The 46,884-nt window shown below is 71.1% G+C and carries 37 protein-coding genes (1 of these 37 running past the window's edge); 15 read left to right on the top strand and 22 right to left on the bottom strand.

Annotated elements, in window-relative coordinates; translation table 11 throughout:
- Positions 1 to 504 precede the first annotated feature (504 nt).
- Entirely contained in the window at positions 505 to 1,479 is a 975-nt protein-coding gene (locus FHS07_RS08280; protein WP_183419341.1) for a LacI family DNA-binding transcriptional regulator, read from the bottom strand.
- A gap of 41 nt (positions 1,480 to 1,520) precedes the next feature.
- Between FHS07_RS08280 and galT the strand changes: the two genes are divergently transcribed.
- Positions 1,521 to 2,696, top strand: a complete 1,176-nt coding sequence (gene galT, locus FHS07_RS08275; protein WP_183419340.1) for a galactose-1-phosphate uridylyltransferase — start codon at positions 1,521 to 1,523, stop codon at positions 2,694 to 2,696.
- Positions 2,693 to 3,856, top strand: a complete 1,164-nt coding sequence (gene galK / locus FHS07_RS08270) for a galactokinase (RefSeq protein ID WP_183419339.1) — start codon at positions 2,693 to 2,695, stop codon at positions 3,854 to 3,856. The genes galT and galK overlap by 4 nt, the downstream gene beginning before the upstream one ends.
- A 799-nt stretch (positions 3,857 to 4,655) precedes the next feature.
- Here galK and FHS07_RS08265 read toward each other — a convergent pair.
- From FHS07_RS08265 to FHS07_RS08255, 3 genes are read right to left on the bottom strand one after another with little or no spacing between them, the layout of a single operon-like run.
- Positions 4,656 to 5,606 (bottom strand): DNA-methyltransferase, encoded by a 951-nt coding sequence (locus tag FHS07_RS08265; protein ID WP_343054649.1) that lies wholly within the window; start codon positions 5,604 to 5,606, stop codon positions 4,656 to 4,658.
- Positions 5,603 to 6,652 carry a lipoate-protein ligase LplAB gene (gene lplAB / locus FHS07_RS08260; RefSeq protein WP_183419338.1) on the bottom strand — a complete coding sequence of 350 codons (1,050 nt, stop codon included), beginning with the start codon at positions 6,650 to 6,652 and terminating at the stop codon, positions 5,603 to 5,605. Before lplAB ends, FHS07_RS08265 begins: the two co-directional genes overlap by 4 nt.
- 9 nt (positions 6,653 to 6,661) lie before the next feature.
- Positions 6,662 to 7,615, bottom strand: coding sequence for a DMT family transporter (locus tag FHS07_RS08255; protein ID WP_183419337.1), 954 nt, complete (start codon positions 7,613 to 7,615; stop codon positions 6,662 to 6,664).
- 71 nt (positions 7,616 to 7,686) lie between these two features.
- On the opposite strand from FHS07_RS08255, the gene FHS07_RS08250 reads away from it, so the two are divergent.
- The gene (locus FHS07_RS08250) at positions 7,687 to 8,589 is read left to right on the top strand and encodes a LysR family transcriptional regulator (protein ID WP_183419336.1); all 903 of its coding nucleotides are present in this window, start codon (positions 7,687 to 7,689) and stop codon (positions 8,587 to 8,589) included.
- Between the two features lie 152 nt (positions 8,590 to 8,741).
- Here FHS07_RS08250 and FHS07_RS08245 read toward each other — a convergent pair whose 3' ends face one another.
- From FHS07_RS08245 to tatA, 3 genes are all read right to left on the bottom strand, one after another.
- Positions 8,742 to 10,304 carry a DUF2079 domain-containing protein gene (locus FHS07_RS08245; RefSeq protein ID WP_183419335.1) on the bottom strand — a complete coding sequence of 521 codons (1,563 nt, stop codon included), beginning with the start codon at positions 10,302 to 10,304 and terminating at the stop codon, positions 8,742 to 8,744.
- A 63-nt stretch (positions 10,305 to 10,367) separates the two neighbouring features.
- The gene (locus tag FHS07_RS08240; RefSeq protein WP_183419334.1) at positions 10,368 to 10,862 is read right to left on the bottom strand and encodes a twin-arginine translocase TatA/TatE family subunit; all 495 of its coding nucleotides are present in this window, start codon (positions 10,860 to 10,862) and stop codon (positions 10,368 to 10,370) included.
- A 48-nt stretch (positions 10,863 to 10,910) separates the two neighbouring features.
- Entirely contained in the window at positions 10,911 to 11,150 is a 240-nt protein-coding gene (gene tatA / locus FHS07_RS08235; RefSeq protein ID WP_183419333.1) for a twin-arginine translocase TatA/TatE family subunit, read from the bottom strand.
- A 421-nt stretch (positions 11,151 to 11,571) separates the two neighbouring features.
- Between tatA and FHS07_RS08230 the strand changes: the two genes are divergently transcribed.
- The 4 genes from FHS07_RS08230 to FHS07_RS08215 all read left to right on the top strand — a co-directional run bounded on the left by FHS07_RS08230 (position 11,572) and on the right by FHS07_RS08215 (position 18,738).
- A complete protein-coding gene (locus FHS07_RS08230; RefSeq protein ID WP_183419332.1) occupies positions 11,572 to 15,117 on the top strand; it encodes a PQQ-dependent sugar dehydrogenase in 3,546 nt (1,181 codons plus the stop codon).
- Positions 15,118 to 15,204: 87 nt separating this feature from the next.
- The gene (locus FHS07_RS08225) at positions 15,205 to 16,233 is read left to right on the top strand and encodes a sugar phosphate isomerase/epimerase family protein (protein ID WP_246383157.1); all 1,029 of its coding nucleotides are present in this window, start codon (positions 15,205 to 15,207) and stop codon (positions 16,231 to 16,233) included.
- 17 nt (positions 16,234 to 16,250) lie between these two features.
- The gene (locus FHS07_RS08220; protein ID WP_183419331.1) at positions 16,251 to 17,522 is read left to right on the top strand and encodes a hypothetical protein; all 1,272 of its coding nucleotides are present in this window, start codon (positions 16,251 to 16,253) and stop codon (positions 17,520 to 17,522) included.
- A gap of 73 nt (positions 17,523 to 17,595) precedes the next feature.
- Entirely contained in the window at positions 17,596 to 18,738 is a 1,143-nt protein-coding gene (locus tag FHS07_RS08215; protein ID WP_183419330.1) for a COG1361 family protein, read from the top strand.
- A 678-nt stretch (positions 18,739 to 19,416) separates the two neighbouring features.
- On the opposite strand, the gene FHS07_RS08210 is transcribed toward FHS07_RS08215, so the two are convergent.
- The 3 genes from FHS07_RS08210 to FHS07_RS08200 form a co-directional block, all read right to left on the bottom strand.
- The gene (locus tag FHS07_RS08210) at positions 19,417 to 20,598 is read right to left on the bottom strand and encodes an ROK family transcriptional regulator (RefSeq protein WP_183419329.1); all 1,182 of its coding nucleotides are present in this window, start codon (positions 20,596 to 20,598) and stop codon (positions 19,417 to 19,419) included.
- A gap of 99 nt (positions 20,599 to 20,697) precedes the next feature.
- Entirely contained in the window at positions 20,698 to 21,750 is a 1,053-nt protein-coding gene (locus FHS07_RS08205) for an ABC transporter permease (protein ID WP_183419328.1), read from the bottom strand.
- The gene (locus FHS07_RS08200) at positions 21,747 to 23,345 is read right to left on the bottom strand and encodes a sugar ABC transporter ATP-binding protein (protein WP_183419461.1); all 1,599 of its coding nucleotides are present in this window, start codon (positions 23,343 to 23,345) and stop codon (positions 21,747 to 21,749) included. The genes FHS07_RS08205 and FHS07_RS08200 overlap by 4 nt, the downstream gene beginning before the upstream one ends.
- Before the next feature lie 186 nt (positions 23,346 to 23,531).
- Between FHS07_RS08200 and FHS07_RS08195 the strand changes: the two genes are divergently transcribed.
- The 3 genes from FHS07_RS08195 (at position 23,532) to FHS07_RS08185 (ending at position 26,905) form a co-directional block, all read left to right on the top strand.
- Positions 23,532 to 24,581, top strand: coding sequence for a substrate-binding domain-containing protein (locus tag FHS07_RS08195; RefSeq protein WP_183419327.1), 1,050 nt, complete (start codon positions 23,532 to 23,534; stop codon positions 24,579 to 24,581).
- 92 nt (positions 24,582 to 24,673) lie between these two features.
- Positions 24,674 to 25,861 carry a Gfo/Idh/MocA family protein gene (locus FHS07_RS08190; protein WP_183419460.1) on the top strand — a complete coding sequence of 396 codons (1,188 nt, stop codon included), beginning with the start codon at positions 24,674 to 24,676 and terminating at the stop codon, positions 25,859 to 25,861.
- Positions 25,862 to 25,900: 39 nt separating this feature from the next.
- A complete protein-coding gene (locus FHS07_RS08185; RefSeq protein ID WP_183419326.1) occupies positions 25,901 to 26,905 on the top strand; it encodes a sugar phosphate isomerase/epimerase family protein in 1,005 nt (334 codons plus the stop codon).
- Between the two features lie 250 nt (positions 26,906 to 27,155).
- On the opposite strand, the gene FHS07_RS08180 is transcribed toward FHS07_RS08185, so the two are convergent.
- From FHS07_RS08180 to FHS07_RS08145, 7 genes are all read right to left on the bottom strand, one after another.
- Positions 27,156 to 28,538, bottom strand: coding sequence for an alkaline phosphatase family protein (locus FHS07_RS08180; protein ID WP_183419325.1), 1,383 nt, complete (start codon positions 28,536 to 28,538; stop codon positions 27,156 to 27,158).
- Positions 28,535 to 29,698, bottom strand: a complete 1,164-nt coding sequence (gene eboE / locus FHS07_RS08175) for a metabolite traffic protein EboE (RefSeq protein ID WP_183419324.1) — start codon at positions 29,696 to 29,698, stop codon at positions 28,535 to 28,537. The genes FHS07_RS08180 and eboE overlap by 4 nt, the downstream gene beginning before the upstream one ends.
- On the bottom strand, positions 29,698 to 30,582 hold the full coding sequence (locus tag FHS07_RS08170) for a TatD family hydrolase (RefSeq protein WP_183419323.1): 885 nt from the start codon (positions 30,580 to 30,582) through the stop codon (positions 29,698 to 29,700). The genes eboE and FHS07_RS08170 overlap by 1 nt, the downstream gene beginning before the upstream one ends.
- Before the next feature lies 1 nt (position 30,583).
- Entirely contained in the window at positions 30,584 to 32,356 is a 1,773-nt protein-coding gene (locus FHS07_RS16285; protein ID WP_221189148.1) for an EboA domain-containing protein, read from the bottom strand.
- The gene (locus FHS07_RS08155) at positions 32,353 to 33,219 is read right to left on the bottom strand and encodes an SCO3242 family prenyltransferase (RefSeq protein ID WP_183419322.1); all 867 of its coding nucleotides are present in this window, start codon (positions 33,217 to 33,219) and stop codon (positions 32,353 to 32,355) included. Before FHS07_RS08155 ends, FHS07_RS16285 begins: the two co-directional genes overlap by 4 nt.
- The gene (locus FHS07_RS08150) at positions 33,216 to 34,415 is read right to left on the bottom strand and encodes an inositol-3-phosphate synthase (protein ID WP_221189147.1); all 1,200 of its coding nucleotides are present in this window, start codon (positions 34,413 to 34,415) and stop codon (positions 33,216 to 33,218) included. Before FHS07_RS08150 ends, FHS07_RS08155 begins: the two co-directional genes overlap by 4 nt.
- Before the next feature lie 420 nt (positions 34,416 to 34,835).
- Entirely contained in the window at positions 34,836 to 35,702 is an 867-nt protein-coding gene (locus tag FHS07_RS08145) for an alpha/beta fold hydrolase (protein WP_183419320.1), read from the bottom strand.
- 128 nt (positions 35,703 to 35,830) lie between these two features.
- On the opposite strand from FHS07_RS08145, the gene FHS07_RS08140 reads away from it, so the two are divergent.
- From FHS07_RS08140 to FHS07_RS08130, 3 genes are all read left to right on the top strand, one after another.
- Complete coding sequence (locus tag FHS07_RS08140; RefSeq protein ID WP_246383154.1) at positions 35,831 to 36,292, top strand: MarR family winged helix-turn-helix transcriptional regulator; 462 nt, start codon at positions 35,831 to 35,833, stop codon at positions 36,290 to 36,292.
- Between the two features lie 8 nt (positions 36,293 to 36,300).
- Complete coding sequence (locus FHS07_RS08135) at positions 36,301 to 37,662, top strand: MFS transporter (RefSeq protein WP_183419457.1); 1,362 nt, start codon at positions 36,301 to 36,303, stop codon at positions 37,660 to 37,662.
- Positions 37,663 to 37,761: 99 nt separating this feature from the next.
- A complete protein-coding gene (locus tag FHS07_RS08130) occupies positions 37,762 to 39,372 on the top strand; it encodes an MFS transporter (RefSeq protein ID WP_183419319.1) in 1,611 nt (536 codons plus the stop codon).
- A 97-nt stretch (positions 39,373 to 39,469) separates the two neighbouring features.
- On the opposite strand, the gene FHS07_RS08125 is transcribed toward FHS07_RS08130, so the two are convergent.
- Both FHS07_RS08125 and FHS07_RS08120 read right to left on the bottom strand, forming a co-directional pair.
- Positions 39,470 to 40,726, bottom strand: coding sequence for an alpha-hydroxy acid oxidase (locus FHS07_RS08125; RefSeq protein ID WP_183419318.1), 1,257 nt, complete (start codon positions 40,724 to 40,726; stop codon positions 39,470 to 39,472).
- 184 nt (positions 40,727 to 40,910) lie between these two features.
- On the bottom strand, positions 40,911 to 42,383 hold the full coding sequence (locus FHS07_RS08120) for an MDR family MFS transporter (protein WP_183419317.1): 1,473 nt from the start codon (positions 42,381 to 42,383) through the stop codon (positions 40,911 to 40,913).
- Positions 42,384 to 42,466: 83 nt separating this feature from the next.
- Here FHS07_RS08120 and FHS07_RS08115 point away from each other — a divergent pair, with 83 nt between their 5' ends.
- Positions 42,467 to 43,087 carry a TetR/AcrR family transcriptional regulator gene (locus FHS07_RS08115; RefSeq protein WP_183419316.1) on the top strand — a complete coding sequence of 207 codons (621 nt, stop codon included), beginning with the start codon at positions 42,467 to 42,469 and terminating at the stop codon, positions 43,085 to 43,087.
- A gap of 7 nt (positions 43,088 to 43,094) precedes the next feature.
- Here FHS07_RS08115 and FHS07_RS08110 read toward each other — a convergent pair whose 3' ends face one another.
- Genes FHS07_RS08110 through FHS07_RS08100 form a run of 3 tightly spaced genes read right to left on the bottom strand, consistent with a single transcriptional unit; the run spans position 43,095 to position 46,578 of the window.
- The gene (locus FHS07_RS08110) at positions 43,095 to 43,940 is read right to left on the bottom strand and encodes a transglutaminase N-terminal domain-containing protein (RefSeq protein WP_183419315.1); all 846 of its coding nucleotides are present in this window, start codon (positions 43,938 to 43,940) and stop codon (positions 43,095 to 43,097) included.
- Positions 43,937 to 44,869 carry an alpha-E domain-containing protein gene (locus FHS07_RS08105; RefSeq protein ID WP_183419314.1) on the bottom strand — a complete coding sequence of 311 codons (933 nt, stop codon included), beginning with the start codon at positions 44,867 to 44,869 and terminating at the stop codon, positions 43,937 to 43,939. Before FHS07_RS08105 ends, FHS07_RS08110 begins: the two co-directional genes overlap by 4 nt.
- Complete coding sequence (locus FHS07_RS08100) at positions 44,863 to 46,578, bottom strand: circularly permuted type 2 ATP-grasp protein (protein ID WP_246383152.1); 1,716 nt, start codon at positions 46,576 to 46,578, stop codon at positions 44,863 to 44,865. Before FHS07_RS08100 ends, FHS07_RS08105 begins: the two co-directional genes overlap by 7 nt.
- A gap of 115 nt (positions 46,579 to 46,693) precedes the next feature.
- Here FHS07_RS08100 and FHS07_RS08095 point away from each other — a divergent pair, with 115 nt between their 5' ends.
- On the top strand, positions 46,694 to 46,884 hold the beginning of the coding sequence (locus FHS07_RS08095) for an ATP-grasp domain-containing protein (RefSeq protein WP_183419313.1). 1,033 nt of this gene lie beyond the right edge of the window; the window shows 191 of its 1,224 coding nt (coding positions 1–191); its start codon is at positions 46,694 to 46,696; its stop codon lies beyond the right edge, outside the window.

The following is a 46,884-nucleotide window of genomic DNA, read 5'->3' as shown; positions in this document are numbered from 1 at the left end:
CCCCGCCCCCGCCCCCCCCCCCCCCCCGCCCCCGCCGCCCCCCCCCCCCCCCCCCCCCCCCGCCCCCCCCCCCGCCCCCGCCGCCCCCCCCCCCCCCCCCCCCCCCCCCCCCCCCCCGGGGGCCGCGCCCCCCCCCCCCCCCCCCGGCCCCGCCCGCCGCCCCCCCCCCCCCCCCCCCCCCCCCCCCCCCCCCCCGCCCGGCCCCCCCCCCCCCCCCCCCGCCCCGGGCCCGCGGGCTGGGCGCCCGACGCGCCGCCGGGTGCCCGGGAGGGTGCGGGCTGGGCGCCCGACGCGCCGCCGGGCGCCGGGTCGTGTCGCGGGTGCGGTCGGTGCGGCCATCCGCAGGGAGAGGCGGGTTCGGGATCGGCGCGCCGGCGAGGGGAGAAACGCGTTCGGGGCGGGTTCTGTGCACGGGGGCGGGCGGGGACCGCCCCGGTGCGCGAATCACTCCCCGAACCGCGAGCCCCGTCCGGCGCCCTCACGCGCCGCGGCAGCTCCCGCGCCTCAGGCCCGCGCGCTGCTCGCGCGCACCACCAGCGCCGCGGGCACAGTCTCGACCACCGGCGCGGCCCCTTCGATCGCGGCGACGAGAGCGGCGACCGCCTGACGGCCAAGGGCGTCGAAATCCTGACGAACGGTGGTCAGCGGAGGGCGGTACTCGGCGGCATCCACGATGTCGTCGAATCCCACCACGGCGACGTCACCCGGAACGTCGCGCCCCGATTCGGCGAAGGCCCGCAGGGCGCCCAGCGCCATCTGGTCGTTGGACACGAAGACCGCGGTCGCCGCCCCCAGCGCGTCGGCCGCGAGGTGACCGGATGCCGAGGTCCAGTCGCCGCGGACCGGGTCGGGCGGGGTGATCCCGGCATCGGCCAGCGCCTCGCGCCACCCGCGTTCGCGCTCGGTCGCGGCGAAGGATCCCGGGGGCCCTGCGAGGTGGTGCACCGTGCCGTGGCCGAGGGAGAGGAGGTGCGCGGTCGCCGCGCGGGCGCCCCCGGCGTGATCGGTCTGCACGATCGAGAAGCGATCGTCGGGCGGGGAATCGACCACCACGACGTGCAGATCGGCCGGCGGATCGACGTCGCGGGCGAGTTCGGTCGCCTCGTTCAGCACGACGGCGCCGTCTACCCCCTGCGAGCGGAGTCGCGCGAAGGCGTCGCGGATCCCGCGTTCCCCCACCGTCACGACCGCGAGGGCGTATTCACGCGCGGCGGCGGCCTCGGAGATCGCCTGCAGCATCCGCGAGTTGCCGACCGAGGCGAGGGTCGACACGACGAGCCCGATGGTGGAGGTCTGCCCGGTGCGCAGGGCTCGTGCAGCGCGGTGCATGCGGTACCCGAGGTCGGCCATCGCCTTCTCGACGCGGGCGCGGGTGGCGGGGTCGACGCGCGGGCTGCCGTTGGCCACGCGCGACACCGTCTGCGCCGACACTCCGGCTCGTTCGGCCACGTGGGCCATGGATACGCGCACTGCACTCATTTCATGTTGACGATATCACGCCCGCGTTGTAGCGTGTTATCGTGAACACGCACAGTCTCTCCGCGGTGTCCCTCCGTGCCGGGGTGGTCAAGCGCCCGACCCGCCTCGCCGACGGCCGCGAATTGATCTACTTCGACGATCCCGGCACGACGCTCGGCGCCGAGCGCGCCGTCGACGCCCGCACGCTCGACCCCCGACCCGCCACCGCCACCATGCGCCAGGACGTGCTCACCGGGGACTGGATCACCGTGGCATCCAATCGCCAGAACCGGGCGTTCCTGCCTCCCGCGCACCTCGACCCCCTGTCGCCGCAGACGCCGACCAACCCGTCGGAGATCCCGTCGCTGTACGACGTCGCTGTCTTCGAGAACAAGTCGCCGTCGTTCGGGCCCGCGCTCGACGTCGCGACCGACGACGCACCGGCCGCCGTCGACCCGCCGCACGGCGATGACGACCTCGAGCATCTCGGTCTCGGCCGCACCCGCACCTCGGTCGGCCGCTGCGAGGTGGTCTGCTTCAGTCCCGCGCACGAGGGATCGTTCGGCTCGCTCTCACGCACCCGCGCCCGCACGGTGATCGAGGCGTGGGCCGACCGCACCGCGGCGCTGTCGGCTCTGCCCGGCATCCGTCAGGTGTTCCCCTTCGAGAACCGCGGGCAGGAGATCGGCGTCACCCTCCCCCACCCCCACGGACAGATCTACGCCTATCCGTACGTCACCCCGCGCACGCACCGCCTGCTCGACACGATCTCGCGCAGTCCCGAGAATCTGTTCCAACGCATTCTCGACTTCGAGTCCGCGGGCGAGCGGGTCGTGCTGCGCGGCGAGTACTGGACGGCGTTCATCCCGTTCGCCGCCCGATGGCCCGTCGAGGTGCATGTGCTCCCCCACCGCCACGTCGCCGACTTGGCCGAGACGACCGACGCCGAGCGCGACGAACTCGCCCCGTTCTACCTGCGGCTGCTGCGCGGCATCGACGCGCTCTACGACACCCCCACCCCCTACATCGCCGCGTGGCACCAGGCGCCGGTCGGGCGGGGCCGAGACGAAGTCCGCCTCAACCTGCAGATCACCTCGCCCCGTCGCTCCGCCGACAAGCTGAAGTACCTCGCCGGTTCCGAGGCGGCCATGGGCGCCTGGATCGGCGATGTGACCCCCGAGTCGCAGGCCGAGCGCCTGCGCGCCGCCCTCGACACCGTTCCGGAGGTGACGGCATGACCGCCGTCGACGACGCCCGTACCCTGCTCGCCCGCATGACCGATGCCCCTCTCGCGGGGGTATGGTCGGCCCCCGGTCGCGCCAACCTCATCGGCGAGCACACGGACTACAACGAGGGCTTCGTCTTCCCCTTCGCGATCGCACAGCGCACCGCCGCCGCCCTGGCCGTGCGCTCCGACGACGTCATCCGCGTGCGCTCGACCTTCGCCGACGACGCCGTCGAGGTCTCGCTCGCCGACCTCGATGCCCGCATCGCCGCCGGCAACCTCGACTGGGCGGGCTATCCGCTGGGCGTGGCGTGGGCGTTGCTCCACGCGGCTCCGGATGCCGAGCCCCGCGGCGTCGACATCGCGCTGGCGTCGGAGGTGCCCGTGGGTGCCGGTCTGTCGTCGTCGGCCGCGATCGAGGGAGCCGTGGCATCCGCCCTCAACGACGTGTGGACTGCCGGACTCGACAAGGTCGCGCTCGCCCGCGTCGGCCGCATCGCCGAGAACGACGCCGTCGGCGCGCCGACGGGGATCATGGATCAGATGGCCTCGATGCTCGGCGTCGCCGACGCCGCCACCTTCCTCGACTGCCGCACGCTCGAGACGCGCCCCGTCGCGCTCGGCTTCGCCGAGGCGGGACTGTCGATCCTGGTGATCGACACCCTCGTCGAGCACGCGCATTCCACCGGCGGCTACCGCGAGCGTCGCGCGGCCTGCGAGCGGGGCGCCGCGGCATTCGGGGTCCCCGCCTTGCGCGACGTCACGGTCGATGACCTGCCGCGGGCGGCCGAGATGCTCGACGACGTCACGTTCCGCCGCGTGCGCCACATCGTGACCGAGAATCAGCGCGTCCTCGACACCGTGGCCGCGCTCGACGCCGACGGCCCATCGGCCATCGGCGAGCTGCTCGTGGCCTCGCACGCGTCGATGCGCGACGACTTCGAGATCTCGGTGCCCGAGCTGGACCTCGCCGTCGAAACGACACTCGGAGCGGGCGCCCTCGGGGCGCGCATGACCGGCGGCGGCTTCGGCGGGGCGGCCATCGCGCTGATTGCGACCGGGCTCATCCCGGCGGCGACCGAGGCGGTCCGCGCCGCGTTCGCGGCATCCGGATTCCGTACGCCGAACATCTTCACGGTCACGCCGTCGGAGGGCGCACGCCGCGACGTCTGAGCGACTGTGCTCTGCCGCACGCCGCGACGTCTGAGCCTCCGCTGCCGCGCGCCGGGACACAACGCAGGAGTTCTCGCGCGGAATACGCGCGCTCACCGTCGCGACGACGGGCGCCCGCGCCGGTCTCCTGCGTTGTGTCCCGGCGGAAGCAGGGACCGCCGGGCGCGGGCCAGTCTCCGGCGTTGTGTCCCGGCGGAAGCAGGGACCGCCGGGCGCGGGCCAGTCTCCTGCGTTGTGTCCCGGCGGAAGCAGGGACCGCCAGGCGCGGGCCAGTCTCCGGCGTTGTGCCGCCGGAAGCAGGAACCGCCGGGCGCGTGCCGGTCCCCGGCGTTGTGCAGCCGGAAGCAGGAACCGCCGGGCGCGCGCGGCGGTCCGTGAGCGGAGGCCGGGCACCGGCGTGTCCAGCCCCGCGGCGACACAACGCAGGACATTCACTTGCGCGCACGCCCTCGCCCGGCCCGCATCGCGAGCGGTTGCGGGAAATCTCCTGCGTTATGTTCTCTGCTGCCCCTGCGCCGCCCCGGGATGACAGACTCAGTGCGCGGTGGCGCGGGATCACGCTCATCACGAAGCGGAGCGGTGCGATCGGGGCGTGTCGCGTGCACCGGGGCAGGCGCCGGACGCCCCACTACACATCCCCCGCCCCGCTCGGCCCGCGGCATCCGCACAGCACCCGCCCCGCTCGGCCCGCGGCATCCGCACAGCACCCGCCCCGCTCGGCCCGCGGCATCCGCACAGCCCCCGCCCCGCTCCGCGCGCGGCATCCGCCCAGCTCGGGCGGAAAAGGGTCCGGAGACACTCAGCGGACGAACGGCTCCAGGCGCTGGTGCATGACCGCGACCGCGTCGGCGTTGTCGTCGATCAGAACGCTGTGCCGGCCGAGGGGCGCGGCGACGGCGCCGAGCGTGCCGCTGCCCGCGAACATGTCGAGCACTCGATCGCCTGGGCGGCTCGACGCCTGCACCATGCGACGCAGCACGCCCTCGGGCTTCTGCGTCGGGTAGCCCGTCTTCTCGCGCCCGGTGGTCGGCACGATCGTGTGCCACCACACGTCGGTGGGGAGCTTGCCGCGGGCGGCCTTCTCGGCGGTGACGAGGCTCGGGGCCATGTACGGCTCGCGGTCGACGGCATCCGAATCGAAGAAGTACGTCGCCGGGTTCTTCACGTACACGAGGATCGTCTCGTGCTTCGTGGGCCAACGGCGCTTCGTCTTCGCACCGTAGTCGTAGGCCCAGATGAGCTCGTTGAGGAACTTGTCGCGACCGAACAGGGCGTCGCACATCACCTTGGCGTAGTGCACCTCGCGGTAGTCGAGGTGCAGGTAGAGCGTGCCGTCGTCGGCGAGCAGACGCCACGCCTCGATCAGCCGCGGTTCGAGGAACCCCCAGTAGTCGTCGAAGCGGTCGTCGTAGGTGCGGAGGTCCCCGCGGAGGCGCGCGTACTCGCGCCCGTGGAAGCCGCGCTGCACCACGGGAGGCGGAGGCGGCTCCTCTTCGGGGAACGTCAACATGTTCGGGTCGTCGGATGCCGCGACCTGGGGCTCGGCGGCATCCTGGGGCTCTTCGACGGGTGGCGTCCAGGTCGCCGACTCGACGGCCTTCGACCGTGTGCGGCCGGTGTTGAAGGGCGGGTCGAGGTACACGAGCGCGAAAGAGCCGTCGGCGTACGCCGGGGTGACGGCGAGGTTGTCGGCGTGGTGGATTTCGACGGCGCCCGGTTCGAGGGCGTCGCCGGCGGTGGCGGCGCTCACGGGACGCGCTGCAACCACGCGTCGGTGGCGAACTTCGACTCCACGAGCGCCTCGGCCTCGGCGTACTCGTCGTCGGTGATGTGCCCCTCGGTCGCGCCGTAGAGCGTGGTGAAGGTCTGGATGAAGCGGTCGATCACCTGGTCGCGCGCAAGGCCGGTCTGGCTCCGCAACGGGTCGACGCGCTTGGCGGCCGAGACGGTGCCCTTGTCGCTGAGCTTCTCGCGGCCGATGCGCAGCACCTCGGTGAGCACCTGGCCGTCCATGTCGTAGCTCAGGGTCGCGTGGTGCAGCACGCCCCCGTTGGCGAGCCGCTTCTGGGCGGCGCCGCCGATCTTGCCGTGGGGACCGGCGATGTCGTTGAGCGGCTGGTACACCGCGTCGATGCCGAGCGAGCGCAGGGCCTGCAGCACCCAGTCGTCGAGGAACGCGTACGAATCGGCGAACGTCATGCCGGCGACGAGGGATGCCGGGACGTACAGCGAGTACGTCACGATCGAGTTCGCGGCCATCATCATCGCGCCGCCGCCCGAGATGCGACGCACCACGTCGAAGCCGTGCTTGCCGGCACCGGCCGGATCGACCTCGTTGCGCAGCGACTGGAACGAGCCGATCACGACGGCGTTCTCGTTCCACTCCCACAGGCGCAGCGTGGGCGTGCGGAGCCCGGCCCCGACACGAGTGGTCAGCACCTCGTCGAGGGCCAGGTTCATGCGCGGTGAGACGGGGCGGTCGTGCACGACCTCCCACTCGAAATCGGCCCAGCCGGGAGCGGTGACGAGCGCACGACGGACGGCGGTGGCAACCGACTCCGGGGTGAATCCGAGCAGTTGGGCGCCCTCGGGTAGGGCCGCGCGGATCGCCGCTGCGATCGTGGGGACGTCGGACTCCACCGGAAGACCGTTGACGGCCTGATCGATGTCGTCGAGAGCATCGTCGGGCTCGAGGAAGAAATCGCCCGCGAGGTGGAAGCCGTGGATGCGCCCCTCGCGCTCTTCGAGGTCGACGACGACCAGCTTCCCTCCGGGGACCTTGTACTCGCCGTGCATGGGTCCAGCCTACGGCGGCGGGGCGGAGACGAGCACGGGGCCGCCGTCGCGGCGGGACTCGGCCGCGGCGGCGAGCGCACGGCGGTGGCGACGCTCGATCGCCTGACCCGCGTAGGAGGCGGCGATGATGAGCGCGGCCCCGGCGAGACCGGGCAGCCCCACGAGCTCGCCGCCGATCGCCACACCGACGGCGAGAGCCCACACCGGCTCGGTGCCCATGAGGATGCTCGCGCGCGTCGCCGACGTGCGCCGGACCGCCCACAGCTGCACCACGAAGGCGAAGACCGAGCACAGCAACCCCAGGAACAGCACGTTCGCCCACCCGGATGCCGTGAGGCGACCGACCGCCACAAGGAGGTCGGCGCCCGCCACGGCCGACGACGTCACGGCACACACGACCAGCTGGACGAGCACGACGGCGAGCGTGCTGTCGTGACGACCGCGGGTGAGACGCGCACTGGCCGTGACGTGGAACGCGCGCACCACCGCGGCGGCGATGACCAGCGCATCGCCCACGGCCGGTGCGCGCAACCCGCCGTCGGACACCAGGAGCGCGACCCCGACGACCGCCGCGACGGCGGCGACGAAGTACGACCGCGGGAGCCACGAGCGGGAGGCGATGCTCTCGAGAACCGGGGTGAACACGAGCGCGAGGCTGATGAGCAGACCCGCGTTGGTCGCCGAGGTCAGGTGCACACCGGCGGTCTCGAGCCCGATCACCGCCGCCTGCGAGCACCCGAGGAGGGCTGCGATCGCGAGACCCCGGCCGCGCGGCATTCGTTCCCGTCGGATCAGGCAGATGACACCGAGCGCTGCGGCGGCGACGATGAATCGCATGGCCACGGCGGGGGCCACGCCCACCTCGCCGGTCAGTTCTTTCGCGGAGAGGAAGCTCGCACCCCACACCGCCGCCACGGCGATGAGCAGCAGGTCGACGACGATCTCGGGTGAGCGGCGGGTCATGCTCCCACCGTTGTGCCACCGACCCGGAAGAACAACGGGCATCTTCTTCAGCATCGCGTAAGTTCAGACTTATGGATGCCGCTCACCTCCGCCTGCTGAGCGAGCTCGGCGACCGGGGAAGCGTCGCCGCCGTCGCCGCGGCCCTCCACATCTCGGCATCCGCCGTCTCCCAGCAGCTCGCGACGCTGCAGGGGCGCGTGCCCGTGCCGCTCACGATGCGGCGAGGACGCGTGCTGGCCCTGACCCCGGCCGGAGAGGCGCTGGCCGCGGCAGGGACCCGTGTCGATGAGGCACTCACCGCCGCGCGGGAGGCGGTGGGGGCGTTCCTCGAGAGCGATCATCGTCCCGTGCGCGTATCCGCGTTCCACAGCGCGGGGCTGATGCTCTTCGGTCCCCTGCTGCGCGAGCTCGACGGCATCCCCCCACTGCACCTGAGCGACGCCGATGTCGCCCATCGCGACTTCCCGGGCCTCACCGCCGACCACGACCTGGTCATCGCCCACCGCCTCGCGCACGACGCGCCCTGGCCGCGCGACCGCGTCGTGGCGACCCCTTTGCTCGAGGAGCCCCTCGACATCGCCCTCCCGGCGGGTCACCCCCTTGCGGCCGGCGACGTGGTGCACGCTGCCGACCTGGCCGATGAGCTGTGGGTGTCGGTGCACGAGGGGTTCCCCCTCGCCGGCGTTCTCGATCATGTCGCCGCGCACCTCGGACGGGCCCTGCGCATCGCGCATCGCATCAACGAGTTCTCGGTGACAGCCGAGGTCGTGCGTGCCGGAGCCGCGATCGCCGTCATGCCGAGGACCACGACGATTCCGCTCGCGGTCGACGGGGTGGTCCTGCGTCCGCTCGCCGACCTCGAACTCGTTCGTCACGTCGACGTGCTCGCCCGCCCCGACACCCTCGCCTACGCCGCGGTGCGGCGCGTGCTGCAGGCTCTGCGCACGGTGGCGACGGGGGCGGCGGCGGGGTAGCTGCCCGGCGCGGCTCGTCGGCGGGTAACCGCCCGGCTCGTCGGCGGGTAGCCGCCCGGCGCGGCGGTATGCGGCGGCACCCACGTGCGCGACCCGGCGGGGCGTCGCAGCCGCGTGGCACCGCGCCGGCCCCGGCGCCGCACCCGCCGCGGTCAGCGACAGGCGACCTGATACCCGTCGCTGTCGAAGACTGCCGCGTACGCGGTGCCCGGGAACAACCGCTGACCGACGGCGACGACGTCGCCCCATTCGCCGGGCGTACCCCCGGCGACGGTGTCGATGACGAGGCAGTCGGGGGCCGGATTGTCGTTGCCGATCCAGAACACGTCGTGATCGCTCACCAGGTAGTTCATCAATCCGATGTCGCTGACGACGCTCGCTCCCTCCGGCACGGCGGCGATCGCCGCCCGAGCGCTCGCCTCGCGCGGTGACGGCTCCCAACTCGCACCTTCGACGAGGGAGAAGAGCGGCAGGCCGGGCAGCAGCACGACCGCCGCCGTCACCGCAATCGCGGGAGCCTGTCGGACGTAGGCCCGCATCCACGCCCAGCGCGACGAACGCCCGCGCTCGATGGCATCCAGCAACGCGACGAGCACGATCGGGATCAGCACGGCGCTGTAGTGCCACGTGGGCGCCCAGTAGCCGCTGTTGGTCGAGAGGAAGCGCCACGCCAGAGTCGGCAGCAGCAGCAGCGCCACCGGCGAGCGCAGCACGAGTCCGGCGGAACAGGCGAGGATCAGCGCCAGGGTCTCGCCCTTGGCCGGGTTGAAGAGGGCCGCCGGGTCGGCGAAGACGCTGAGCGGGTCGGCTTTGTCGGCATAGGCCCACTCGCCTCCGGGGTTCAGTGCCGGCAGCACGATCGTCGTCGCGATGACGAACCAGATCACGCCCCAGACCGCCAGGCCCGCACCCAGGCCCACCCCCGACCGGAGGAACCCGCGGACGGCGGTCGCGGACGCCGGGGTCGCAGCGGTCTCCCGGGGAAAGGGGATGCCGCGTTCCCGCCACGCGACGAGGACGACGAGCAGCCCGAGAGCGACCACGGTGAGGCCGAGGTCTTCTTTCACGAACACCAGCGGAGCGCCCCAGAGGCACGCCGCCCGCCACCGGCGATCGAGCACGGCGACGAGGCTGAGGGTCAGCAGCGGGACCGCCAATGCGATCTCGTGGAACTGCGCGTCGGCGGCGTACTGCAGACCCCACGCGAAGCCGAACGCCAGACCGAGCGCCACCGCGGGTGCCGTTCCCAGACGCGCCCGGGCCGCGCGCGTGAAGACGCCCGCGGCGAGCGCGAAGCAGGCGGCCTGGATGACGAGCAGGGTGAACGCGGATGGGAAGACGGCGTAGACCGGCGCCAGCACCGCGAGCAGCGGGTGGAAGTGATCGCCGAGCAGGTTGTAGCCGTCGCCCTTGATGTTGACGATGGGTGGCTGGAGCGCGGCATACCGCGAGAGCAGCTGGGTGAAGATGCCCAGATCCCACGAGCGAGCGGTGAACTGCGCCCACTGCTGGGCGGCGAAGAGCACGTAGCCGGCGAAGACCACGGCGAAGACGGCGACGGGGGCCGCCCAGGCGCGGCGATGCTCCCAGACGCGGTTCGCGAATCGCGTCGCACGGCCCGGAGCCGGAGACTGCGCGGACCTCGACGGAGCGGCCGTCGCCCGCGGGGCGCCGTCGGGATCACCCGGGAGGGCGGGCGCGGACGTCTGGGTCATGCGCCCATCATCGCGCACCCCCGCATCGGCGGACGAAGAGGTGACGGACCAGGGCCGACGAGCTCACCGGGGAGGAGCCGTCCCCATCCGCGCGGACGCCGGGGCGGGGCCTGACTCGGGCGCGACGGGCTCCACGGCCGTGATGCTCGGCAGGGATGTCGCCTCCATGGCGCCCACGGCCGGGGCGCTCGAGCTGGATCGCGCTCCCGCCTGCTGCGCGACAGCGGTCACCGGCGTGGGCACGTCCGGTTCATCCTCCCCGCGCGCAGACGCCGTCACGCCGGGAGCCGGTGGCGCTTCCGGCTCGGTCAGAAGCGCCTCCCGGATGATGCGACGCGGATCGTACTGACGGGGGTCCAGTCGCTGCCAGTCAACATCGGCAACCTCGGGGCCGAGCTCCTCCCGCACCCGCTCCTGCGCGGTGCGTGCCATGCGCCGCACCTGCTGGATCGTGCGGTGCAGCGACTCCGCCGCCGCCGGAAGGCGCTCCGGCCCGATGATCATGACGGCGATCAGGCCGATGAGCAGCAGCTTCTCGATCGTCAGACCGAAGGTCACGGGGCCACCCTCCGCCGCACTGCGGAGCTGTGCGGACGCACCGCCGCGTCAGCGGGCCGGCGGCCGGTCGGCCGCGTAGCCGTCGATGCGGGTGTCTGCGATGCCGACGGAAGAAGTCGGCGCGTCCGAGGCGGCGTCCTCCTCTTTCATCGCCTTGATCTCGCCGCGGAACACGCGGGCCGACTTGCCCACGCTCTGCGCGAGCGCCGGGAGCTTTGCCGCGCCGAACAGCAGCAGGATCACCGCCAGCACGATCAGCAGATGCCATCCGGTCAGTCCATGGAGCATGAGGCCTCCTCGGCCGTGCCGACGTCTTTGCCGGCGCTGGGGATCGGTGCGGGGGACGCACCGTCGGCGATGCTAGCTCGCGACGATGCCTGATCACAAGCTCCGTATCGCACGCACCTTTGTTGGTTAGCGACTGCGCAACTTTTGATTGACCTATGGAAAAACATCCGACAAGATGACCAACGAGCGACATCGCCGACCATGCGAACGACTCATCCCCCCGAGGTCCTACCGAGATCCGCCCCGCAGAGGCGGCGATCGGCGACCCATCCGAACTCGATGAAGAGCGGAGGAAGGTACCCGCGTGTGGCCGACAGCCACCGCACGATGAGCCCGGGCCGCCACGAAACAGTCGTTGAGACCGACCGTGTGGCGACCCGGTGAAAACAACTCGCACGCATTCACAGGAGCTGTATTCACGATGAACTCTACTTCTCGGCATCCGGCCGTCCGAGCCCGGTTGACGGCGGTCCTCGCGGCCACCGCACTGGGCCTGGGCGCCATCGCCGCGGCCCCCGCACCGGCGTTCGCCCACGAGGGTCACGACCACGGGACCGACCCCGTCGTCACCGACCCCGGCGGCGATCACGGAGACCCCACCGACCCCGGCACTCCCGACCCGGGCGACACCGGCGACGGCGCCGGCGCCCTCGACTGGAGCAACTACGAGCGCGTCCTGCTCACCAAGAACGTGGGCGAGCCGATCGACCTCGCGGTGCTCCCCGACAAGCGGGTCCTGCACACGGCCCGCAACGGCGACGTCCGCCTGACCGACCCGGCCACGGGCGTCACGCGCGTCACGAACACCCTCGACGTCTACGCCAACTCCGAGGACGGCCTGCAGACGGTCGCCATCGACCCCGACTTCGAGAACAACAACTGGGTCTACCTCGTCTACTCGCCGCGCGACGCCGACGGCGACGGCGTGACCGACACCCCCACCGGCAACGCGCCCAACACGCTGCCCGCCGGCGCCGACGAGTCCTACTGGGACCAGTGGGTGGGTGTGAACCGCCTCTCCCGCTACCAGTGGACCGGCGACCAGCTCGACCTCTCCACCGAGCAGGTCGTCCTCGACGTCGAGGTACAGCGCGGGCAGTGCTGCCACGTGGGAGCCGACATCGGCTTCGACGCCGACGGCAACCTCTACCTGAGCACGGGTGACAACACCCCGGCATCCACCCCGGGCGCCAACGGCTTCGCCCCCAACAACGACGCCCCCGGATTCAACCCCGGCTTCGACTCGCGTCGCGGAGCCGGCAACACCAACGACCTGCGCGGCAAGATCCTGCGCATCCACGTCGAGGACGACGGGTCGTACACGATCCCCGAGGGCAACCTCTTCGCCCCCGGCACCGAGCTCACCCGCCCGGAGATCTTCGTGATGGGCGTGCGCAACCCGTTCCGCATCGAGGTCGACGTCGAGACCAACTCGCTGTCGTGGGGCGACTACGGCCCCGACGCGACGAAGGCCGTCGCGCAGACCGCGGGCCGCGGCCCCATGGGCCTGGTGGAGTGGAACGCCATCAGCCTCGACGAGCCCCAGAACGCCGGCTGGCCTTACGTGCACGCAGACAATCAGGCGTACAACGACTGGGACTTCGCCTCCGCCACCCCGGGCGCCTTCTTCGACCCGCAGAACCTCAAGAACGAGTCGCGCTGGAACACCGGTCTCACCGACCTGCCGCCCGCGCAGCCCGCGACCCTCTGGTACGGCGACAACCCCGGCGACCAGCCGTGGGACGAACTGGTCAACTTCGGCGCCGGCAGCGGCCAGGGCCCGATGGGCGGACCCGTCTACCACTACGACGAGTCGAACCCCTCCACCACGAAACTCCCCCGCCACTGGGACGGCAAGGCGTTCATGGGCGAGTTCTCGCAGGACTACATCGCCTCCTTCACGCTCGACTGGGATACCTTCGAGGTCACCGACATCGAGGACTTCCTGCCGAACGCCGCTTTGAGCACGCTCGCTCAGCCGACGCACGACAACCCCATGGACATGGAGATCGGTCCCGACGGATCGATGTACGTGCTCGACTACGGCGACGGCTTCTTCCGGGCCAACCCGGATGCCGGGCTGTACCGCATCGACTACGTCGCCGGCAATAAGTCGCCGCAGGCGCGCTTCACCGCCACGCCCACTTCGTCGTCGCAGGCTCCCCTCACGGTGCAATTCGACGCGACGGCCTCGACCGACCCCGACGGCGATGCCCTGACCTACGAGTGGGACTTCGACGGCAACGGCACCTTCGACGCCACCGGCGCGACCGCGTCGCACACCTATACGGAGCTCGGCAATTACACCGCGCGTCTGCGGGTATCCGACGCGGGCGGACGCTTCGGGCTGACCTCGCGCACGATCTCGGTGGGCAACCAGGCACCCGAGGTGAATGTGGAGTTCCCCGGTAACGGCGCGTTCTTCGACTGGGGCCAGGCCATCCCGTTCAAGGTCACCACCTCGGACGCCGAGGACGGCACCGCCACCGACTGCGCCCGCGTCACGTGGACGTACGGTCTCGGCCACGACGAGCACGCACACCCCGAGGTCTCGGGAACGGGTTGCACGGGCGTCTTCCGCACCGACCCGAACTCGCCCGAGCACGGCCCCGGTGCCCTGCTCTACGGCGCAGTCGTGGTCACCTATTCCGACCGCGGCGCCAACGGCCTGCCGGCCGCCACGGGTGAAGCGACCGTTCGACTGAACCCGAAGCTGCAGCAGGCGGAGCACGCCATCCGCCGCCAGGGTGTCGCCACGTACGCCGACACCGACGCGTCGGGCGGCAACGCCATCCGCGGCCTCGGACAGGGCGACTTCCTCGCCTTCGACCCGGTGAACTTCGCCGGTATCGACGGTGCGGTCGTCCGGGCGACCGGGGCGGGCGAGGTCCAGCTGCGCTGGGGCGCCGCCGACGCCGAGCCCTTCGCCACCGCGAAGATCCCCGGCGGCAACGGCTGGAAAGACGTGCAGGTCGCGTTCGATGCCCCCGAGGGCACCGGCGCGCTGTACGTCACCTCACGTGACGAGCTCGCCATCGACTCGCTGACCATGGTCGGCGACGGCGTGGGCGACGTCACGCCTCCCACGGTGGCGCACACCTTGGCTCCCGCCACCCCGACGGGCGTCGGCGGCGTGTTCAACGAGGCGGTCCGCTTCTCGGTGCAGGCCGCCGACAACGGCACGCTCGCCAGCGTCCAGTACTCGCGCGACAACGGCGCGACCTGGACCAACCTCGCCGCCAACCAGCAGTACGGCGTGACGTTCGACCAGAACGGCACGTACGACCTCCGCTACCGCGCCACCGACACCGGCGGCAACGTGTCGGAGCTGGGTTCGGTGTCGTTCACGATCGACCTCGACGCTCCCACCGAGCCGACGGTCGACACGCGGACGATGGTCACGCTCGCCTCCCCGCGCGTCACCTACGGCGCCCCCGGCGACGTGACGGTGGCGGTGCGCGGCGAAGGCGGCGCCCCCACGGGTGAGGTCGTGCTGACGGTGGGCGAGAACGAGATCGCCCGCGGAACGCTGGATGCCGACGGCAACGCCGTCATCGCCCTGCCCGCCGATCTGCCGGTCGGCACGCACACCCTGCGTGCCACCTACGGCGCCGACGAGACCTTCAAGGGCTCGGCCGGCATCGGCCGCCTCACCGTGTCGCAAGCGCGCTCGACGACCACCGTCGCCGTCTCGCCCACGCCGGTGAAGCCCGCCGTGGCGGCCGTCGCCACGGTCCAGGTGGTCTCGTCGACGGGCATCGTCCCGACCGGCGACGCCACGGTGACCCTCCGTCGCAACAACGCGGTCGTCGCCACTCTCACCGGAACGCTCGGCGCAGACGGCACCGTCCAGGTGACCCTGCCCAAGCTCAGCACGGTGGGCGCCTACCAGGTTCAGGCGTCCTACACCGGGTCGACCGGCATCGCGAAGAGCAGCGGCAGCACCAGCCTGACCGTCCAGAAGTAACACCCCGGTGGGGGTCGCCCAGCTGCGACCCCCACCACACCCTCGGCCGACCCCGGCAACGGGGCGGACCCACCTCGAAGGAGAGTCATGAGTCACCACCACGACCACGCGCACCCCACGGTGCCCGATCGGCCCATGAGCCGTCGCACCCTGCTGAAGGCCTTGGCGGCGTCGTCCGTCGCCGTCGGCATCGGCGCCGCCGCCATGCCCGCCGCAGCCTCCGCATCCACCGCTTTCGGGGCTCGTGCGGCCGCTGCCGCTCCCCCGGTCAGCGCCGGCAAGCGCCTCGTCCCGGTCAACCGCATCGGCATCCAGCTGTTCACCGTCCGCGACAAGGTCAGCTCGCTGGGCTTCCGCGCGGTGTTCGAGGAGCTCGCCAACATCGGCTACTCGGAGATCGAGTTCGCCGGGTACACGCAGGGCCAGGTCGGCGCGATCACGCCGCAGCAGATCCGTCAGCTGCTCGACGACAACGGCCTGCGCGCGACGGGTGCCCACGTCAACCTGAACCCGAACAACATCGACCAGCAGCTCGAGATCGCCAACGTGCTCGGCATGCCGCACCTGGGCCAGGGCGGACCCATCGCCGGCGGCTACGGCGGCCCCATCGCCAAAGACGCCTGGATGCAGGCGATCGGCACGTGGAACCAGATGGGCGAGAAGGGGCGTGCCGCGGGCATCAAGCTCTACCTCCACAACCACGCCCAGGAGTGGGGCTACACCACCGACACCCAGGAGCGCGTCTACGACCTGTACTGGCAGCACCTGAACCCCGAGACGGTGTTCTTCGAGATGGACGTCTACTGGGCGCACGTCGGAAAGCACCTGTACCCCGGCTTCGAGCCGATCGACTACATCAAGCGCGACCCGCGACGCTTCCCGATCCTTCACCTCAAGGACGGGAAGCTGAACCCGAACAGCCCCAACGGCTACGACATCGTCGAGTTCGGCGCCGGGAACATCGACTACACGGCGTTCCTCTCGCAGCTGCGCGACCGCGGCCAGCGGTTCGGAATGTTCGAGCAGGACAACGCCTCTACGGTGCCGGTCAACCCCGGCAACTCGCTGGCAAACGCCGACCGCAGCTACGACAACATCGCAGCCCTGCGCGGCTGAGCGACGAGGAAGATCACATGAACAAGATCACCAAACTCACCACCATCGGTCTCCTCGTCATCGGGGGCAGCGTCGTCGCGGTCCCCGCATACGCGGCCGACCTCACCTGCACCGACGACCTGGGCAGCCAGACCGTCTCCGGCAATCTGCTGGTCCCCAGCGGCGCGGACTGCGTCCTGGGCGGCGCGACCGTCGAGGGCGACATCGTCGTGCAGGAGGGCGGGTGGCTGGATGCCACCTCCGTCACCGTCACGGGAGACGTCATCGCCACGGATGCGTACGGCGTGTCGCTCGACGGCACCAGCGTCGAGGGCGACATCAGCGCCTACTCGGCCGACACCACCGTGGGCTTCCTCTACGTCAACGACCTGCGTGTCGGCGGGTCGGTGGAGGCCGGCGGCATCGACGTAGAGGTCGTGGACAGCGCGATCACGGGCTCCCTGCTCACGCAGCAGGCGAACTACGTCGACGTCGTGCGCTCGTCGGTCGGCGGCGACGTGTCGGTCGACCGCTCCGGCTGGGGCGTGTCGATGACCGGCGCGATCGTCAAGGGCGACGTCACCGTGAGCGGCAGCTCGCGCGACGTCCTCATCGGCGCCACCGCCGACGGCGGCAGCGACGCCTTCGCCAACTCGTTCGGCGGCGGCCTGTCGCTGACGGGCAACTCGGCCAACCTGCGCGTGGCGAACACCACGGTCTACGGCGCTCTGGCACTCGATGCGAACACCCCGGCCGCCGTGTTCGGCGCCGGCGTGCGCGCCGGCTCCACCACGGGCGACTACACCGGCGAGGCGCCGACCGCGCCGCCGGCCGGCGACCAGTCGATCGCCGTGACCGTGCCCGCACAGGGTTCGGGTGAGCTGACGTGGTCGATCGAGGGAACGTCGCGGCTCGTCGACCTCGGGGTGGCCGAGCAGGAACTCGACCACTTCCACGCCGAGGGGGAGATCGTGCCGATCCGCATCCAGGACACCCGCGCCGGCAACCCCGGATGGTCGCTGACCGCCCAGGTGTCGGACTTCACCGCCGGTGGCGAGCAGGTGTCGAGCAAGTACCTCGGCTGGACGCCCGGAGTGATCGAGACGCAGGGCGGCGCCGTCGCCGGTGCTCCCGTCCCCTCGGGCTTCGACGAGGGCGAGGGCCTGTCGGTGGCTCGCACCCTCGCGTCGGCCGATGAAGGCCACGCGCGCGGCAGCTCGCTCGTGGGCGCCGACCTGGATCTCAAGCTCCCGCTCGAGACCCCCCGCGGTACCTACACCGCGACCGTGACGCTGACCGCCCTCAGCTGATCCCCTCCCGTCGGGGTCGCGTTCCTCTCGAGCGCGGCCCCGACGGACCCTCCTCTCACCGAAAGCCACGCCCATGTCCCAGGCGAAATCCTCCCCCGTCCGTCTTCTCCTCTCCCTTGTCGCCGCCTCGGCCCTTCTGCTGGGAACGCCCGCCGTCGCCTCTGCGACCGCCGCTCCCTCCGCCGCCTCTGCGACCGCCGCCGCTCCTTCCGCCGATACCGCGGTGACGTGGAGCGTCAAACCCGCCGACACCGCGCAGGGGCGCGACCGGCCGAACTACGCCTACGACCTGGCCCCCGGGGGGACGGTCGGCGACGCGCTCTATGTCGCGAACCGCAGTCCCCAGCCGATCACGCTCTCGGTGTACGCCGCAGACGGCTTCCTCACCGAAGACGGTTCCCTCGACATCCTCGCCGGGGGCGTGGCATCCACCGATCTCGGCAGCTGGGTCTCGATCGAAACGCCCGAGCTCACCCTCGACAGCGGCGCGAGCGCCGAGGTCCCCTTCACCGTGACCGTGCCCGCCGACGCCTCTCCGGGCGACTACGCCGCGGGCGTCGTGGCATCCATGCGCGTCACCGCCGACAACGGCACCATCACCGAACGGCGCCTCGGCTCCCGCGTGCACCTGCGCGTGCAGGGCGACCTCGCGCCGGCTCTGACCGTGGGCGACGTCGTCGTCGACTACCACGGCACGGCCAGCCCGATCGAGTCGGGCTCGGCGACCGTCACCTACACCCTCACCAACACCGGCAACACGCGCCTCGACCCCGCCGTCGACGTCGCCCTCGGCGGCCCCTTCGGCCTCGCGGGCGTGACCGCCGACGACGACGCCCCCGAGCTGCTGCCCGGAAGCTCGCTGCAGCGCACCGTCGAGGTCGCGGGAGTCGTTCCGCTCGGCCTCCTCGCCGCCGAGGTGACCGCGACCTCGCAGGTCGTCTCGCGGACCCTCGCCGGCGCCGAGCCCTCGGCCCTCGATCCGCTCGTGTCGGAGGGGGCGGCGTCCACGGCTGCGATGCCCTGGACGGCGCTGGCAATCCTCCTCGTCCTCGCGCTGTTCGTCGCCTGGCGCATCGTCGCCGCACGCCGGCGGAAGGCCGCTCATGCCCGGGAGCTCGCCGCCGCGGTGGCCGCGGCTCGGGCGGAGGGCGCGCCGGGCGTCGACGCCGAGCGCGAGACGGTTCCCGTGGGTGGTGCGACCGTCTCCGAACCGTAGGTGGACCCCGCCGGCCCCGAGGGAGATACCCCCCGCCGGCCCTGAGACCCGCTCGCGGCGTGGAGAGGGACACTCCACGCCGCGAGCGATGGACGACGCCCGTCGTGCTGCGGCACGGCGGGCGTTTCGCGTGGGTTCCGTTCCGCTGCGGCACGGGGACTCGCAGAACGGCGCGATGCGCACAGCCCCCTATCCGGGTCGCGCGAGCAGGGTGCCGATCTGCCAGGAACGGCACCCTGACGGCGTCCTCACTGCGCGACGTGCGAGGAACATCCGTACGCGGACCCACCCACGGGTCGGCGAGCCCCCGCTCGGACACAACGCAGGAGATCCGTCCCGGACGCGGCGCGTACACGCGTTCTGGTCGCTCTGCCGCGCACATCTCCTGCGTTGTGTCGCGGGACCCACCCCGGAGCGGCGGCCCACGCCCGATCCGCAGGAGTTCTGCCCCACTCGACGGCCGCGAGCCGCCTGCCCCGAGCAGCGAAGTGCACGCCGACGGGCCGAGCACGCCGACGGGCGGTCCGCAACGGAGGGGCGATTCGCGACGCGCCGGGCCGGCGGCATCCCGAATCGGCGTGTCACCGCAACGACGCGGCGGGGGACGCGACAACCGGCGTGTCACCGCAACGGCCCGCCGTTGTGCACGGCGGGAGCGCATCGCGCCGAGGCGCGGGGTCAGGCCCGCAGGAACGCGGCGTTCAGCGACTCCGGAGCGAGGGCGTGCTCGACGGCGAGCATGCTCGCACCGATGACCGCGGCGTTCTCAGCCGCGACCGACTGCACGATCGAGAGGTACTCGGTGGCGAGGGGCGTGGAGCGGGTGTAGACGACCTCGCGCACGCCCGCGATGAGGTGCTCGCCGACCCGCGCCATCGAACCGCCGATGGCGATGACCGACGGGTTCATCAAGCTGACGCACGTCGTGAGCACTTCGCCGATGTCGCGGCCGGCCTGGCGCACGGCCTGGATCGCGTCGATGTTGCCCCGCTTGACCAGGTCGACGACGTCGGAGCCGGTGTGCGCCTCGATCCCCTGCGCGCGCAGGGCGCGGGCGATGGCGGGACCGGATGCCAGGGCCTCGAGGCATCCGCGATTGCCGCACTGGCACGGGATGTCGGCGCCGCGCGCGACCTGCACGTGACCGATGTCACCGGCGATGCCCTGCGCGCCGCGCTGCAGGCGTCCGTCGGAGATGATGCCGGTGCCGATGCCGGTGGCGACCTTGACGAACATGAAGTGCTCGACCGCGGGCCAAGCGACGCTGCGTTCGCCCAGCGCCATGATGTTGACGTCGTTGTCGACGAGCACGGGCACCGGCATGTGGCGGTTGATCCAGCCGGGGATGTCGAAGCGATCCCAGCCGGGCATGATCGGGGGGTTCACGGGCTGCCCGGTGGAGTGCTCGACGGGTCCGGGGACGCCGATGCCCATGGCCGCGACGTCGGAGGCCGAGCGTCCCGATTCGGTGAGCAGGGCGGATGCCGTCTCGACGAGCCAGGTGAGTACCGGCTCGGGGCCGAGGGCGATGTCGATCTCGCCGGTCTTCTCCGAGAGCACCTTGCCCGTGAGATCGGCGATGGCGACCGTGCCGTGCGAGGCACCGAGGTCGACGGCGACGACGACTTTCGCGGCGGGGTTGATCGCGAACTGGGACGGAGGGCGACCGCCGGTGGACACGGCGTCGGCGACGGGGGTGATCAGACCCATCCGCATGAGCTCGTCGACGCGCACGGCGACGGTGGACCGCGCCAAGCCGGTGGACTTGGCCAGTTCCGCGCGGGTGCGCGGGACCCCGTCTCGCAGCAGCTGGAACAACTGGCTCACGCCGTTGACCGACTGCACGGAATCTGTCGTCATCCTCTTCACGCCCTCAGTACACCATTAGTTGACATGTGTTCAGTCCACATGCCGAAGGCGGCTACGCACTTTACGCAGCCGCCCTCGGCACAGGGTGTGTCAGCTCCGTCCGGGAGGGCGGGAGAAGCGTTGCTGCAGGAGCACCGCGACCACGATGATGACACCTTTCGCCACCGCCTGGACCGAAGAAGACAGATTGTTCTGGATGAACACGTTCGTGAGCGTCGCGAAGATCAGCACGCCGAACACGGTGCCGGTGATGGTTCCGCGACCGCCCACGAGGAGCGTCCCGCCGACGACGACCGCCGCGATGACGTCGAGCTCGAGGAGCTGACCGTTGGTGGAGCTTCCCGCGGTGGTGCGCCCGAGGAACATGACGCCGGCGATTCCGGAAGCCAGCCCCACGAGCACGTACAGCCACATGACGTGGCGCTTGACGTTGATCCCCGCCAGGCGCGCGGCCTCGCGGTTGCCGCCGATGGCGATGGTGCGCCGGCCGAAGGTGGTGCGGTTCAGCAGCACCCAGCCGAGCACCGCCACGATCAAGAAGATCCAGACGAGCATGTTGACGCCGAGGATGTCGGAGTTCATGAACGTGATGAAGCTGCGGTCTTCGACGACGAGGGTGCGGCGCTCGGCCAGGATCTCGGCGAGACCTCGCGCCCCCACGAGCATGGCCAGGGTCGCCATGAACGCCACGACGTTGCCGTATGCGATGACGATGCCGTTTATCAGGCCCGCGGCCGCGCCTACGGCGAGCGCGAAGATCACGAAGACGATCCAGTGCATCGAATCGGCCAGATCCTGCACGACCGCGAGGGTGCCGACGACGGATGCGAGGCCCACGACCGATCCGACGGACAGGTCGATGCCGCCGGCGATGATGACGAGAGTCATGGCGATGGCCACGACGCCCGTGATCGAGGCCTGACGGAGGATCACGAAGATGTTGTCGACCGTGAGGAAGGTGCCCGGAGCGGAGATGGCGCCGACGATCATCATCACCACGAGGGCGACGACGAGGCCGATGTTGCGGCCGGCGGAACCGGAGAAGAACCTCCGCACCGGCGATGTCGATGAGGGCGAGGCCGGCGTCATGCCGGCCTCGGCGGGAACCGTGCGTACACGGGTCGGGGTGGTCGGCTCGCTCACGCGGCGGATCCTTTCATGACGAGGTCGAGCACGCCGTGCTCGTCGATCTGGTGGGAGGGGAGCGTGCGCAGGATCTGACCATCGGCCACGACGAGCACGATGTCGGCGAGGCCCAGCACTTCTTCGATCTCGCTCGAGACCACGACGACGGCGTTGCCGGCGGCGGCGAGGTCACGGATGAGCGCGTAGATCTCGGCGCGCGCGCCGACGTCGACGCCGCGGGTGGGTTCGTCCAGAAGCAGCACGTCCGTGCCGTGGATGAGCCAGCGGGCGAGGAGGATCTTCTGCTGGTTGCCACCGGAGAGCGTGCGGGCCGCGCGGTCGGGGTCGGCGGGGCGCAGCTCGAGGGCGTCGATCTGCTCCACGGCGACCCGTCGCGCCGAGCGGTCGTCGAGGAACCCGCCCTTGGCGAACCGTGACATCGAGGCGAGAGTGGCGTTGACGTAGATCGGCTCGTCGAGCACGAGGCCCTGGCTCTTGCGCTCCTCGGGCGACAGGCCGACCCCGGCGCGGACCGCGGCGAACACGGATCCGCGCGGCAGCGTGCGCCCCTTGACGCTCACGCTTCCTCCCGAGGAGCGGCGGGCCCCGTAGACGGTCTCGAGGATCTCGGAGCGGCCCGATCCGACGAGACCGGCCAGTCCCACCACCTCCCCCGCGCGAACGGTGAACGAGACGTCGGAGAAGACGCCCGGGAGGGCGAGGTCCTTCACCTCGAGGACGACGGGGGCGTCGGCTGCGATCGGCGCGCGCTCGGGGAAGACGTTGGTGATCTCGCGACCGGTCATGAGGCGGATGAGCTCGGACTTCGGCGTCTCGGCGGCGGGGAGTCCCACCGCCGTCGTGCGCCCGTCCTTGAGAACGGTGATGCGGTCGCCGATCTCGCGGATCTCCTCGAGGCGGTGCGTGATGTAGACGACCGCGATGCCCTCGGAGGTCAGCTCCCGCACGACGGCGAAGAGGTTCTTCACCTCCTCGCTGTCGAGCACGGCCGACGGCTCGTCCATGATGATGAGCTTGATGTCGTGGGACAGCGCACGCGCCATGCTCACGATCTGCTTGTTGGCGGCGCTGAGCGAGCCGACCTCGGTGTGCGGCGAGAGGCTCGCGTGCCCGAGGCGGCGCAGCAGCTCGGTCGTCTGCCGCGCGGCGGCGGAGCGCTTCGTGAAGCCCCCGCGAGCGAGCTCGTGTCCGAGGAAGATGTTCTCGGCGATCGTGAGACCGTCGACGACGTCGAGCTCCTGGTACATCGTGGCGATGCCGAGGTCGATGGCCGCCTGCGGGTCGGCGATCTCGACGCCCTCCCCCTGCCAGGTGATCGCGCCGCCGTCGGGTCGGTGGACCCCCGCGAGCGTCTTGATCAGGGTGGACTTGCCCGCGCCGTTCTGGCCGAGCACGCAGTGCACCTCACCGGCGCGCACGTCGAGGTCGACGCCGCGCAGAGCGTGCACCCCGGCGAAGGACTTCGTGACGCCGCGGACTTCGAGTAATGACGACGCATGGTCAACTTTGATCACGGAGCGAACATAACACGCTGCATCTCCGACGCGCGACCCACATAAATGCAGTCGGGTCGCGGTGGCTGGCCTGCGCATCCCCGCGTGGAGGGGCGCCACAGGAAGCGTTGTCGTCGCTTCCTCGAACTTTTATCGCTGTCATATCAAAAGTTGACTGTCGAACCGATACTTCTGCTAGCGTGAGCCCCGTCAGAGTGGACCCTTCCTTCGGGACGACCCGCGTCCGCGACGACCCCCGCTGCATCACATTCAAGGAGGAAGTACATGCGCTCACAGATGAAGTCGCGTTCCCGTCTCGTTCTCACCGGAGTCGCCGTCCTCGCGTCGGTCGGTCTGCTCGCCGGTTGCACGGGCTCGAACAACGACGCCGAGAACGTCGTCGACCAGGGCACCAGCACCGAAGAGAACGCCGCCACCGGCGACACCGTCACGATCGGCTTCTCCGGCCCCGCCGCCGACCACGGATGGCTCGGCGCCATCAACTCGGGCGCACTCGCCGCCGCCGAGAGCTTCCCCGACGTCGACCTGCAGGTCGCCGAGGGCACCAACGACGTCAACGCGCAGATCGCCGCCGTCGAGACCTTCATCAACAACGGCGTGGATGCCATCGTGCTGCTGCCCAGCGACGGTGCCGCCCTGACCGAGGTCGCGATCAAGGCGATGGAGGCCGGCATCCCGGTCATCAACGTCGACCGCGAGTTCTCGAGCCCGTTCGCCGCCCGCTCGACCGTGCTCGGTGACAACTACGGCATGGGCGTCAGCGCCGGCACCTACATCTGCGCGCAGCTCGAGGGCAACAGCGACGCCGTCGTCGCCGAGATCGCCGGCATCGACTCGCTGCCGCTGACCCAGGACCGCTCGGCCGGCTTCGCCGACGCCCTGTCGGACTGCGGCCTCGAGGTCGGCCCGCGCGTCGCCGCCGACTTCACCGTGCAGGGAGGGGAGTCCTCCACCTCGCAGCTGCTGTCGGCCAACCCGAAGATCGACGCCATCTGGAACCACGACGACGACCAGGGCATCGGCGTGCTCGCCGCCATCACTGCGTCCGGTCGTGACGAGTTCTTCATGGTCGGTGGCGCCGGTAGCCGCAACGCCATGGAGGCCATCGAGGCCGGCGACACCCCGCTCGAGGCGACGGTCATCTACCCCTCGACGCAGGCCGCCGACGGCATCGCGCTCGCGCGCCTCATCGCCCAGGGCAAGACTGCGGGCGACCTCATCACCCCGAGCGTTCCCAACCGCATCGTGCTCGACGCACCGGTCGTGACGAAGGACAACGTGGCGTCCTTCATCGATCTGTCGTTCGAGTCCTGACCTGGTTCGGGGCGTCCGCGCTCGTCGCGGACGCCCCGTCCTCGTTCCCCCCACAGAAAGACCTCATCGTGACCCAGCACTTTCGCATCGCCATGATCGGCGCGGGATTCATGGGCGCCGCGCACTCCCAGGGATGGCGCGTCGCTCCCCGCTTCTTCGATCTCCCCCTCGCCCCCGAGATGAGCGTCCTCGTCGGACGCGACGCCGCCCGCACACGGGCCGCGTCCGAGACATGGGGGTGGGCCGAGAGCTCGACCGACTGGCGCGAGGTGCTCGAGCGCGACGACATCGACGTCGTCGACATCGTCACCCCCGGCGACACGCACGCCGAGATCGCCATCGCCGCCCTCGAAGCCGGCAAGCACGTGCTCTGCGAGAAGCCCCTCGCCAACACCGTCGACGAAGCCCGACGGATGGCGGATGCCGCCGCTGCCGCCGCTGTGAACGGCATCCGGTCGATGGTGGGCTTCACGTACCGCCGCCTTCCCGCGACCACCTTCGCGCGCGACCTCATCGCCGCCGGCCGCCTCGGCGACATCCGCCAGGTGCGCGCCGAATATCTGCAGGACTGGCTGAGCGACGCCGAAGCCCCCCTCACGTGGCGCCTGCAGAAGGACCGCGCCGGGTCCGGTGCGCTCGGCGACATCGGTGCGCACGCCGTCGACATCACCGAGTTCATGACCGGCCAGCGCCTCACCCGCGTCGCCGGCGTCCTCGAGACGATCGTCGCCGAGCGCCCCGTCCTCGCGGCATCGTCCGGCCTGTCGGGTTCGGCGGGCACCGAGAGAGGCGCCGTCACCGTCGACGACCTCGCTCTGTTCACCGGCCGCTTGCAATCCGGCGCCCTCGCCTCGTTCGAGGCCTCCCGCTTCCGCCTCGGTCGAAAGAACGGTCTGCGCGTCGAGATCGCCGGCTCCCTCGGCTCGCTCTCGTTCGACCTCGAGAGCCCCAACGAACTGCAGTACTACGACGCGACCCTCCCCGACACCGAACAAGGCTTCCGTCGCATCCTCGTCACCGAGCCCGGGCACCCCTACGTCGGCGCCTGGTGGCCCACAGGCCACATGCTCGGCTACGAGCACGGCTTCTCGCACCAAGCGAAGGACTTCGTCGAGGCGGTCGCCGCCGGTGACGACCCCCGCCCCTCGTTCGCCGACGGCCTGCACGTCCAAGAGGTGCTGGACGCCGTCGCGCGCAGCTCCGACGCCGACGGCGTCTGGACGGGCGTCGAATCGCCGTCGGCCGTCGCTTCCGTCGAGCGCGTGCTCGCGGCATCCTGAACCGCATCCCCGATCCGCACCGATGAGAGGACTTCCGCGATGACGCGACCGATCACGCTGTTCACCGGCCAGTGGGCCGATCTGCCCTTCGACGAGGTCGCACGGCTCGCCGGCGAATGGGGCTACGACGGCCTCGAGATCGCCTGCTGGGGCGACCACCTCGACCCCTGGCGCTGGGATGACGAGGCCTACGTGCAGGGGAAGCTCGACGTGCTCGAGCGCAACGGCCTGAAAGTGTGGACCATCTCCAATCACCTCAAGGGCCAGGTCGTCTGCGACGACCCCATCGACCAGCGCCACCGCGACATCGTGTCGGACCGCGTATGGGGCGACGGCGACCCGGAGGGCGTGCGTCAGCGCGCCGCCGAGGAGCTGAAGAACACGGCGCGCCTGGCATCCAAGCTGGGGGTGAAGACCGTGACCGGCTTCACCGGATCGAGCATCTGGAAGTACGTCGCGATGTTCCCGCCCGCCACCGAGGAGATGGTGGATGCCGGATACCAGGACTTCGCGGACCGCTGGAACCCGATCCTCGACGTCTTCGACGAGGTCGGTGTGCGCTTCGCTCACGAGGTGCACCCCTCGGAGATCGCCTACGACTACTGGACGACGAAGCGGGCGCTGGAGGCGATCGGGCACCGCGAGGCGTTCGGGCTCAACTGGGATCCCTCGCACATGGTGTGGCAGGACATCGATCCCGTCGCATTCCTGTGGGACTTCCAGGACAAGATCTTCCACGTGCACTGCAAGGACACCAAGAAGCGCCTGACCAATGGGCGCAACGGCCGCCTGTCGTCGCACCTGCCGTGGGCGGATCCGCGCCGCGGATGGGACTTCATCTCCACCGGTCACGGCGACGTGCCGTGGGAGGACGCCTTCCGCATGCTGAACGCCATCGGCTACGACGGTCCGCTGTCGGTCGAATGGGAGGATGCGGGGATGGACCGCCTGGTCGGAGCGCCCGAGGCGCTCGGCTTCGTGCGGAAGTTGTCGACGTACGAGCCCTCCGGGGCGGCGTTCGACGCGGCGTTCAGCCAGCGCTGAACGGGGGGCTGCGGAAGCGATCACCGGAAGGGCCGGGTGCGTGGGGCACCCGGCCCTTCTGTCTGCCCGGTGGCGTGTCGCGGCGCCGTGACGGTCGCTGAGCCGGTCGAAGCCACCGGAACTGTTCAACCGCGCGGGGAACGACATCACCAGCGGACACGACGCAGGAGATTTCCACCGCCAACGCCGTTCTCTGCGGTGCGCAGACCTGCAGGAGCCTCCCTTTCCTGCGTTGTGCCCGGCGGGCGCGTCAGACGCCGAGCCCTCGCAGCACCAGGTCGCGGACGCCGGCCGCGGGCACCGCCTCGACCTCGGGGAGCAGCCCCGGGTCGCTGGTCACCACCATCGGCGCATCCTGCCGCGACGAGGGCAGGCGGCCGTGGGTGCCGCGCACGCACGTGGGATCGAGCGGAACGGTGCTCATGGCGTAGCGCAAACCCAGCTTCTTCTTCACCAGGTTCGCCCCGGCCTTCGCCTTGGCGAGGCGGTCTGCGGGGTCGAAGAACAGCTCAGCGGGGTCGTACCCGGGTTTGCGGTGGATGTCGACGCCCCGGGCGTACTCGGGCGCGCGGTCGTCGTCGAGCCAGAAGTAGTAGGTGAACCACGCACCAGGCTCGGCCACCAGCACGAGGTCGCCGGAGCGCTCATGGTCGAGGCCGTACCGTGCCTGCGCCTCGCGGTCGAGCACCTCGTCGACGCCGTCGAGCTCGGCGAGCAGCTCGGCCACGCGCCGCAGGTCTGCGGCATCCGGAACGTAGATGTGGGCCACCTGGTGGTCCGCGACGGCGAAGGCGCGGGAGGTCCAGGGGTCGAGCTGTTCGCGGCCGTCCTGCACGTAGACCTCGAGCAGGCCCGCCCGCCGTAACGCCCGGTTGACGTCGACGGGCCGCGTCGCCTGCTCGATGCCGTACTCCGACACCGCGACAACGGTGTAGCCCCGATCGAGGGCATCGTCCAGCAGAGGCGCGACGGCGTCGTCGAGCTCACGGGCGGCGCGTTCGGCCTCGGCGCCGTTCGGTCCGAAGCGCTGCAGGTCGTAGTCCAGATGCGGCAGGTACGCCATCGCGAGGTCGGGCGCGGGCCCCCACCTCTCGGTGATCATGCCGCGCGTCGCCTCGGCGAGCCAGGCGCTGCTGCGGATGGTCGCGGTCGGCCCCCAGTACTGGAACAGAGGAAACTCCCCCAGCGCGCTCACGAGCTGGTCGTGCAGGGCCGCGGGACGCACGTACGCGTCGGGGCTCTTGCGTCCGTCGGCGTGATAGATCGGGCGAGGGGTGACGGTGACGTCGGTCGTCGCTCCCATCGCGAACCACCAGCCGAGATTGGCGGTACGCAGCTCGGGGCGCGAACGGCGGGCGGTCTCCCACACCTTCTCCCCCGCGACGAGCTTGTTGTGTTGGCGCCACAGCAGCGGATCGCCGAGGCCCCGGAAATACCACCCGTTGCCGACGATGCCGTGATCACGCGGCGCGAGGCCGGTGAGCATCGTCGACTGCACGCTGCACGTCACGGCGGGCAGGATCGTGTCGAGCCCCGCCTGACCGCCCCGGCGCCCCACGGCGCTCAGGCGCGGCATCGCCGCGAGGGCCCGCGGGGTGAGCCCCACGATGTCGAGGAGGAGGACCTTGCTCACACCAGACTCCTTCCGCCGATTCCGGATGCCGGGACCCCGGCGACAGCGTGCGGCAGGTGCTCGTGCACCCAGCGCAGCTCCGCGGCGATGCCGTCGACGAGCGTCACGGGCTGCAGGGAGGCGGGCAGCACCGACCAGGTGTAGGTCTCGACGTCGAGGTGCGCGTCGTCGCCGCCCGGAGCGGTGAGGACGGCATCGATCGCGGCGAGAAGCACCTCGGTCGTGGCGCGGAGCGGTGCCGCCGGCCGGGCGTGCAGGGGGATGTGCACGTGCACGCGCCAGGGCTGATCCGTCGGCCAGGGATCGTGCGCGTCGAGCACCTCGGGCAGGTCGTCGGCGGCGTGCGTGCCGCGCAAGGAGCGCACCTGGTGCACGTACCGCTCCTCGGCGAAGGGCTGAAGCGACGCGACCGTGCGCCAGTCGGACGGGTCGGGCACCTCGAGGGCCACCGACGCCTGCACCTTCACGATGCGCACGCCCGCGGCGGCCGCCGCTGCGACGACGGTGGCAGGGTCCGCGAACGACACGGCGAGGTGGCAGGTGTCCAGGCACAGCCCGAGCAAGCCGTCGGCGATGAGGGCCGGGCGGGCGCCGAGCCAGGCCACGACGTCGGCGACGTCGTCGAGGATGCACCCGGGCTCGGGCTCGATGCCCACGCGCACGGTGCGACCGGTCTCGCGCTCGATGGCGGCGAGACCCGCGACCAGGCGGGTCAGCGCCTCCTCGGCGGCGGCGTCGGAGGTGGCATCCCATCCCTCCCGCCAGCCGAGCGGAAGCGTCGAGATGCTTCCCGCGGCACCGGGCGGCAGTAGCGCCGCCAGCGCCCGGGCGCAGTCGAGGGTGTAGGCGAGGCGCTCGGCCGTGGTCCAGTCGGGGCGGTAGACCGCGAGCTTGACGACGTCGTCGTGGAACCCGCGGTACGGGAAGGCGTTCACGGTGCGGAGCTCGAGGCCGTTGCGTTCGAGAGCGGCGGCAAGGATCGCCCGGGCCCCCTCGTCATGGGACAGGACGGATGCCACCCCCACCGGCATCCAGAGTCCGACGCCGAGGCGGTCGAGGCCGGCTGCGCGGCGCACCGGGCCCGCGTGCTCGTCGAGCTGGCGGACGATGCCCGTGACGTCTTCGGCGGGATGGACGTTGGTGCAGTAGGAGAGGTGCATCAGACTCCCTGCCGCGAGGCCGTGCCGCGCAGGACCGTGTTGCCCTCGAACAGGTCGGGTCCCTGGCTCGCCGGGGCGAAGCCTTCGATGGGCTCGGTGTTCACACGACCGCTCTGCGCATAGAAGTCGCGGGGGTTGCGCCACAGGATGCGGTCGACGTCGTCGTCGCTGAAGCCCGCATCGAGCATGGCCAGGCCGGTCTTCGCCGTCTTCAGCGGGTCGGAGCGTCCCCAGTCGGCGGCGGAGTTGACGATCACGCGGTCGAGGCCGATGCGCTGCATGATCGCGACCACGCGCTGCTCGTCCATCTTGGTGTCGGGGTAGATCGAGAAACCCATCCACGCCCCGCTGTCGGCGACGGCGTCGACGCACGTCTCGTTGAGGTGGTCGACGAGCACGTGCTCCATTAGGATGCCGGACTCCGCGACGACGTCGAGGGTGCGCTGCGTGCCGACGGCCTTGTCGCGGTGCGGGGTGTGCACGAGGACGGGGAGGTCGAACTCGATCCCGAGCGCGAGGTGCTGGCCGAGGATCTCGTCCTCCTCGCGCGTCATCGAGTCGTAGCCCGTCTCGCCCACCGCGACGACGCCGTCCTTGGCGAGGTAGTGGGGCAGCTCCGACATCACCTCGCGGCAGCGCGGGTCGTTCGCCTCCTTCGGGTTCAAGGCGATCGTGCAGTGGTGGCGGATGCCGAACTGCGCGGCGCGGAACCTCTCCCATCCGATCAGCGTGTCGAAGTAGTCCAGGAACGACCCGACACTCGTGCGCGGCTGCCCGAGCCAGAACGCCGGCTCGACCAGGGCGCGGACGCCGGCGTCGTACATCGCCTCGTAGTCGTCGGTGGTGCGCGCCGTCATGTGGATGTGGGGATCGAAGATGCGCATGTCAGGCCCTTTCACGAGCGAGCAGGAGGGTGAGGTCGTCGGGCACGGATCGGCCGGCGGCGCGGCGCTCCTCGGCGAAGCGCGTGGCCATCGCGGCGAGCTCGTCGTCGGCCCGAGCGTCCAATTCCGCCACGACGGAGAGGGGGATGCCGAGGAACACGCACTTCAGCACGCCGTGACGCCACGCGTGATCGTCGAGGTGGGCCGCGGCGAACGAGCCGAGGGCGGCGGCGACGAGGCGGGTGTCGTTGGCGCGGAGGGCGTCGACGACGAGGTCGACGCCGGCGTCGCGCCACGCCGGAGGAGGAGCGGCGATCGCGTCGAGCCCCCGGAGCACCCCGCGGCGCTCGGCGTCGTCGCCGCGTCGGTACAGGGCGGCGGCCACGGCGGGGTCGGCACCGCTGTCGGCCAGGGCGGCGACGATCACGGCCCGCGCGGCGTCGTCGGCGGTCGGCGCGAAGGGGTCTGCGGAGAGGGGTTCGCGGCCCACCTCGCGGCCGGCCGAGGCGAACAGGTGCGCGGCGCGGGTGGCATCCATTCGGACGTCCTCGGCGGCGCGGGCCGTCCAGGGGTGCGTGAACCGTGGGGCGGGCGCGGTGGGAGCGCCGGCCGCGGGCGCGGTGGAGGCGCTGGGAGCGGGCGCGGTGCAGGCGCTGGGAGCGGGCGCGGTGCAGGCGCTGGGAGCGGGCGCGGTGCAGGCGCTGGGAGCGGGCGCGGTGGAGGGCGTGGGAGGAGCGGAGGGCGTGGACGGCACGTAGGGCCCTCCCCCGGGCTCCGACCCTCCCGTCGTCACGGGCACCGCGCCATGGGAGGAGATTCCGGGAGCGGAGGATGCCGCGGCCTCAGGCGCTCCCCCCGTCGCCGCATCTCCTCCCGTCGCCGACGCGGCAGTCGCCGACGTAGCCGCCGCCGAAGCCGCACCGGCCGCACCGGAGCGCTCCGCCGCCGCGACGAGCGCCGCCATGCTCTCGCGCGCGAGAGTCGGGGCCGCGTGCGCGTGTCGGGGCAGTTCGACGGCGACGACGCCCCGGTAGCCGATCTCGCGGAGGGCGGCGAGGGCGGCGTCCAGGTCGAGCACTCCCTCACCGAAAGGGAGGTGTTCGTGCGCGTGCGGGAGCATGTCGTCGGCCTGCACGTTGCGCAGCAGGGCGCCCGCGGCGCGTAGTGCCCCCACCACCCCGTCGGGTTCGACGACGACGCAGTGACCCAGATCGACGGTGATGCCGAGGATCGCGGGGTGTCCGATGCGGGCGCGGACGGCCAGGGCGTCGGCGACGGTCTCGACCACCATGCCGGGTTCGGGCTCGAGGGCGAGAGTGACGCCGGCCGCGGCGGCGACCGCGGTGAGCTCGAGCAGGCGTTCGTCGAGCAGCACGCGTGCGGCGTCGATCGAGACGTCGTCGGGCAGCACGCCGCTCCACAGCGACACGCACTCCGCGTCGAGGATGGCGGCGATCTCGATCGCGCGGCGGAGGAACACCATGCGCGGCTCGGCGTTGCGGTCGACGAGGGTCGGGCGGTGCTTGCGCACGGGATCGAGCAGGTAGCGGGTGCCGGTCTCGACGACGACCCGCAGGCCCCGGCGGCGGAGGTCGGCCGCCTGCGCCTCGGCCTGGGCGCGCCAGTCGGGGGCGAACGGATCGAGGTGAGGGTGGCCGAGGGTGAGGGCGACGGCGGTGTATCCCTCGCCCTGCATCACGTCGAGCGCCACCGGCAGCGGATGATCGGTGAAGCCGTTCGTGCCGTATCCCCAGCTCCAGGCCACGTCGTTCATGTGATGTCTCCTCGGGAGCGGCGGCGCCCGAGCGCGAGGCCGATGGCCTCGACCCCGAGCAGTGCGAGGGTGGCGATCGTCGAACCGGCGCGGGCGGCCAGCGCGACCTGCAGCGGCACGACCGCGCGGATACCCGCCCGGGTGGCGGCCCGCGCCGTGGCCGCGTCGGGGTCTCGTGCGACGGCGAGGTGCCCCGGCAGCACCGCGGCGAGGTAGCGGGCGCCGCCGAGTGCTGCGGCCGCGCGGTCGCCCGGGCCCGCGAGACCGGACGCCGCGACGGCGACGCCGGCGCCCACCGCGGCGCGTCCGATGGTGCGGGTCGATCCGTCGACCTCCCCGCGCGAGACGGCGGTGACCGCGACCGTGTGGGCGGCGACAGCACCGGCAGGAAGGAGCGCTCGGCGCCACCCCGGACCTGCGGCGCCCATCATCACGTCGAGTCCGCGGCAGGCAGCCATCACCACCGGACCCGCCACCGTGGACTTGAAGACGAGGTCGTACGCCCACAGCGCGCCCGCGAGCGCGAGCGACACGGCGCCCGAACGAGGTCCGGCGACGAACGCCGAGCCGACGCCGACCAGCGTCAGCCCCGCGCCGGCGGCGAGAGCGCGCGACCGCGAGATACGCCCCGACGGGATGGGGCGTTCCGGTCGCTCGACGGCGTCGAGATCGGCGTCCGCCCAGTCGTTCAGGGCCATGCCGGCGCTGTAGAGGCACACCGACGACACCGCGAGGACACCCGCGCGCACCGCGCCGTCGCCGCCCGGGCCGCGTGCGCTGAGACCACCGACGAGCGCGTCACCCAGGACGGTCAGCGACGCGGGGGCGCGCACGAGGTCGAGGTAGTCCGCAGCCCGAGTCACGGTGCGGCGACCCGCGCCGCCGCCACGGCGGTCGCCGTCTCGTGCACCCACGAGACGAACTGCGCCGTCTGCTCGCCGAAGCCGTGCACGTCACTGCCCCACGGGTCTTTGAAGAAGCAGCCGAGGGCCGGGACGACGCCGGCGTGACCGGCGCGGGTGGCCAGCGACAGCGATCGCACGAGGTCGATCACCAGGGGTGCGGCGAGCGCGGAGTCGTACGCGCTCCACGTGGTCTGCAGGGTGACGCGGCTCCCGAGGAAACCGGTCGCACTCACGTGGTCCCACGCGGTCTTGACGTCGCCGAGGTCGGGCACGTTGTCGATGTGCAGGGGGGCGACGACGTCGTCGCCGACGAGCGCGTGCAGCCCGCGGTTCTTCGACACCAGCTTGGAGCGCACGGCCTCCGGGTCGGCCAGGGTGGCGCCGTCGCCGCCTCCGAGCAGGTTGGTCCCCGCCCAGGACTGCACGCGGAATCCGCGGGCGGCGAACATCGGTGCGAGGACCGTGCGCAGCAGTGTCTCGCCCGTCTTGCCGTCCTGACCGGCGTACGCGATACCGGCGCGCTCGGCGCGTGCGCGCAGCACGGGCAGATTCAGGGATGCCGAGGGGGTGAAGGCGGCGTAGGCGGCACCGGCCGCGATGGCGGCGAGGGCAGCGCGTGAACTGGGCGGGAGCACCCGCACACCCGGGGTCGTGAGGGCGGTCTGCAGCACCTCATCGTCTTCGAAACCGGGATGGTAGGGCGGCAGAGGTTCGGTGGACGAGACGTCGATCACGACGACTTCGCGCAGGCCGTGACGGTCGCGGAAGTCGACGATGTCGGCGGCGAGCAGGTCGATCTCCTCCTGCTGCGTGGTGGTGAGCGTGGGCACGGCGCGGAGGTTCTCCTCGGTGCCACGGAGCCGTTCGCGTACGGCCTCGACGAGGGCTGCGGGAAACATGCCCCCGGCGGCGAGGTGCTCGGCCCGCTCCTCCAGCGGCGTGGTGGCGATGTCGTGTCCGCCGACGACGATGTCGGAGACCGCCGGGAACTCCGACACGCGAACGGCCTCGGTCTCGGTGGTGAGACCGACCGGAGAGGCCGCTCCGAGGGCGAGGGCGTGGATGCCGATCGTCGCCGTCGTGGCGAGCGATCCTCGTGCGCCGATGAACCACGCGCCGACGCCGGCGGTGGGGGTGGTGTCGGAAGTGTTCACGCGGGATCCGTTCTTCATTGAGGGACGTGACGATCCGGGCGCGCGCGATCGACCGGTCCGAGGACCGGGAGAGGGACGCGCTCCAGGGGGATGGCGGGCGGTTCGGGTGTGCGGGCCGGGACTCGTCATCGACGTCCCGGCCCTCCCGACAGTACCCAGGCTTTTGCGGGATAGCAACCAAAAGGTGTAGCCGTTAGGCGCAATAACTGCACGCGCGTCGGGCGCGTCGTCGACGGTCGGCATCCGGGCGCCCTCTTGCGGACATGACCGCTTCCGGCTCTCCCCCGCACGCCCTCACTCCCGCAGGCTGGAGTCATCGGCGGGTTGCGTCACCGCTTCCGATGCCGCCGTTGGGGGGAGAGGGGCCGGGTGCCGGAGCGGCTTCTCGTCCCCTCTCGGACGGCCCGCCTCCGGGGCCGCTCAGTCCGCCGACGACGGTGTGGCGCGGGTGGGCAGCCGCTCATCCAGCCAGGCGAGCAGGTCGGCGCGCACCTCGGCCTGCTGCAGCTCGGCGAAGATCTCGTGGCGGGCCCCGGGATAGACCCGCACCGTGACGTCGGTCAGACCGGATCGCTCACGATAGGCATCGGCCAGTAGGTGCACGCTCCGGGGACCACCGACGGTGTCGTCGCGTCCCACCATGAGGAGCATCGGCACGTCTCGACCGAGATCCCGTCGCGGACGGCCGAACAGCTTCGCCGCCTCGATCGGCCCGAACAGTCGCAGCAGCGGAGTAGACGTGGTGAGCGGGTCGTCGATGAAGTCGCGTCCGACCTGCTCGTCGCTCGACAACCACTCCATCCCGGAGCCGCGCAGATGCTTCCACGGGCCGTTCAGGTCTCCGGCGTTCAGGGAGCCCGGCCACCGCAGAGCGGTGCCGCTCAGCACGACGGCGTCGAAGGCCTCGGGATGCCGGTCGAGCAGCATCTGCGCCAGGAACGACCCCCACGAGTGCCCGAGGAGCACGAGCGGGAGGTCGGGATGCGCGTCACGGATGCGCTGCGTCAACGTCCAGACGGCATCGCGCGCGGCATCCACCCCGCCGGGGCCGAGCCGACCCAGCTTGCCGTGGTCACCGCCCCACTGCCGAAGTCCGGTGCGCCCGTGTCCCCGGTGATCGTCGGCGTACACGGTGTACCCGTTCGCGACGAGAGCCTCGATCAGGGCCTCGTAGCGACCCGCGTGCTCGCCCACGCCGTGCAGCAGCTGCACCACCGCGCGCGGCTCGGCCGCCTCGTACACGTCGTAGACGATCGGGATGCCGTAGGCGTCGACGAACTCGGGCATGGGCCGAGTGTACGGCTGCCGGCTACCGGGGCGCCCGGTGGCGGACGCGTCGACCGGGGCCGAAACGGCCGAATCGGCGGCATCCATTCCGTTAGCACGGCTAATGAGTTAGGCTAACGATCAGGAACATGAATGACAGCGTCGACGAATCCCCCCTCACCGACAACATTCCTGACCACAGCGCCGCAGCTTCCGAGCTGCGCATGGCGACATTCCGACTGGCTCGCCGCCTCCGGGCGCAACGAGCCGTCGACACCATGAGCGACGGGCAGTTCGCCGTCCTCGCCGCGCTGACGGTGCACGGCGCGCACACGCTCGGTCAACTGGCCGATCGGGAGCGCGTCACGGCGCCGTCGATGAACCGCACCGTCTCCCTCCTGGAGGGGGCCGGATACATCACACGCATCCCGGATGCCGTCGACCGCCGTCGGGTGAGCATCGATCTCACCGACTACGGCCGCACGATCGTCGACGAGACCGTCCGGCGGCGCGACGCCTTCCTCGAGGAGTCGCTGGCCGCACTGACCCCCGACGAGCGGGAGACGCTGGCCCGCGCGGCCCTGATCATGAGGAAGGTGGCCGACAAGTGAGCACATCGATGTTCCGGTCGCTGTCGATCTTCAACTACCGCGTCTGGTTCATCGGAGCACTCGTCTCCAACGTCGGCGCCTGGATGCAGGCCACCGCCCAGAACTGGGTGGTGCTCACGCAGCTCACCGACAACGACGCCGCCGCCATGGGCGTCACGATGGCCCTGCAGTTCGCCCCGCCGCTCCTGCTGGTCGGTGTCACCGGATGGGTGGCCGATCGCTTCGATCGCCGCAAGCTCATCATGTGCACGCAGGGCGCCCTTCTCGTCCTCGCCGTGAGCCTCGGCATCCTGCTTCTCGCCGGAGCGATGACGCTCCCCCTGATGTACGGCTTCGCGCTGGCCCTCGGTGTGGCGACGGCGTTCGACAACCCCGCACGGCAGGCGTTCGTGTCCGATCTCGTGTCGCAGGAGAACGCCTCCAACGCCGTGGCGCTGAACGCCGCGTCGTTCAACACCGCCCGGCTGATCGGCCCCGCCGTCGCCGGCGTGATGATCGTGCTCGTCGGCACCGGGTGGGTGTTCCTCGTCAACGCCGTGACGTTCCTCGCGATGCTCGGCGCGCTGCTGATCATGCGGCCGCACGAACTCGTTGCCCGCGCCCGGCGCAACGGTCCCGCTCGCCTGGCCGACGGCTTCCGCTACGTCGCGGGCCGCCCCGACCTCGTCGTCATCTTCGTCATGGTGTTCCTCCTCGGCGCCTTCGGCATGAACTTCCCGATCTTCGCCTCCACGATGGCCCTCGAGTTCGGCCGCGGCGCCGACGGCTTCGGTCTGCTCAGCTCCTTCGTCGCCATCGGCTCCCTGGCCGGCGCCCTCCTGGCCGCGCGCCGTGAGCGCGCGCGGATGCGCGTCGTGGTCGTGGGTACGGGCGGCTTCGCCGTGGCATCCGCCCTCTCGGTGCTCGCCCCCAGCTATGCGACGTACGCCGCCACGTTGGTGCTCACCGGCTTCTGCGTCGTGACGACGCTCACCACCGCGAACGGGTACGTGCAGACCACCACGGATCCGTCGCTGCGCGGCCGGGTGATCGCGTTGTACATGGCGATCCTGCTCGGCGGCACCCCCGTCGGCGCTCCGATCGTCGGCGCCGTGGCCACGGAGTTCGGGCCGCGGACGGCGATCGGACTGGCCGCCGCCGTCGCCCTCGTCGCGTGCGGGGTGGGCGTCGCGTGGACGCTGGCGTCGGGCCGCGTCCACCGCCACGAGACGAAGCGCTTCCGCCTCACCGTCGACGAGACGCGCCCCCTGCAGACGATCCCGGCCGAACCCGAGGACTTCAGCGACGAGATCGCCGGCACGACCCCGATCCCGCTGCCGCCGGGCGAGCGCTCTTCGCGCCCGGTGCACCGTCCGCGTCACAGCGCCTGATACTCCCCGGCGAGGCCCTGCGTCGTGCGCGCGCCCGGGCGAGCGCGAAGGTGCACGCAAGCCCTCGCGCTCCCACAACTAGCTAGATAAGCTAGCTACATGAACGGGAACCAGACATCCCGCCGGTGGGCGGGACTCGTCTTCATCAGCATCGCCGTCTCGCTGATCATCGTCGACTCGACGATCGTCAACGTGGCCGTCCCCTCGATCGTCGAAGAGCTGAAGATCTCCTCGACCGAGGTGCAGTGGGTCCAGGAGGCCTACACCCTCGTCTTCGCATCGTTCCTGCTCGTCTTCGGCAGCCTCGCCGACCGATTCGGACGACGTCGACTGATGCTGTGGGGCGTCGTCATCTTCGCCGGAGCCTCCGTCGCCGCCTCCCTCGCCCCCACCGGAGGGCTGCTGATCCTGTCGCGACTCGTCCAGGGCGTGGGCGGTGCGATGATCCTGCCGACGACCCTGTCGATCATCAACGCCACCTTCCGCGGACGCGAACGCGGCATCGCCTTCGCCGTGTGGGGATCCACGATCGGCGGCATGGCGGCCGTCGGGCCCCTGCTCGGCGGCTGGCTGACCACCGCCTTCTCGTGGCGGTGGGCGTTCGGGATCAACATTCCGCTCGGTGTCGTCATCGTGATCGGCGTCCTGCTCACCGTCGCCGAATCCCGCAGCGACCGTGTCGAGCGCATCGACGGCGTCGGCGCCCTGCTGTCGGTGCTCACGATGGCCCCGCTCGTCTTCGGCCTCATCGAAGGACGCACGTACGGATGGTGGACCGTTGCGACCGTCCCCACCGTGGGCGGATGGACCTGGCCGTTCTCCCTGTCGCCCGTACCGGTCGCCTTCGCGGTGGCGGTCGTCGCCCTCGTCGCCTTCGTCGCGTGGGGACGACGTCGCCAGCGCCAGGGGCGATCGACGCTCCTGGCCCTCGACCTCTTCCGCATCGCCTCGTTCCGCAACGGCAACATCGCGGCCGCCGTCGTGTCGCTGGGCGAGTTCGGCATCATCCTCGCACTGCCGCTGTGGCTGCAGTTCGTCATCGGCTTCGACGCCCTGCAGACGGGTCTGCTCCTCCTCGCCCTCGCCGTGGGCTCCTTCGTCGCGAGCGGCGTGGCCGGGGCGTTCAGCGGCAGGGTAGCGCCGGTGTGGATCGTGCGCGGCGGCCTCCTCGCCGAGATCATCGGCGTCGCCGGCGTCGCGTTCACCATCGCCCCGGATGCCACCTGGGGACCGCTCATCCCCTTCCTCTTCGTCTACGGGCTCGGCGTAGGGCTCGCCACCGCGCAGCTGACCGGCGTCGTGCTGGCCGACGTCCCCCCCTCCGCGAGCGGCCAAGCCTCGGGCACCCAGTCGACGGCGCGCCAGTTGGGCGCGGCCCTCGGCGTCGCGATCCTCGGTACCGTGCTCTTCTCGACGACCGCGGGGGTGTTGGCATCCACTCTCGACGATCGCGGAATCCCTGCGGCCGAACGCGACCAGGTCGTTTCGCAGGTCGTCGACAGCGCCGGAGCGGCGATCGTCGGTCTCGACGCCTCGCCCGAGACACAGGATCTGGCGATCAACGCCCGTGCGGCCTTCAGCGACGGCACGCGCGCCGCCGCCTTCACCGCCGCGGCCTTCCTGGCCCTGGGGCTCGCTTCGACGCTCACGCTCGGAGCGGGCGCATCGCGGCGCGAGCCCGAGGCGGCGAGGGCCGGAGAGACGGCCTGAGAGCCGCGCTCAGGCTCCGCGATGTGCACCCCGTGGGGGAGGCCACGATCGCGCGGAGGCTGAGCGCGTCGCAGCAGTCGCGAACTCCTGCGGAGCCTCAGACCCGCGCGTCGGCCGCCTGCAGGTCCACCGGCACCAGGCGCGTGAGCTGCGTCACGTGCCGCGGCTCGAGTTCCGCGAGCGACGACACGCCGAGCAGCGTCATCGTGCGTTCGATCTCGCTGCGCAGGATGGCGATCGTGCGATCGACGCCCTGACGCCCGCCGGCCATCAGGCCGTACAGGTAGGCCCGACCGATGAGGGTGAACTTCGCGCCGAGGGCGACGGATGCCACGATGTCGGCGCCGTTCATGATGCCGGTGTCGATCATGACGGTCGCGTCCTTCCCGACCTCGCGCACGACTTTCGGCAGGAGGTGGAAGGGGATGGGCGCACGGTCGAGCTGACGGCCGCCGTGGTTCGAGAGCACGAGGCCGTCGACGCCGAGGTCCACCAGGCGCGCCGCGTCGGCGACGTTCTGCACGCCTTTCACGACGAGCTTGCCGGGCCACATGCCCCGGATGACATCGAGGTCGTCGTAACCGATGGTGGGATCCATCGCGGCGTTCACCAGTTCGCCGACGGTGCCGCCCGTGGTGCTGAGCGAGGCGAACTCGAGCTTCGGCGTGGTGAGGAAGTCGTACCACCACCACGGACGCGGGAGCGCGTCGACGATGGTGCCCAGCGTCAACTGCGGCGGGATCGAGAAGCCGTTGCGCTTGTCGCGAAGCCGGGCGCCGGCGATGGGAGTGTCGACGGTGAACATGAGCGTGTCGAACCCGGCCGCGGCGGCCCGCTCGACCAGGCCGTACGAGATCTCTCGCTGTCGCATGACGTACAGCTGGAACCAGTTTCGCCCGACGGGGTTGGCGGCCTTCACACCCTCGATCGACGTCGTCCCCAGGGTCGACAGAGTGAACGGGATGCCGGCGGCGGCCGCCGCGGACGCTCCCGCTGACTCCCCCTCGGTCTGCATCAGCCGCGCGAATCCGGTCGGCGCGATGCCGAACGGTAGCGCTGAGGGTCCGCCGAGGATCTCGCAGGAGGTGTCGACGTCGGCCGCCGGCCGCAGGATGTCGGGATGGAACTCGACGTCCTCGAATGCGCGGCGCGCGCGGTCCAGCGACAGTTCGGCCTCGGCCGCACCGTCGGTGTAGTCGAACGCGGCCTTGGGCGTGCGACGCTTGGCGATTGCGCGGAGGTCGGCGATGGTCAACGCCGCGTCGAGGCGGCGGGTGCGGGCATCGAACTCGGGCTTCTTGAACTGCATGAGCTCGAGGAGCTCGCCGACTTTGGGGAGCTGGCGGTGAACCATGGGGGTTGCCTCTTCTGTGTGGTCTGACCACATCGTACGCCCTCCGTGGGCGTGTCCAGAAGGGATTCAGGAACCCGGGTCTCCTCCCGCCATGGAGCGGAACCGGCGGCAACGCCCCCACCCCACCGCCCACGGGCGAGGGCGTCGACGGGGGCGCCGTAGCGCGGCGACCCCGCCGACCTCCTCAGTGCGCCGGCATCGCCTCGGGGGCATCGACCTGCTTCGGGGAGCGCACGAACGCCGCCAGCACGATGACGGCGACCGACAGGCACGCCGCGACGAAGAAGGCCGAATGGATGCCGGACGCCGTGGCATCCACCGTCGATGCGCCCTCGTTCGCCGCCGCCGTCGCGGCACCCACCGTCATGAGCGTCACGAACACCGCCGTGCCGGCCGCACCCGCGAGCTGCTGGACGGTCGAGACGATCGCGGAGCCGTGCGGGTAGAGCGCACGCGGGAGCGAACCGAGAGCCGAGGTCATCAGCGGGGTGAGCATGAACGCGAGCCCCAGACTCAGCACGCAGTGCACGGCGATGACGAAACCGATCGGCGTCGACACCGAGAGCGTGGCGAACCCCCACAGCGCGGCACTCGCCACGACCGCGCCCGGCAGCACGAGCGGACGCGCGCCGAAGCGATCGAAGAGGTTTCCGACGAGGGGGGCCATCAGGCCCATGAGCAGGCCGCCGGGCAGCAGCATCAGACCGGTGGGCAGGGTTCCGAGGCCGAGCACGTTCTGCAGGTACAGCGGCAGCAGAATGAGCACGCCGAAGAGCGTCGTCATGGCGACCACGACGAGGATCACGGCGACGGTGAAGGCGGAGTGGCGGAAGACCGCGAGGTTCAACAGCACGCGGTCGGTGGAACCGAGGCGCAGCTGACGCACGACGAAGGCCGCGAGCGCGACGGCCCCCACCACGAGCGGGATCCAGACCGGAACGATCGCGTGACCGTCGGCCGCCTCGCCGATGCTGGAGAGACCGAAGATGATGCCGCCGAACGCCAGGGCCGAGAGCACCACCGACGGGACGTCGAGGGTCACGCGGCGGGTCTCGGTGAGGTTCTTCACCCAGCGGGCGCCCAGCGCGATCGCGACCAGGGCGATCGGCACCATGACGATGAACATGGCCCGCCAGGGGAAGACCGACAGGATCAGCCCCGAGACGGTGGGACCCACGGCCGGCGCCACCGAGATGACGATCGAGATGAGGCCCATCATGCGTCCGCGCCGGTGGGCGGGAACGACGTTGAGCACGGTCGTGAACAGCAGCGGGATCATGATCGCCGTGCCGGACGCCTGCACGATGCGGCCGAGGAGCAGCACGCCGAAGCCGGGGGCGACGGCCGCGATCACCGTTCCGAGCGTGAACAGCCCCATCGCCGCGAAGAAGAGCGCGCGCAGCGGGAACCGCTGGATGAGGAACCCCGTGACAGGAATGACGACGGCCATGGTGAGCAGGAACGCCGTGGTGAGCCACTGCGCGGTGGCGGCGGTGATGTCGAGTTCGCGCATGAGCTCGGGCAGCGCCACGCCCATGATCGTCTCGTTGAGGATGACGACGAAGGCGGCGACGACGAGCAGCGCGATGACGGCGCCCGGACGCACGGCGGCCTTTGCGGGCGGGGCGGCGGTGGGGACGGTTCCGGTGGCGACCATGGACGACCAATCTGAACGGATGGTGAGCAGTTAATGACATTGTGGCAGTGACTGCCAATAAGACATGGACTACTGTAGCCGACATGGAGACCGCAGCGGCACCCCTCGGCGAGGCACTGCGCGACCGCCGACGACGCGAGACGACGCTCGAGATCTGCGAGGCCGCCCTCGACCTGTTCGAGGAGAAGGGCGTCGCGCGCACGACCGTCGACGAGATCGCCGCCCGCGCGGGCGTCTCGGCCCGCACCTTCTTCCGCCTCGCGGGCACGAAGGAGGACGCCGTCTTCATCGACGACGAACGCTTCGTCGCCGCCTTCGCGGAGATCGGCGCCGACGGCGACGACATCGCCGCCCTCACTCAGGCGCTGCGCGAGGTCTTCGCTCGCGAACTCGACCGCCTGCACGCCGACGCGCACGCGCGCGCGCGATTCCTTCGCGTCCGGCGCTTGATCGGTCACGAACCGACGCTGCTCGGCGCGGCCATCCGGCGTGAAGCGACCTCGTCCGACCTGTTCGTCCCCGGGATCGCCGCGCGCATCGGCCTCAGCGAGCTCGATGTACGCGCGGCGATCGGTCTCGCGGCCCTCGAGATGCGCACCGCCCTCGACGAGTGGGCGCGCCGCGCCGACCGCGGGGAGGAGGCGAACCTCCCCGCCCTCCACCGCGAGATCCAGACCGTGCTGGGGGCGGCGGCGGCCGACTGACCCCGACTCAGGTCTCGCGCGTGATCGTGACCTTCACCTTGAGGTTGCTGCGACCGGGACCGGCGTAGACGCCCCGGAGCGGCGGCACGTCGTTGTAGTCGCGTCCGCGGCCGACGAGGACGTGACGATCGCCGATCTCGATGTTGTTCGTGGGGTCGAAGCCCTGCCAGTCACCCGCGAACCATTCCACCCACGCGTGGGACTCCCCCGTCACCGCCTCGCCGACCTCGGCGGACGGCTTCGGGTGCAGGTAGCCCGAGACGTAGCGGGCCGGGATGCCGACCTCGCGGAGCGCCCCGATCGCGATGTGCGCGATGTCCTGGCAGACGCCCTTACGGGCCTCCCACGCGTCGATGGCCGTCGACGTGACGGCCGTGACGCCCTGCATGTAGTCGATGGCGTCACCGACGGCTTCCGCGATGGCGTGGGCAGCGGGACCCGGACGCTCGTGCTGCGCCGCGATGGACCGCGCCAACGCCGCGACCTCGGGATGCGGGGTCGTGCGACGTGTCTGCGTGAGCTGCTCGACGGTCGAGATGGATCGATCGGCCTCGGCGGCGAGCTGCTCCCAGGTGATGTCGGCGTGCTCGATCGGACGCGGACGCACCTCGATGAGCGAGCGCGCCGTGATCGTGAGCGCCGAGTGCGGCGACAGCACGTCGAAGGCCGCGACCCGCGTGCCGAAATAGTCGACGTACTGGTTGACCGAGGTCGACGGCTCGATGTCGAGCGACGAGCTCAGCACGAACTGACTGTCGGTCGAGTGCGGCAGCATCCGGGCCTCGTTGTAGGACGCGGAGACGTCGCCCGGGTAGATGAACCCGGTCTGGTGCTCGATACGAAGACGTTTCACGAGATCTCCCCGATCCAGCTCGGCTCGGCCTGCGTCGGGAAGAACCGCGAGCGGATCGCCTCCGACGCCTCCCGCGTGACCGTCTGCACGCGCTGCATGTGCTCGGGCAACTCCGACAGGATCTCGCTGATGGGCCGGTACTCGAGGTCGTTGCGAATCTGCCCGAGAGCGCGCAGCACGGTGTTGGAGTGGCCGACGCGGTCGGCGCGCGGGTCGATGGCGCTCATGCAATCCTCGGCCCGCTGGATCGAGAAGATGATCGAGCGGGGGAACAGGCGGTCGAGCAACAGGAACTCGGCCGCGTTGCGGGCACTCGGCATCCCCCGATACGTGCGCAGGTACGCCTCGTAGGCGCCGCACGAGCGCAGGATCGTCGTCCACGACGGACCCGACACCTCGGTCAGCGACCGCGTGGCCAGCAGCCGCGCCGTCATGTCGGTGCGCTCGATGCTGCGGCCGAGGGTGAAGAACTGCCACGCCTCGTCGCGGTTGGTGGACGAGTCGACGATGCCGATGGCCAGGGCCGCACGCTCGCGCGTCCACTGGAAGAACTCGTGCACCTTCTCGGTCTGCAACCGTCGCGGCATCCGGGAGTTCGTGGTGTTGAGGGTCTCCCAGAGCTCGGTGGAGACGATCTCGCGTGCACGGCGGGCGTTCTCGCGCGCCGCGGTGAGCGAGTACGCGATGCTCGACGGGTTCATCCGGTCGACGGCGAGCCGGGCGAGCACGTCGTCGCGGCGCACGGTGTCGATGTTCTCCGGCCAGGCCGAGCCCATCACGCTCAGCAGCGAACGGCACGCGGTGTCCTCGTCGATCCAGGGGTCTTCGAGCAGGAGCTGGAGGTGCACGTCGAGGATGCGCGCCGTGCCGTCGCTGCGCTCTATGTAGCGCCCGATCCAGAAGAGGCTCTCTGCAATGCGGCTCAGCATCCCGGCTCCTCCCGCGTCTGCTGCTGCTGCTCCGCCTGCGGGCCGTGCTGCACACCGGCGTCCTGCTGCTGCTGCTCCTGCTGGTCGCGGCCGGGCCGCTGGTCACGCGGCGAGGTCGCCGGGGCGGGCTGGCCGTCGTAGATGATGGGGATCGACTCGGTCACCGCCGCCTGGTCGGCAACGAGCCCCGACACACCGTTGCCCTGGCCGTACTCGACGTGCGAGGGAGCGGAACCGCCGACGACCCACGTGTCCTTCGACCCGCCGCCCTGGCTGGAGTTCACCACGAGCTGCCCCTCGGGGAGGGCGACGCGGGTGAGACCGCCCGGCAGCACCCAGATGTCGTCGCCGTCGTTCACGGCGAACGGACGCAGATCCGCGTGCCGCGGCCGCATCCCGTCTTCCACCAACGTCGGGATGGTCGAGAGCATCACCACGGGCTGGGCGATCCAGCCGCGTGGATCGGCTTTCAGGCGCTTGCGCAGCGCGTCGAGTTCGGAGGGCGAGGCGTCGGGGCCCACGACGAGGCCCTTGCCGCCGGAGCCGTCGACGGGCTTCACCACCAGTTCCGGCAGGCGGTCGAGCACCTCTTCGAGCGCGCCCGGATCTTCGAGGCGCCAGGTGTCGACGTTCTTCAGGATCGGCTCCTCGGCGAGGTAGTACCGGATCAGTTCGGGCACGTACGTGTAAAGCAGTTTGTCGTCGGCCACCCCGTTGCCGACGGCGTTGGCGATCGTGACGTTGCCCAGGCGCGCGGCGAGCATGAGGCCGGGAGCGCCCAGCATCGAGTCGGCGCGGAACTGCAGCGGGTCGAGGAAGTCGTCGTCGACGCGGCGGTAGATGACGTCGACGCGCTGCGGCCCGCGGGTGGTGCGCATGAACACCTTGCCGCCGATGCTCAACAGGTCGCGCCCCTCGACCAGCTCGACGCCCATCAGGCGCGCGAGCAGCGTGTGCTCGAAGTACGCCGAGTTGTAGACGCCCGGGGTGAGCACGACGATGTTCGGATCGTCGATGCCGGGCGGGGCCGAGGCGCGCAGGGCCGCGAGCAGCTTGTTGGGGTAGTCGCCCACGGGGCGCACGCGCATCGACACGAAGAGTTCGGGCAGGGTCTGCGCCATCACCCGGCGGTTCGAGATCACGTACGAGACGCCGGAGGGCACGCGCACGTTGTCTTCGAGCACACGCATCTCACCGTGCTCGTCGCGGATGAGGTCGATGCCCGACACCTGGATGCGCACGCCGTTGGCGCTGCGGATGCCGGCGGCCTGACGGTAGAAGTACTGCGACGACGAGATGAGACCGGCGGGCAGGATGCCGTCGCGCACGCAGTGCTGATTGCCGTAGGCGTCGTCGAGGAAGGCCTCGAGCGCCCGGACGCGCTGCTTCACGCCTGCCTCGATGCGCGACCACTCGTCATAGGCGATGACCCGGGGCACGGCATCGAGCGGGAACGGCCGCTCCTCGCCCGCGAAGTCGAACGTCACGCCCTGAGCCAGGTACGAACTCGCCAACGACTCGGTGCGGCCGCGCAGCTCCTCCTGGGTCATCTGCGCGAGCGCTTGGTACAGCTCCCGGTACGCCTCGCGAGAGGGAGCGGCGTCGCCGGCCGTGGCCGGGGCACCGAACATCTCGTCGTACGCCGGGATGCCGGATGCGGTCTTGCGCGGCGCCAGCGTGGAGCCGTAACCGTCGAACAGGTCACCCATGCCAAGACTCTACTCAGCACCGTGTTGCCGACACGTTTCCCCGACGACGATGTCGGTGTGTCGGGCTGTGGATAGAGTGACGCCAACCTCCGCCGCCACGATCAAGGGTGCTTCCATGCGCGTGCTCGTCACCAGTTCCCGCAACACCTTCGCCCTGGATCTGATCCGCAAGCTCGGGAGCGTGGGGCACACGGTCTTCGCCGCGGACACGTACGACGGAGCGGTCGGCAGCCATTCGCGATTCCTCGCGGGGCACCTGACGACCCCGTCACCGCGCTTCGAGACCGACGCTTTCATCGCGACCAT

The organism is Microbacterium proteolyticum (genome assembly GCF_014192415.1).
Classification (GTDB): domain Bacteria; phylum Actinomycetota; class Actinomycetes; order Actinomycetales; family Microbacteriaceae; genus Microbacterium; species Microbacterium proteolyticum.
Note: the sequence above shows the minus strand (reverse complement) of the source record. Positions and strands in the feature narration are given on the sequence as shown.

Coding starts and splice junctions, on each gene's coding strand:
- FHS07_RS08280 (WP_183419341.1), bottom strand. CDS start 1,479: ATGAGTGCAGTGCGCGTATCCATGGCCCACGTGGCCGAACGAGCCGGA.
- galK (WP_183419339.1), top strand. CDS start 2,693: ATGACCGCCGTCGACGACGCCCGTACCCTGCTCGCCCGCATGACCGAT.
- lplAB (WP_183419338.1), bottom strand. CDS start 6,652: ATGCACGGCGAGTACAAGGTCCCCGGAGGGAAGCTGGTCGTCGTCGAC.
- FHS07_RS08255 (WP_183419337.1), bottom strand. CDS start 7,615: ATGACCCGCCGCTCACCCGAGATCGTCGTCGACCTGCTGCTCATCGCC.
- FHS07_RS08250 (WP_183419336.1), top strand. CDS start 7,687: ATGGATGCCGCTCACCTCCGCCTGCTGAGCGAGCTCGGCGACCGGGGA.
- FHS07_RS08245 (WP_183419335.1), bottom strand. CDS start 10,304: ATGACCCAGACGTCCGCGCCCGCCCTCCCGGGTGATCCCGACGGCGCC.
- tatA (WP_183419333.1), bottom strand. CDS start 11,150: ATGCTCCATGGACTGACCGGATGGCATCTGCTGATCGTGCTGGCGGTG.
- FHS07_RS08230 (WP_183419332.1), top strand. CDS start 11,572: ATGAACTCTACTTCTCGGCATCCGGCCGTCCGAGCCCGGTTGACGGCG.
- FHS07_RS08225 (WP_246383157.1), top strand. CDS start 15,205: ATGAGTCACCACCACGACCACGCGCACCCCACGGTGCCCGATCGGCCC.
- FHS07_RS08220 (WP_183419331.1), top strand. CDS start 16,251: ATGAACAAGATCACCAAACTCACCACCATCGGTCTCCTCGTCATCGGG.
- FHS07_RS08215 (WP_183419330.1), top strand. CDS start 17,596: ATGTCCCAGGCGAAATCCTCCCCCGTCCGTCTTCTCCTCTCCCTTGTC.
- FHS07_RS08210 (WP_183419329.1), bottom strand. CDS start 20,598: ATGACGACAGATTCCGTGCAGTCGGTCAACGGCGTGAGCCAGTTGTTC.
- FHS07_RS08200 (WP_183419461.1), bottom strand. CDS start 23,345: ATGCGCAGGCCAGCCACCGCGACCCGACTGCATTTATGTGGGTCGCGC.
- FHS07_RS08195 (WP_183419327.1), top strand. CDS start 23,532: ATGCGCTCACAGATGAAGTCGCGTTCCCGTCTCGTTCTCACCGGAGTC.
- FHS07_RS08190 (WP_183419460.1), top strand. CDS start 24,674: ATGATCGGCGCGGGATTCATGGGCGCCGCGCACTCCCAGGGATGGCGC.
- FHS07_RS08185 (WP_183419326.1), top strand. CDS start 25,901: ATGACGCGACCGATCACGCTGTTCACCGGCCAGTGGGCCGATCTGCCC.
- eboE (WP_183419324.1), bottom strand. CDS start 29,698: ATGCACCTCTCCTACTGCACCAACGTCCATCCCGCCGAAGACGTCACG.
- FHS07_RS08170 (WP_183419323.1), bottom strand. CDS start 30,582: ATGCGCATCTTCGATCCCCACATCCACATGACGGCGCGCACCACCGAC.
- FHS07_RS16285 (WP_221189148.1), bottom strand. CDS start 32,356: ATGAACGACGTGGCCTGGAGCTGGGGATACGGCACGAACGGCTTCACC.
- FHS07_RS08145 (WP_183419320.1), bottom strand. CDS start 35,702: ATGCCCGAGTTCGTCGACGCCTACGGCATCCCGATCGTCTACGACGTG.
- FHS07_RS08140 (WP_246383154.1), top strand. CDS start 35,831: ATGAATGACAGCGTCGACGAATCCCCCCTCACCGACAACATTCCTGAC.
- FHS07_RS08135 (WP_183419457.1), top strand. CDS start 36,301: ATGTTCCGGTCGCTGTCGATCTTCAACTACCGCGTCTGGTTCATCGGA.
- FHS07_RS08130 (WP_183419319.1), top strand. CDS start 37,762: ATGAACGGGAACCAGACATCCCGCCGGTGGGCGGGACTCGTCTTCATC.
- FHS07_RS08125 (WP_183419318.1), bottom strand. CDS start 40,726: ATGGTTCACCGCCAGCTCCCCAAAGTCGGCGAGCTCCTCGAGCTCATG.
- FHS07_RS08120 (WP_183419317.1), bottom strand. CDS start 42,383: ATGGTCGCCACCGGAACCGTCCCCACCGCCGCCCCGCCCGCAAAGGCC.
- FHS07_RS08115 (WP_183419316.1), top strand. CDS start 42,467: ATGGAGACCGCAGCGGCACCCCTCGGCGAGGCACTGCGCGACCGCCGA.
- FHS07_RS08105 (WP_183419314.1), bottom strand. CDS start 44,869: ATGCTGAGCCGCATTGCAGAGAGCCTCTTCTGGATCGGGCGCTACATA.
- FHS07_RS08100 (WP_246383152.1), bottom strand. CDS start 46,578: ATGGGTGACCTGTTCGACGGTTACGGCTCCACGCTGGCGCCGCGCAAG.